Source organism: Rhizobacter sp. P2_H3 (genome assembly GCF_056403355.1).
Genome location: NZ_JBFUFQ010000011.1, coordinates 1 through 56,125 on the forward strand (window position 1 = coordinate 1; position 56,125 = coordinate 56,125).

The 56,125-nt window shown below is 67.5% G+C and carries 51 protein-coding genes and 2 pseudogenes; 29 read left to right on the forward strand and 24 right to left on the reverse strand.

The genetic code is table 11. The annotated features are described in order from the left end of the window. Positions 1–216, reverse strand: a pseudogene (locus AC1D1T_RS03745) (carboxymuconolactone decarboxylase family protein); the annotation flags it as partial. Between the two features lie 108 nt (positions 217–324). Between AC1D1T_RS03745 and AC1D1T_RS03750 the strand changes: the two are divergent. Continuing rightward, positions 325–645 (forward strand): winged helix-turn-helix transcriptional regulator, encoded by a 321-nt coding sequence (locus AC1D1T_RS03750; protein WP_477824858.1) that lies wholly within the window; start codon positions 325–327, stop codon positions 643–645. Here the strand turns inward: AC1D1T_RS03750 and AC1D1T_RS03755 are convergent. Further along, on the reverse strand, positions 635–1,126 hold the full coding sequence (locus AC1D1T_RS03755; RefSeq protein WP_465110598.1) for an Lrp/AsnC family transcriptional regulator: 492 nt from the start codon (positions 1,124–1,126) through the stop codon (positions 635–637). The genes AC1D1T_RS03750 and AC1D1T_RS03755 overlap by 11 nt on opposite strands. Positions 1,127–1,266: 140 nt before the next feature. Between AC1D1T_RS03755 and glmS the strand changes: the two genes are divergently transcribed. Further along, entirely contained in the window at positions 1,267–3,132 is a 1,866-nt protein-coding gene (gene glmS / locus AC1D1T_RS03760) for a glutamine--fructose-6-phosphate transaminase (isomerizing) (protein WP_477824857.1), read from the forward strand. 187 nt (positions 3,133–3,319) lie between these two features. Here the strand turns inward: glmS and AC1D1T_RS03765 are convergent, their stop codons facing one another. Then, positions 3,320–4,273, reverse strand: a complete 954-nt coding sequence (locus tag AC1D1T_RS03765) for a LysR family transcriptional regulator (protein WP_477991437.1) — start codon at positions 4,271–4,273, stop codon at positions 3,320–3,322. 103 nt (positions 4,274–4,376) lie between these two features. On the opposite strand from AC1D1T_RS03765, the gene AC1D1T_RS03770 reads away from it, so the two are divergent. Continuing rightward, on the forward strand, positions 4,377–4,751 hold the full coding sequence (locus AC1D1T_RS03770) for a nuclear transport factor 2 family protein (RefSeq protein ID WP_477824855.1): 375 nt from the start codon (positions 4,377–4,379) through the stop codon (positions 4,749–4,751). A 69-nt stretch (positions 4,752–4,820) separates the two neighbouring features. Here the strand turns inward: AC1D1T_RS03770 and AC1D1T_RS03775 are convergent, their stop codons facing one another. After that, entirely contained in the window at positions 4,821–5,417 is a 597-nt protein-coding gene (locus AC1D1T_RS03775) for a LysR substrate-binding domain-containing protein (protein WP_477824868.1), read from the reverse strand. Positions 5,418–5,561: 144 nt separating this feature from the next. Next, positions 5,562–5,621, reverse strand: a pseudogene (locus tag AC1D1T_RS03780) (hypothetical protein); the annotation flags it as partial. Between the two features lie 185 nt (positions 5,622–5,806). Here AC1D1T_RS03780 and AC1D1T_RS03785 point away from each other — a divergent pair. The 7 genes from AC1D1T_RS03785 to rph all read left to right on the forward strand — a co-directional run bounded on the left by AC1D1T_RS03785 (position 5,807) and on the right by rph (position 12,413). Continuing rightward, positions 5,807–6,265, forward strand: a complete 459-nt coding sequence (locus AC1D1T_RS03785; protein ID WP_047507931.1) for a DUF3237 domain-containing protein — start codon at positions 5,807–5,809, stop codon at positions 6,263–6,265. A 119-nt stretch (positions 6,266–6,384) separates the two neighbouring features. After that, complete coding sequence (locus AC1D1T_RS03790; RefSeq protein ID WP_477824854.1) at positions 6,385–6,966, forward strand: TetR/AcrR family transcriptional regulator; 582 nt, start codon at positions 6,385–6,387, stop codon at positions 6,964–6,966. Beyond that, positions 6,963–7,235 (forward strand): hypothetical protein, encoded by a 273-nt coding sequence (locus AC1D1T_RS03795; RefSeq protein WP_477824853.1) that lies wholly within the window; start codon positions 6,963–6,965, stop codon positions 7,233–7,235. The genes AC1D1T_RS03790 and AC1D1T_RS03795 overlap by 4 nt, the downstream gene beginning before the upstream one ends. A 115-nt stretch (positions 7,236–7,350) precedes the next feature. Then, on the forward strand, positions 7,351–8,001 hold the full coding sequence (locus AC1D1T_RS03800; RefSeq protein ID WP_477991439.1) for an alpha/beta fold hydrolase: 651 nt from the start codon (positions 7,351–7,353) through the stop codon (positions 7,999–8,001). Between the two features lie 75 nt (positions 8,002–8,076). Next, positions 8,077–8,721 carry a TetR/AcrR family transcriptional regulator gene (locus AC1D1T_RS03805; RefSeq protein WP_477824852.1) on the forward strand — a complete coding sequence of 215 codons (645 nt, stop codon included), beginning with the start codon at positions 8,077–8,079 and terminating at the stop codon, positions 8,719–8,721. A 217-nt stretch (positions 8,722–8,938) separates the two neighbouring features. Beyond that, positions 8,939–9,733: an alpha/beta fold hydrolase gene (locus AC1D1T_RS03810; RefSeq protein ID WP_477824851.1), complete on the forward strand. Its 795-nt coding sequence runs from the start codon at positions 8,939–8,941 to the stop codon at positions 9,731–9,733. Between the two features lie 40 nt (positions 9,734–9,773). Further along, complete coding sequence (gene rph / locus AC1D1T_RS03815) at positions 9,774–12,413, forward strand: rifamycin-inactivating phosphotransferase (protein ID WP_477838597.1); 2,640 nt, start codon at positions 9,774–9,776, stop codon at positions 12,411–12,413. A 79-nt stretch (positions 12,414–12,492) separates the two neighbouring features. On the opposite strand, the gene AC1D1T_RS03820 is transcribed toward rph, so the two are convergent. Genes AC1D1T_RS03820 through AC1D1T_RS03835 form a run of 4 tightly spaced genes read right to left on the reverse strand, consistent with a single transcriptional unit; the run spans position 12,493 to position 16,075 of the window. Further along, positions 12,493–12,663 (reverse strand): hypothetical protein, encoded by a 171-nt coding sequence (locus tag AC1D1T_RS03820; protein WP_477824849.1) that lies wholly within the window; start codon positions 12,661–12,663, stop codon positions 12,493–12,495. 12 nt (positions 12,664–12,675) lie between these two features. Then, the gene (locus tag AC1D1T_RS03825; RefSeq protein ID WP_477824848.1) at positions 12,676–13,905 is read right to left on the reverse strand and encodes a class I SAM-dependent methyltransferase; all 1,230 of its coding nucleotides are present in this window, start codon (positions 13,903–13,905) and stop codon (positions 12,676–12,678) included. After that, a complete protein-coding gene (locus AC1D1T_RS03830; protein ID WP_477824847.1) occupies positions 13,902–14,702 on the reverse strand; it encodes a DUF1365 domain-containing protein in 801 nt (266 codons plus the stop codon). The genes AC1D1T_RS03825 and AC1D1T_RS03830 overlap by 4 nt, the downstream gene beginning before the upstream one ends. After that, positions 14,699–16,075 carry an NAD(P)/FAD-dependent oxidoreductase gene (locus AC1D1T_RS03835; protein ID WP_477838599.1) on the reverse strand — a complete coding sequence of 459 codons (1,377 nt, stop codon included), beginning with the start codon at positions 16,073–16,075 and terminating at the stop codon, positions 14,699–14,701. Before AC1D1T_RS03835 ends, AC1D1T_RS03830 begins: the two co-directional genes overlap by 4 nt. 207 nt (positions 16,076–16,282) lie before the next feature. Between AC1D1T_RS03835 and AC1D1T_RS03840 the strand changes: the two genes are divergently transcribed. Next, the gene (locus tag AC1D1T_RS03840; protein ID WP_477824954.1) at positions 16,283–16,858 is read left to right on the forward strand and encodes a sigma-70 family RNA polymerase sigma factor; all 576 of its coding nucleotides are present in this window, start codon (positions 16,283–16,285) and stop codon (positions 16,856–16,858) included. A gap of 11 nt (positions 16,859–16,869) precedes the next feature. Next, a complete protein-coding gene (locus AC1D1T_RS03845; protein WP_477824951.1) occupies positions 16,870–17,526 on the forward strand; it encodes a ChrR family anti-sigma-E factor in 657 nt (218 codons plus the stop codon). On the opposite strand, the gene AC1D1T_RS03850 is transcribed toward AC1D1T_RS03845, so the two are convergent. Genes AC1D1T_RS03850 through AC1D1T_RS03865 form a run of 4 tightly spaced genes read right to left on the reverse strand, consistent with a single transcriptional unit; the run spans position 17,489 to position 20,356 of the window. Continuing rightward, the gene (locus AC1D1T_RS03850; RefSeq protein ID WP_477824950.1) at positions 17,489–17,923 is read right to left on the reverse strand and encodes a DUF2177 family protein; all 435 of its coding nucleotides are present in this window, start codon (positions 17,921–17,923) and stop codon (positions 17,489–17,491) included. The genes AC1D1T_RS03845 and AC1D1T_RS03850 overlap by 38 nt on opposite strands. Then, the gene (locus tag AC1D1T_RS03855) at positions 17,920–18,531 is read right to left on the reverse strand and encodes a DUF6134 family protein (protein WP_477991441.1); all 612 of its coding nucleotides are present in this window, start codon (positions 18,529–18,531) and stop codon (positions 17,920–17,922) included. Before AC1D1T_RS03855 ends, AC1D1T_RS03850 begins: the two co-directional genes overlap by 4 nt. Next, positions 18,528–19,313, reverse strand: a complete 786-nt coding sequence (locus AC1D1T_RS03860; protein ID WP_477824948.1) for a DUF1295 domain-containing protein — start codon at positions 19,311–19,313, stop codon at positions 18,528–18,530. Before AC1D1T_RS03860 ends, AC1D1T_RS03855 begins: the two co-directional genes overlap by 4 nt. A 2-nt stretch (positions 19,314–19,315) precedes the next feature. Beyond that, entirely contained in the window at positions 19,316–20,356 is a 1,041-nt protein-coding gene (locus AC1D1T_RS03865; RefSeq protein ID WP_477824947.1) for an SAM-dependent methyltransferase, read from the reverse strand. 188 nt (positions 20,357–20,544) lie between these two features. Here AC1D1T_RS03865 and AC1D1T_RS03870 point away from each other — a divergent pair, with 188 nt between their 5' ends. The 4 genes from AC1D1T_RS03870 to AC1D1T_RS03885 all read left to right on the forward strand — a co-directional run bounded on the left by AC1D1T_RS03870 (position 20,545) and on the right by AC1D1T_RS03885 (position 22,860). Continuing rightward, on the forward strand, positions 20,545–21,108 hold the full coding sequence (locus AC1D1T_RS03870; protein ID WP_477824946.1) for a lipocalin family protein: 564 nt from the start codon (positions 20,545–20,547) through the stop codon (positions 21,106–21,108). 54 nt (positions 21,109–21,162) lie between these two features. Beyond that, complete coding sequence (locus AC1D1T_RS03875; RefSeq protein WP_477824945.1) at positions 21,163–21,696, forward strand: DUF2878 domain-containing protein; 534 nt, start codon at positions 21,163–21,165, stop codon at positions 21,694–21,696. Between the two features lie 298 nt (positions 21,697–21,994). After that, positions 21,995–22,444, forward strand: coding sequence for an Hsp20/alpha crystallin family protein (locus AC1D1T_RS03880; RefSeq protein ID WP_477824944.1), 450 nt, complete (start codon positions 21,995–21,997; stop codon positions 22,442–22,444). A gap of 23 nt (positions 22,445–22,467) precedes the next feature. After that, the gene (locus AC1D1T_RS03885) at positions 22,468–22,860 is read left to right on the forward strand and encodes an Hsp20/alpha crystallin family protein (protein ID WP_477824943.1); all 393 of its coding nucleotides are present in this window, start codon (positions 22,468–22,470) and stop codon (positions 22,858–22,860) included. Positions 22,861–23,326: 466 nt separating this feature from the next. Here AC1D1T_RS03885 and AC1D1T_RS03890 read toward each other — a convergent pair whose 3' ends face one another. Both AC1D1T_RS03890 and AC1D1T_RS03895 read right to left on the reverse strand, forming a co-directional pair. Beyond that, positions 23,327–24,577, reverse strand: a complete 1,251-nt coding sequence (locus AC1D1T_RS03890; protein WP_477824942.1) for a sensor histidine kinase — start codon at positions 24,575–24,577, stop codon at positions 23,327–23,329. Beyond that, positions 24,577–25,269 carry a response regulator transcription factor gene (locus tag AC1D1T_RS03895; RefSeq protein ID WP_047509901.1) on the reverse strand — a complete coding sequence of 231 codons (693 nt, stop codon included), beginning with the start codon at positions 25,267–25,269 and terminating at the stop codon, positions 24,577–24,579. The genes AC1D1T_RS03890 and AC1D1T_RS03895 overlap by 1 nt, the downstream gene beginning before the upstream one ends. A gap of 210 nt (positions 25,270–25,479) precedes the next feature. On the opposite strand from AC1D1T_RS03895, the gene AC1D1T_RS03900 reads away from it, so the two are divergent. The 5 genes from AC1D1T_RS03900 to AC1D1T_RS03920 all read left to right on the forward strand — a co-directional run bounded on the left by AC1D1T_RS03900 (position 25,480) and on the right by AC1D1T_RS03920 (position 32,588). Further along, a complete protein-coding gene (locus AC1D1T_RS03900; RefSeq protein WP_477824941.1) occupies positions 25,480–26,241 on the forward strand; it encodes a MipA/OmpV family protein in 762 nt (253 codons plus the stop codon). A gap of 42 nt (positions 26,242–26,283) precedes the next feature. Next, positions 26,284–27,774: an ArnT family glycosyltransferase gene (locus AC1D1T_RS03905; protein WP_477824940.1), complete on the forward strand. Its 1,491-nt coding sequence runs from the start codon at positions 26,284–26,286 to the stop codon at positions 27,772–27,774. Then, positions 27,771–28,871, forward strand: a complete 1,101-nt coding sequence (locus AC1D1T_RS03910; RefSeq protein ID WP_477824939.1) for an efflux RND transporter periplasmic adaptor subunit — start codon at positions 27,771–27,773, stop codon at positions 28,869–28,871. Before AC1D1T_RS03905 ends, AC1D1T_RS03910 begins: the two co-directional genes overlap by 4 nt. 59 nt (positions 28,872–28,930) lie before the next feature. Next, positions 28,931–31,981 (forward strand): efflux RND transporter permease subunit, encoded by a 3,051-nt coding sequence (locus AC1D1T_RS03915; protein ID WP_477824953.1) that lies wholly within the window; start codon positions 28,931–28,933, stop codon positions 31,979–31,981. 94 nt (positions 31,982–32,075) lie between these two features. Beyond that, on the forward strand, positions 32,076–32,588 hold the full coding sequence (locus tag AC1D1T_RS03920; RefSeq protein WP_477824938.1) for a DUF488 domain-containing protein: 513 nt from the start codon (positions 32,076–32,078) through the stop codon (positions 32,586–32,588). Here the strand turns inward: AC1D1T_RS03920 and AC1D1T_RS03925 are convergent. Next, a complete protein-coding gene (locus AC1D1T_RS03925; protein ID WP_047509864.1) occupies positions 32,545–33,369 on the reverse strand; it encodes a DUF8757 domain-containing protein in 825 nt (274 codons plus the stop codon). The genes AC1D1T_RS03920 and AC1D1T_RS03925 overlap by 44 nt on opposite strands. Before the next feature lie 252 nt (positions 33,370–33,621). On the opposite strand from AC1D1T_RS03925, the gene AC1D1T_RS03930 reads away from it, so the two are divergent. After that, a complete protein-coding gene (locus AC1D1T_RS03930) occupies positions 33,622–36,744 on the forward strand; it encodes a glycoside hydrolase family 3 protein (RefSeq protein WP_477824937.1) in 3,123 nt (1,040 codons plus the stop codon). A 15-nt stretch (positions 36,745–36,759) separates the two neighbouring features. Here the strand turns inward: AC1D1T_RS03930 and AC1D1T_RS03935 are convergent, their stop codons facing one another. Both AC1D1T_RS03935 and AC1D1T_RS03940 read right to left on the reverse strand, forming a co-directional pair. Beyond that, positions 36,760–37,065 carry a hypothetical protein gene (locus AC1D1T_RS03935; protein WP_465110590.1) on the reverse strand — a complete coding sequence of 102 codons (306 nt, stop codon included), beginning with the start codon at positions 37,063–37,065 and terminating at the stop codon, positions 36,760–36,762. An 11-nt stretch (positions 37,066–37,076) separates the two neighbouring features. After that, entirely contained in the window at positions 37,077–38,339 is a 1,263-nt protein-coding gene (locus tag AC1D1T_RS03940) for an ammonium transporter (RefSeq protein ID WP_477824936.1), read from the reverse strand. Positions 38,340–38,565: 226 nt separating this feature from the next. Between AC1D1T_RS03940 and AC1D1T_RS03945 the strand changes: the two genes are divergently transcribed. From AC1D1T_RS03945 to AC1D1T_RS03960, 4 genes are all read left to right on the forward strand, one after another. Beyond that, positions 38,566–40,137 (forward strand): cation:proton antiporter, encoded by a 1,572-nt coding sequence (locus AC1D1T_RS03945; protein ID WP_477991444.1) that lies wholly within the window; start codon positions 38,566–38,568, stop codon positions 40,135–40,137. A gap of 87 nt (positions 40,138–40,224) precedes the next feature. Then, positions 40,225–41,913 carry an FAD-dependent oxidoreductase gene (locus AC1D1T_RS03950; RefSeq protein ID WP_477824870.1) on the forward strand — a complete coding sequence of 563 codons (1,689 nt, stop codon included), beginning with the start codon at positions 40,225–40,227 and terminating at the stop codon, positions 41,911–41,913. A gap of 9 nt (positions 41,914–41,922) precedes the next feature. Further along, on the forward strand, positions 41,923–42,309 hold the full coding sequence (locus AC1D1T_RS03955) for a histidine kinase (RefSeq protein WP_477824871.1): 387 nt from the start codon (positions 41,923–41,925) through the stop codon (positions 42,307–42,309). Between the two features lie 70 nt (positions 42,310–42,379). After that, complete coding sequence (locus tag AC1D1T_RS03960; protein WP_477824872.1) at positions 42,380–45,280, forward strand: ATP-binding protein; 2,901 nt, start codon at positions 42,380–42,382, stop codon at positions 45,278–45,280. Here AC1D1T_RS03960 and AC1D1T_RS03965 read toward each other — a convergent pair. Together AC1D1T_RS03965 and AC1D1T_RS03970 are read right to left on the reverse strand one after the other, a co-directional pair. Further along, a complete protein-coding gene (locus AC1D1T_RS03965; RefSeq protein ID WP_477824873.1) occupies positions 45,264–46,253 on the reverse strand; it encodes an alpha/beta fold hydrolase in 990 nt (329 codons plus the stop codon). The genes AC1D1T_RS03960 and AC1D1T_RS03965 overlap by 17 nt on opposite strands. Before the next feature lie 36 nt (positions 46,254–46,289). After that, on the reverse strand, positions 46,290–46,943 hold the full coding sequence (locus tag AC1D1T_RS03970; RefSeq protein ID WP_047509851.1) for a hydrolase: 654 nt from the start codon (positions 46,941–46,943) through the stop codon (positions 46,290–46,292). A 169-nt stretch (positions 46,944–47,112) separates the two neighbouring features. Between AC1D1T_RS03970 and AC1D1T_RS03975 the strand changes: the two genes are divergently transcribed. Next, positions 47,113–47,928, forward strand: a complete 816-nt coding sequence (locus AC1D1T_RS03975) for an alpha/beta hydrolase (RefSeq protein WP_477824874.1) — start codon at positions 47,113–47,115, stop codon at positions 47,926–47,928. Positions 47,929–47,939: 11 nt separating this feature from the next. Here AC1D1T_RS03975 and AC1D1T_RS03980 read toward each other — a convergent pair whose 3' ends face one another. Next, positions 47,940–49,919 (reverse strand): amidohydrolase, encoded by a 1,980-nt coding sequence (locus AC1D1T_RS03980; RefSeq protein WP_477991446.1) that lies wholly within the window; start codon positions 49,917–49,919, stop codon positions 47,940–47,942. Positions 49,920–50,083: 164 nt separating this feature from the next. Between AC1D1T_RS03980 and AC1D1T_RS03985 the strand changes: the two genes are divergently transcribed. Then, on the forward strand, positions 50,084–50,725 hold the full coding sequence (locus AC1D1T_RS03985; RefSeq protein ID WP_477824876.1) for a response regulator: 642 nt from the start codon (positions 50,084–50,086) through the stop codon (positions 50,723–50,725). A gap of 16 nt (positions 50,726–50,741) precedes the next feature. On the opposite strand, the gene AC1D1T_RS03990 is transcribed toward AC1D1T_RS03985, so the two are convergent. From AC1D1T_RS03990 to AC1D1T_RS04000, 3 genes are read right to left on the reverse strand one after another with little or no spacing between them, the layout of a single operon-like run. Beyond that, complete coding sequence (locus AC1D1T_RS03990; RefSeq protein ID WP_477824877.1) at positions 50,742–53,720, reverse strand: sensor histidine kinase; 2,979 nt, start codon at positions 53,718–53,720, stop codon at positions 50,742–50,744. Then, complete coding sequence (locus AC1D1T_RS03995; RefSeq protein ID WP_477824878.1) at positions 53,717–54,145, reverse strand: DoxX family protein; 429 nt, start codon at positions 54,143–54,145, stop codon at positions 53,717–53,719. Before AC1D1T_RS03995 ends, AC1D1T_RS03990 begins: the two co-directional genes overlap by 4 nt. Continuing rightward, a complete protein-coding gene (locus tag AC1D1T_RS04000; protein ID WP_477841748.1) occupies positions 54,146–54,829 on the reverse strand; it encodes a response regulator transcription factor in 684 nt (227 codons plus the stop codon). Between the two features lie 178 nt (positions 54,830–55,007). On the opposite strand from AC1D1T_RS04000, the gene AC1D1T_RS04005 reads away from it, so the two are divergent. Continuing rightward, the gene (locus AC1D1T_RS04005; protein WP_477824880.1) at positions 55,008–55,982 is read left to right on the forward strand and encodes an alpha/beta fold hydrolase; all 975 of its coding nucleotides are present in this window, start codon (positions 55,008–55,010) and stop codon (positions 55,980–55,982) included. Positions 55,983–56,125: the final 143 nt, after the last annotated feature.

The window sequence follows — 56,125 nt, forward strand, 5'->3', positions numbered from 1 at the left end:
CGGCAGCATCGCGTGCCGGCCGAGCATGAAGCCTCCCCACGGCATCAACCGCTCGGCCAGCAGCGGGTGGCGCGCGAACACGCGGAACAGCTGCAGCACGTCGACGGCTTCGGGCGGCGTCATGCGGCGCAGCAGGGCGTCGAGCTCGGGCTCGTACGGCGCACTGACCGGCGGAATGCGGGCGGCCGGGTTCGTGGAGGCTTCGGTCGGTGTCATGGCGATCTCCTTGCTGCTACAGAAATAGTAGCAAACGGATCCTGGCACCGAAACCGGCATGGCATAGTCGCCGACGTGACGACTTCATCGCCCCGCCCGAGGACCCCGTTGCCAGGCACGCGCGTGCGCGGCTCGGCCAGCGGCCGGCCGATCATGGCCCTGCTGGATCTGCTGGGCCGCCGCGGCACGCTGCGCCTGTTGTGGGAGCTGCGCGACGGGCAGCCGCAGAACTTCCGCGCGCTGCAGCAGAGCATGGGCGGGGCGTCGCCCACGCTGCTGAACAGCCGCGTGAAGGAACTGCGCGAGGCGCAGCTGCTGGAGCTGCGCCCCGAGGGCTATGCGCTGACGGCGCGCGGCCTCGGGCTGCTGGACGAACTGGGCCCGCTCGACCGCTGGGCGCAGAACTGGGCGCGCGCGCTCACGCGATGACCGGCAGCGCGATGCGCGGCTCGAACTTCGCGCGGTGCACGTTGAAGAAGGCCTTCACGTTGCGCACATTGGCGTCCTGCGTGAAGAGGCGCTGCACCAGCGCGTGGTAGCCCGCCATGTCGGGCGCCTGCATCACCAGCATGAAATCCGGCCCTGGCGAGACGCGGTAGCACTGCTGCACCGCCGGCTCGGCCACCGCGCGCGCCTCGAAGGCCGCGAGGTGCTCGGCGCCCTGGCGATCGAGCGTGATTTCGGCCAGCACCGTGAGCCCGGCGCCGAGCCTTTCGGGCGACAGGATGGCGACGCGCCGCTCGATGACGCCGGCCTCGACCAGCCGCTTCACGCGGCGCAGGCAGGTGGCCGGCGAGGTGTGGGCGGCGGCAGCCAGGTCCTGGTTGGACAGCGAGGCGTCGTTCTGCAACAGCTCCAACACCCTCAAGTCGGTGGGGTCCAGGCTCAGTTTTTTGTCAGATTCAGCCATTTGTCATCTACCAGTGAAATATTCAATCGATTATTGATACTCGTGGCCAATAATTTCATACTCATCAAGTATATGCAACCATTCACCACATCAATCTGCCTACGATTCGCCCCATCCCAGTTTCACCAGAGAGAACTCCCATGTGTGGCATCGTCGGCGCCGTCAGCACCCGCAACATCGTTCCGATCCTGATCGAAGGGTTGAAGCGCCTGGAGTACCGCGGCTATGACTCCTGCGGCGTGGCGGTCCACCAGAACGGCCAGCTGCGCCGGGCGCGCAGCACCTCGCGCGTGGCCGAGCTCGAAGCCAACGTGCGCAGCGACGAGATCCAGTCGGGCACCGGCATCGCCCACACGCGCTGGGCCACGCACGGTGCGCCGGTGGTGCACAACGCGCACCCGCACTTCTCGGCCGGGCCGGGCGCGAAGGCGGCGTCGGCCGGGCGGATCGCGCTGGTGCACAACGGCATCATCGAGAACCACGACGAGCTGCGCGCCGAGCTGAAGGCCAAGGGCTACGTGTTCGACAGCCAGACCGACACCGAGGTGATCGCGCACCTGGTGGACCACCTGTACGACGGCGACCTGCTCGATGCGGTGCAGCGCGCGACGCTGCAGCTGCGCGGCGCGTTCGCGATCGCGGTGTTCTGCCGCGACGAGCCGCACCGGGTGATCGGTGCGCGCGAGGGCTCGCCCCTCGTGCTCGGCATCGGCAGCAAGGAGAGCGGCGAGCACTTCCTGGCCTCCGACGCGATGGCGCTGGCCGGCGTCACCGACCAGATCGTCTACCTGGAAGAGGGCGACGTGGTCGACCTGCAGCTCGGCAAGGTGTGGATCACCAGCCGCACGGCCGAGCGCGCGTACAAGGCGGTGCAGCGCGAGGTGCGCACGGTGCAGGCGCACACCGGCGCGGCAGAGCTGGGCCCGTACCGGCACTACATGCAGAAGGAGATCTTCGAGCAGCCGCGCGCGATCGCCGACACGCTCGATGCGGTGGAGAGCGTCACGCCCGAACTGTTCGGCGATGGAGCCTACAAGATCTTCAAGGACGTGGACCAGGTGCTGATCCTCGCCTGCGGCACCAGCTACTACAGCGGCTCGACCGCGAAGTACTGGCTGGAGAGCATCGCGAAGATCCCGACCAGCGTCGAGATCGCGAGCGAGTACCGCTACCGCGACAGCGTGCCGAACCCGCGCACGCTGGTGGTGACGATCACGCAGAGCGGCGAGACCGCCGACACGCTGGCCGCGCTGAAGCACGCGCGCAGCCTGGGCATGAAGCACACGCTGACGGTGTGCAACGTGGCGACCAGCGCGATGGTGCGCGAATGCGAGCTGGCCTACATCACGCGCGCCGGCGCCGAGATCGGCGTGGCATCGACGAAGGCGTTCAGCACGCAGCTGGTCGGGCTGTTCCTGCTGACGCTGGCACTGGCGCAGGTGCGCGGGCACCTGAGCGATGCGCAGGAGCAGGAGCACCTGAAGGCGCTGCGCCACCTGCCGGTGGCGGTGCAGGCGGTGCTGGCGCTGGAGCCGCAGGTGATCGCGTGGAGCGAGGAGTTCGCGCGCAAGGAGAACGCGCTGTTCCTCGGGCGCGGCCTGCACTACCCGATCGCGCTCGAAGGCGCGCTGAAGCTGAAGGAGATCAGCTACATCCACGCCGAGGCCTACCCGGCCGGCGAACTGAAGCACGGGCCGCTGGCGCTGGTGACGGCCGAGATGCCGGTGGTGACCGTCGCGCCGAACGACGCGCTGCTGGAGAAGCTGAAGAGCAACCTGCAGGAAGTGCGGGCACGCGGCGGCGAGCTGTTCGTGTTTGCCGATGCGGATACGCGGATCGAGAGCAGCGAAGGGCTGCATGTGATCCGGATGCCGGAGCACTACGGGGCGCTGTCACCGATCCTGCACGTGGTGCCGCTGCAGTTGCTGGCGTATCACACGGCGTGTGCGCGGGGGACGGATGTGGACAAGCCGCGGAACCTGGCGAAGAGCGTGACGGTGGAGTGAGCCCTCGAGCTTCGCGGCCCGTGACTCCAACAAATAATGTCCGTCGGATCTAAGTAATGCATGGATGACAGGCGCGAGTATTCAGCTCAGCCTGGAGGCGGCGGCAGATTTGTAGTGGCAGCGGTTGGCAGGCCTACAGGCCAGAGGCCGCGCCCAAGCTATCGGCGGTGGACCGCTGAGCTTGGAGCTACGGCCCTGCTGACGGTTGGAAGGCGTCCTTCCCGGGTTGGGCCCTGGCCATCATGCGGACTACAAAATCGATGAATGCCCTGACCTTGGCTGGAACGTGGGCGCGCCCGGGATAGTAGACATAGAGCGGAAAAGTCTCGTCAGGCCAGTCCGTCAAGATGGGCTCAAGCGTGCCCGCTCTCACGTGCGTGTCGACCCCGAGGTCGATCACCTGAGCGATCCCGTAGCCTGCGAGGCAGGCCCCAATCTTGGTTCCGGCGTCCGTGACCGTCAGGCTGCCGCTGACGGCCACCGTCACCTTCTCATCGCCACGCCAGAACGCCCACTCGAAAGGCCTGCCGGTGGCGGGATCGATGGCTTTGATGCATTCATGACCGTCATCCACCAGATCCCGCGGGGAGCTGGGCCTACCCCGTTGCGCCAGATAGGACGGCGCGGCGACGGTCAGAACGCGTGGACTGTAGAGACGGCGGCAGACCAAGGTCGAGACCGACGGAGGCCCAAACCGGACAGCAAGATCAAATCCGTCGCTCACCAGGTCGGAGAGTTCGTTCCGCGTCTCCAGCCTCAATTGGAGAGACGGGTGGGCCGCCAGGAATTTCGCCAGCTCCGGCGCCAACACGAGCCCGGCAAACCGCGCATCGCAGGCGACGCGCAGCGTGCCGCTGACGGCCGAGGCCTGGTCGGCGGCGCCGATCGTCGCATCCTCCAACCCCTGGAGAAGGGGCAGTACCTTCGAGAGCAATGCATGGCCGGCGTCCGTCACTTCAACGCGTCGGCTTGTGCGATGCACGAGCTTGGCGTGAAGGCGGTCCTCCAATCGCTGGATGGAGCGACTCACCGCAGGCTGTGTCTTGCCCAGACGGGAAGCGGCCCGACCAAAGCTTTTCGATTCGGCGACCGCATTCAGCGTCAGCAGGCCGATGACAAGCCCTCCATCCAGGTCATCCATGGTCTATGTGTTTGGGTAATGGCAGCGATAACCGCTTCGCTGTAGCCGAGTCCGGAAGGATTCCTCACTATACGGATCGTTCAACAAATGATGAAGGCCCGCGATGACCCAGACCCAAGCCGTAGCCGCTCTGATCGAGGACTATTTCGAGCTGGCCTATGAGCCGAAGAGCCGTGACTTCAACAAAGTCTTCCATCCGAGCTGCTTTGTGCAGTGGCTTGACGGCGGACGGCTGAACACCCTGTCCTCGCAGGACTATGCGTCGCTCATCCATGGGAGGCCGAGTCCCCGCTCGACTGACGCGCCGAGGGACGAAGCGATCCTCTCGGTTGAGCACGTTTCCGATTCCCTTTCAACGGCAAACGTGAGAGTGCGGATCGGCAAGAAGTTGTTCAACGATCACTTCGTCCTGCACAAGATTGAGGGGGAGTGGCTGATCACGGTCAAGGCGTCCTTCGTGGCAGGTACTTTCGACTGAAGGACTGACGGCCTGTGGACGCCAGTCGCGCCGCAAGGCGTGCTGCCCTTCTGACTCAGGCCTCTCTGGCTACCGGGGTGCAGACGCAAGATCAGAAGCAAACGTCTCGGCCTGCGAGCACAACCAACGACAGAAAGCGTGCGGCGCCGGCCGCGCATCGTTTTCGTGCATGAGGGCGAAATGCCAGTCGGGACCTTCCAGCACGAATTCGAATGGTGCGACGAGTTGCCCGCCTTCGATCAGCGGAGTGAAGAACTCCGGCGGCGCTAGTGCTACACCTTGACCAGCGCAAGCCGCTTCGGCGTTCAACTCATGACTCGGGTAGTCAACTTTGGCGAACATCAGTCGCTCCGGCACCGCCCCCAAAGTCTTCTCGAACCACCGTCGCCAATCCGGGTGCGGCAGCAGGACGAGGTGCGCCAAGTCCAGCGGCGTCGTGATCGTCAGTCCGCGCAGCAATGCCGGCGAGACGAGCGGGGTCAGCCTCACTGGGAACAACCGATGTGACTTCAGTCCAGGCCATGGCCCGCGACCAGTCCTGATGGCGAGGTCAAAGGCCGCTGGCTCGCGAAGCCCGGTGGAGACATCGAGCTCTACGGCGCCAACGGGTTGATTTGCCAGTCGAGGTGCGAGCCAGCGCGCGGCAAAGGACGGCGGCGCGGTCACACGCAGTACCAGCGCTTCGGCACGGAATGCCTCCAGTGCTGAAGCGATCTCAACCAGCGCGCGCCTGATGCCAGCAGCCAGTTTTTCCGCAGCCGGCGTCGGGATGACCCGCGGACCTTGCCGAACGAAAAGACGCTCGCCCAGTTCTTCCTCCAGCGCGCGAATGCGCAAGCTGATTGCTGCCGGAGTCAGATGCAGTCGATCCGCGGCCCGCGCGAAGCTCGCACAGGAAACGCAAATTTCCAGGATGCGGAGTGATTCCAGTGAAGGGCTCATGTTCAGCTCAGCTTGTGCTACCTCAGAGAAAAGCTCGTTTTGCGCATTCCCGCTGCCCCAGGAAGATCTTGCCCGGAAGGGGCGGATCTCGTCCCATGAATCGGAGCTTCGATATGTCCCTGCAGGTGCGCCCGCTGTTCAAACTGATCATTGAGGTCCATTCGCCGATCGATCTCGGACCGTGCCCCGCAGGAGGGCGCCAAATTTTTGCCGTATCCGGCGGAAGTTTTGCAGGCGAACGACTGCGGGGCGAAATCTCTCCCCTGATCGGATCCGACCTGTTGATTGCACGTCAGGACGGGACATTCCGGCAGGACGTCCGCATGCTGCTGCTGACGGACGATGGAGCCAAGATCCTCATGACCTATGGCGGCGTGCGCCGTGCAAGTGCCGATGTTGCGGTTCGCCTGGCGCGCGGTGAGCACGTTGATCCGTCTGAATACTACCTCCGCATCACCCCGGTTTTCGAGACCTCATCGCCGGCGCATGCCTGGCTGAATGGCGTCATCTCGGTCGGCGTTGGCGCTCGCGCCCCGGGCGCCGTCGAATACGAACTGTTTGAGATCCTCTGATGCCCAGGGCTGTGACCTTGAACCCCATCAGGATTCAGCGCGATCTTCTCGACGCTTGACACGCCACCAAACGGAGGAATATTCTCCGTTTATGGATCGGCGAACAGACTGGGCATGTGATGCGGGCTGACGCCCAAAAGAATCGACAACGGCTTGTTGAAGTCACGATCGAGCTGGTGTTGGAGGTGGGCGGCGAGCCGGTGCGAGACGCTGTCGCTGAACGCGCCGGGGTGGGCATCGCAACCCTGTACAGGCATTTCCCCGATCAGCAGTCCCTTCTCCATGCCGCCGTTCGTCACGTACTGGAAAAGACCATCGATGCTGGAGAAGCCCTCGTTGAATCGGTTCCCGACGGCGTCGAAACGCTGCGCCAGTACATGCACGTGGCGCTCGACAACGGGATCGGGGCGGTGAACATCATTCATCCACTGCTGGAAAAACGAGACTGGAACGATCTTCGCTCCCGCGCGGCGAAGCTCATGAAATCTCTCGTTGCGCGCGCCAGGCAGGGCGGTTCACTTCGCGCTGATCTCTCCGAGCGCGACATCGTGTTCGCGCTGACGCGCTTTGCACGGCCGCTGGCAATGGGATTGCCATCAAGCGAAGAGCGCTCGCTTGCTCACCGGCATCTCGATTTCTACATCGACGGACTGTGCGCTCCACAGCCGCGTGATGCCAACCCTCGACAGCAAGAGCGATGAAAGCACTCATCGATTTCGCAGCGGCGCTTTCCCTTCTTGCCGCTCTGCCCGCGTTCGCAACCGCAGGCGAGCAGCATCGGCTTGCGCATCAACCCAGTGCTGCGGTCCGAGACGCGGACCACCGCACCGATCTGCGCATCACGGTTTGGTACCCGGCCAAGGCCGACGCGCCAACGCACTCGATCGACGCCCCGCCTGACCAGCCCCTTTTCCAGGTCGGTGTGGTCGGGGTCGATCAGCCGACCGTTGCCGGATCCCTGCTGTGGTAGTCGGCAGCACCGGAGAGCGAAGGTGGAGTTGATGGTTTTTGGCGATTTCGCTGAGAGTACGTTCGAGACCAGCTCGACGCGTATTCACGCGCGTTGGGCAGGAGCGGGTCACCCCGTGCTGTTGCTTCACGGATTTCCACAATCACAGTTGATGTGGCGGACGCTTGCACCGATGCTGGCCCGCGACTACTTTGTGGTCTGCGCCGATCTGCGTGGCTACGGCTCGAGTGGCTGCCCGGCGTCGGACCCCAAGCATGAAGCCTATGCCAAGCGGGCGATGGCGCAGGACATGGTGGAGTTGATGGCCACTCTGGGTCACACGCGGTTCGCTGTGGCAGGGCATGACCGCGGTGGCCGTGTCGCGTATCGCCTGGCGCTCGACCACCCGCGGCAATGTGCGGCACTTGCGGTGCTGGACGTGGTGCCCACCGGCGAAGCGTGGGATCGCGCCGACGCTCTCCGGGATGCAGCGCGTGCACACGCCATCTGCGAGGAGTACCGCGCAGCTGCGTCGTTGGACAGGGAGCACGACGCAGCCGACAAAAAGGCGGGGCGTCAAATAGCTTGCCCCCTTCAAGTGTTGTGGAGCGGCCGCGGCGCGCTGGCCGAGTGGTATGTCGACGCGGGAGGACCGCTGGCCCTATGGCGCCGGCGGGCGACAGAGGTCAGCGGCCGCAGTATCGATGCAGGGCACTTCTTTCCCGAAGAGCGCCCGCAGGAAACGGCACGCGAGCTTCGCTTCATGCTGTCGTCAGCGCACTGGTGAACAAATCTCATTGACTCCGTACCGGTTGGTATGTATGGCCCATACCAACCGGTACGGACACGAACACGACACGCCATGGCAACCTCCTCGACACCCGCAGCGCCCTCAACCCCGACGTCCCGGGAGCGCCTGCTCGATGCCGCGATCCTGCTCATCCGCACCAAGGGCTACACGGCCTTGCGGGTGGAGGACGTTTGCGCCGAGACGGGGCTCACCAAGGGCAGTTTCTTCCACCACTTCGCCAGCAAGGAAGACCTGGCCATGGCCGCGGCGGAGCGTTTTGCGTCCCGGGCGGACTCGATGTTTTCGCGAGCCGCATACAGGTCGCATGCCGACCCGCTGGAGCGGCTGCTGGGCTACATCGACTTCCGGCAAGGCGCGATGCAGGGCGACCTGGCGGCCTTCACCTGCCTGTTCGGCATGCTGGCGCAGGAGACCTACAGCACGCATCCGCAGTTGAGCGAAAGCGCAGGCCGGCACATCGAACAGCACGCCGCGACGCTGGAAGGCGATATCGAGGCCGCACGTGCCGCGCACATCCCGGACGCCGACTGGAGCGCGCACAGCCTGGCCATGTTCACCCAGGCGGTGATCCAGGGCGCTTTCGTGCTGGCCAAGTCGCAGCACGACCCGGCCGTGGCTGCCGACTGCCTGGACCACTTGCGCCGCTACTTGCAGATGACGTTCGCTCAGCCGCCGCCAGGCCGGGCGAAGCGCTAGCCGCGCAAAACGGCCCAGGCGCCTTTCCCTCCCCCGACCTGCCTTCGTGGTGACTCGCAAGAGCCGCCAGGGAGGGTTGCACCCCATCAACCCGGAGACCCGCATGCACCGACGTCAGATGTTCTCGCTGCTCACCCTTCCTGCGCTGACCGCGCTCCCCTTCACGGCCAAGGCGGCCACTACTGCTTCCACTTCCCCCACCCCCACAGGAGTTTCCATGACCGACGCCAACCGTTCCGCCCACGCTCCCGTCAACGGCGTGAACCTGTACTACGAGATCCACGGCAGCGGCCGCCCGCTGGTGCTGCTGCACGGCGGCGTGTCGGCCAGCGAGGCGTTCGGGCCCAACCTGGCGGCGCTGGCCGCGCAGCGCCAGGTCATCGCTGTGCACCTGCAAGGCCACGGCCACACGCCGGACGTGGAGCGTCCGCTTCGCTTCGAGGACATGGCCGACGACGTGGCCGCGCTGGCCCGTCACCTCGGCCTGAAGAAGATCGACGTGATGGGCTATTCGCTGGGCGGCGGCGTGGCGCAGCAGGTGGCGGTCCGCCACCCCGGGCTGGTGGACCGGCTCGTGGTGGTGTCGCAAGTATTCAAGCGTGCCGGCTGGTACCCCGAGGTGATCGCCGCGTTCGACGCGATGGCGGCGCATGCGCCGATGATTGCGCAGAACATCGCCCAGTCACCCATGGCCAAGCTCTACCCGAACGTGAAGTGGGAGGCGTTGCTGCGCAAGATCGGCGAGCTTGAAAGCCACGATTACGACTGGACGGCCCAACTCGCCGCCGTGAAGGCGCGCACGCTGCTCGTGTTCGCCGACGCCGACGCGATGCGGCCCGAGCACATGGTGGAGTTCTACAAGCTGCTCGGCGGCGGGCGGCAGGACGCAGGCATGGACGGCTCGCAGCGGCCGGCGGGCCAGTGGGCCGTCATCCCCGACACGACGCACTACAACCTGCTGGCGACTGAGGCCGTGGCCAAGGCCGCGGTTGCCTTTCTGGATGGAAAGTGATGGCCAACCGGCCCCTCAACGGCAGATGAGAGCACAAGTCATGGCATCGACCGCAGCACCTACGGGCCCCTATGTATTGCGATTCGCGGACACCGATCGATCGCAGCTCAAGGCCGTCGGCGGCAAGGGGGCCAATCTTGGAGAACTGGCGCGAATCGAGGGCATTCACGTTCCGGACGGGTTCTGCGTCACGACCCAGGCCTTTCAGCGCATCCTTTCCGGAGTGCCGACTTGGCACGACCTGCTGGATCGCCTGTCAGGCCTGAAGGCTGATGATCGTGAAGAGATCAGGTCCGCCAGCGCCGACATCCGCCATGCCGTCGAGGTCGCCGCGATTCCCGGCGACCTCGTCGACGCGATCACCGCCGGGCTCCGGGTCCTTGGCGAGGACGCTGCGTATGCGGTCCGCTCCAGCGCGACGGCGGAGGACTTGCCGACCGCATCGTCTGCCGGTCAGCAGGACAGCTATCTGAATGTCGTCGGGCGTGCAAGCATCCTGCGGCACATCAGCCGATGCTGGGCATCGCTGTTCACCGAGCGTGCCGTCGCCTACCGGCTGCGCAATGGCCTCGACCATCGCCAGGTGCTGATGGCCGTGGTGGTCCAGCGGATGGTCGTCCCGCGCGTGGCGGGCGTCCTGTTCACCGCCGATCCGGTCACATCCAACCGCAAGGTGGCTGCCATCGACGCCAGCTTTGGGCTGGGTGAGGCGCTGGTGGGTGGACTGGTGATTCCGGACCACTACAAGGTGAGGGACGGGCAGATCGCCACGAGGACGACAGGCGACAAGAAGCTGGCCGTCCTGGCCTTGCCGGAGGGCGGCACGCGCCAGCACGCGGTCGCCGCCGCATTGCAGAGTCAACCGGCCCTCACCGACGCGCAGGCGCTGGAACTCGTGCAGCTCGGCCGTCGCATCGAAGCGCACTTCGGCTGGCCCCAGGACATCGAATGGTGTCTCCAGGACAACGGTTTCCATTTCGTTCAAAGCCGTTCCATCACGACGCTGTTTCCCGTCCCTGCCGCGACCGACCGCGAGAACCACGTCTACGTGTCGGTGGGCCATCAACAGATGATGACCGACCCGCTGCGGCCTCTTGGCATTTCGCTGTGGCAGCTGATGAATCCCCGCATGCAGGATGCGGGCGGGCGATTGTTCGTGGACATCAGCCAGGCGCTGGCATCGCCGAGCCAGCGGGCGAGCCAGCTGGCCATGCTCGAACGAGGCGACCCTCTCGTGCGCGATGCCATCGAGACCCTGCTTCAGCGCGGCGACTTCATCCCGAGGGTACGCGACCGGACCCCTCAACCCGCGCGACCGACAAGCAACGCGTCGGAAGAGGAAGTCGATGTGTCATGGGCCGCAGACATGATCGAGGCGTACCGCGTCTCCATCGCGGCGGCCGAGCGTGACATCCGCACGAAGGCCGGCAACGCGCTGCTGGACTTCATCTCGAGCGACATCCAGGAGCTCAGGAAATCGCAGTCGGCGCCGCAGAGCATCAAGCTCATCTTCGCGGGGGTCGAGGCGCAGTGGTGGCTCAACGACCAATTGAAGGCGTGGCTGGGGGAGAAGAACGCAGCCGACACGCTGACCTTGTCTGTACCCGGCAACGTGACGACCGAGATGGGGCTCGCGCTGATGGACGTCGCCGATGAGATTCGCCCGCATCGGCATCTCGTCGCCTTTCTGGAGCAGGCCGGCGACGACCGCTTCCTGGACGGATTGGACAAGTTGCCGGGTGGTCCTGAAGCAGGCCGGGCCATCCGGCGGTGGTTCGAGCTGTACGGCATGCGCTGCATCGGCGAGATCGATGTGGCCCGGCCGCGCTGGCGCGAGAGGCCGTCGCTGATGCTGCCGATGCTGCTGGTCAACATCAGGAACTTCGAGCCTGGCGCCGGGCGGCGCCGATTCGAAGAAGGCCTGCAGCGCGCGCGGCAAAAGGAGCTTGAGGTGCTCGACCGCCTGCGCGCGCTGCCCGATGGCGAGCACAAGGCCATGCAAGTCAAGAAGATGATCGACCGGGCTCGCGCGCTGGCCGGCTATCGCGAATACCCGAAGTACGCCTGGATGTGCCGCTGGTTCGTCTACAGGCAGGCGCTGCTCGAGGAGGCGCGGCGCCTTGTCGAGGCCGGCGTGATCGACGGTGTGGACGACATCTTCAGCCTGAGGTTCGAGGAACTCCAGGACACCGTCCGCATGCAGAAGGCCGATCGCGAGCTCATACGCGAGCGCAAGCAAGCCTTCGAATGGCATTCGGCACTGACCCCACCCCGTGTATTGACCTCGGAAGGCGAGGCGGTCGCCGGGGTTCACCGCCGTGACGACTTGCCCGCCGGTGCGCTGGTCGGCATGGGGGTGTCCGCGGGCAGCGTGGAAGGCCGGGCCCGGGTGGTCCTTGATGCGGCGCGGGCCGATTTGCAACCCGGTGACATCCTGGTCACGCCCTTCACGGACCCGAGCTGGACACCCTTGTTCGTCGCCATCGCCGGGTTGGTCACAGAAGTCGGCGGGCCGACGACGCATGGTGCGGTCATCGCGCGCGAGTACGGCTTGCCCGCCGTCGTCGGCGTGCAGGGCGCCACCCGGTTGATCCGCGACGGCCAATTGATTCGGGTCCATGGTGGCGACGGCTTCGTTGAGATCCTGCCGGAGCCCGCTCCAATGGCAACCGCCCCCTAGACCCGCATAGAGCAGTCGTCCGCTCTGCAAAGCCGGCGTCGGAAGCCTTGTGCGGACGGCGGCTCCAGGCTGTTCAGAGTCATTCGAAGCCGGTAGCCTGGGTGACCGCTCTGCACATCACATGACATTCGACGCGCAGCGGCGCGTACAGCTGCTGCAGCGTTGCGGCCTGACTTCCGACCGTCACGCGATGAGCGCCACTACACGGCCAAAAAATTGCCCAGCGCCGGACTTTCCAGGTCAGCGTCATCGCCAGTCTGGTTCAACTCTGCCGACTGAGCCTGTACAGCGCGACGTCCACTTTCTCGGCATCGAACCCCGCCTCGCAATAGCAGAGGTAGTAGGTCCAGAGTCGCTTGAACGCCTCGTCGAAACCCAGCGGCTCGATGGCCGACCAGCGGGCCAGGAAGCGCCGCCGCCACTCGGCCAGGGTTCGCGCATAGCCGGTGCCGAAAGTCTGCACCTCCTCCACGACGAAGCCGGCGCGCTCGGCCTGCTCGCGCAGCACGCGCGGGCAGGGCAGCATGCCGCCAGGGAAGATGCAGTGCTGGATGAAGTCCGCCCCTTGGCGGTAGGACTCGAAGTGCGCATCGGCCATGGTGATGGCCTGCAGCACGGCCACGCCACCGGGCTTGAGCCGCTCTCGCAAGATGTCGAAGTAGGTGGGCCAGTAGGCCTCCCCCACGGCCTCGATCATCTCGATGGAGACGATGCGATCGAAGCGGCCCGTCACGTCGCGGTAGTCCTGCAGGCGCAGCTCCACGCGCTCGGCCACGCCCCAGGCGGCGGCGCGTTCGCGGGCGAAAGCCAGCTGTTCGGTGGACAGCGTCACGCCGGTCACACGGGCGCCGCTGTCGCGTGCCAGCGTGGCTGCCAGCGTGCCCCAGCCGCAGCCGATCTCCAGCACCTCGGCCTGGGCCGGCACGTCGAGCATCTGCACGATGCGCTGCAGTCGCCGCGCCTGCGCGGCCTCCAGCGTGTCGGCCGGCGCTGCATCGTCGTAGAGCGCGCTCGAATACAGCATGCTCTCATCCAGCCACTGGCCATAGAAGGCATTGCCCAGGTCGTAGTGGCAGGCGATGTTGTGGCGGCTGCCGCGGCGTGTGTTGGCGCGCGCCAGATGGGCCAGGCGCGCCAGCCAGCGGCCGGGGCCGCGGCCTTGCAGCACAGAGCCCCATGCGGCCTCGTTGGCCACGCCGAAGGCCATCAGCGCGAGCAGGTCGGGGCTGTCCCAGTCGCCGTCGCGGTAGGCAAGCGCCAAGCCCAGGTCGCCCTGCAGTGCCAGGCGCCACAGCGGCCGCCAGCGCTGCAGCTGCAGGCTGGCCTGCGGGCCGGGTTCGGTGCCGTGCGCCTCCAGGCGCCGTCCGTTGGGCAGGGTCAGGGTCAGATGGCCGAAGCGCGTGCGGCGCAGCAGGCGGTCCAGCAGCGGCAGTGGTGAACCCGCCGACGCCGGGGCTGCGGCAGTCCGCGCTGCGGATGGGGTGGGCGTCATAGTGTGCGTTCGTCTGTTGAAACGATGGTGAGCTCGCATGCCGGTGCTTCGGGTCGCGGCTGCAACGGGACGCGCTTGAGCCAGAGCCGCAGCGCCTCCCAGTGGATGGCAGCCACGACCTTGAGCGTCAGCAGCGGATGGGTGAGGAAGACGCGCAGCAGTGCCGCGTCGCCGAGCTCGCGCCGCGTGCCGTCGAGGCGCGCGTTGAGCACGGCGCCGTCTTCGTCGTCGTGCACACTCACGCCGACCGACACGGCCTCGCCCGGCGGCGCCACGCGGAAGCGGTAGCGCAGCGCCATGGCGTTGAAGGGCGAGACGTAGAGCTGCTTGCCGCAGCCCTGGTCGATCACGGCAGCGCCGGCTTGTGCGGCGCTCACCGGGATCAGATAACTGTGGCGCTGGCCGAAGGTGTTGTTGACCTCGTAGATCAGCGCCATCAGCGCGCCATCGGCCGGCGCATGGCAGAACCACACGCTCAGCGGGTTGAACCCGTGGCCCAGCAGGCGCGGCAGCGTCAGCAGCCGGATGGCGCCGCCCGTCGGCAGACCGGCCGCACGCAGCTGTGCCTCGATCTGCGTGCGCAGGTCGGTGTCGGACCCGTCGCCGTAGTCGCGGCGGTGCAGGCTGAAGAGGTTGAAGCGGTCGACCGAGAAGCAGCGCAGGCGCTGGTCCAGCACGGGCAGTTCGTCGAGGTCCAGGAGCAGGTTGTAGATCCGGTAGGCCAGGCGATGGCGGCGCGGGCGCAGCCGCTGGTGCATCACGCCGCCGACGTAGAGCGCCGAGGCGGTCATGCTCATGCCGGCACCGCCGCCGGCAGATGAATGCGGCCGGACTCCCGGGGCACGCGCCAGGGCCGGCGCACGCCGCCCAGGGCCTCGGCCACGGCCAAGCCGGCCTGCAGCCCGTCTTCGTGGAAGCCCGCGCCAAAGTAGGCGCCGCAGAACCAGCTGTGCTGGACGCCCTGCAGGCTCCAGAGCTCGCGCTGCGCGACCATGGCCTGGGCATCGAAGAGCGGATGCTCGTAGATTTCGGAGCGGATCAGCAGCTCGGGCCGCGGCGGCAGAGGCGGATTCAACGTCATGAACAGCGCACTGTCCGCGTCCTGCGGTAAGTGCGGCTGCAGGCGGTTCATCCAGTAGCTGACGGTCGGCGGCTTGCCGCTGCCGCGCTGGGCTAGGTAGTTCCAGCTGGACCACACGGCCCGCCGCCGCGGCATCAGCGCCGGGTCGCGGTGCAGCACGGCCAGGTTGCGGGTGTAGGCAAAGCTGCCGAGCAGGCGCTGCTCGTCGGACGACGGGTTCTCGAGCAGGGCCAGCGAGATGTCGGCATGCGTGGCCAGCACGACTTGGTCGAAGCGCTCGGGCCACCAGCCGTGGCGGGTGCGCAGCCGCACGCCTTCTGCATCGCGGCGCACTTCCAGCACCGGATGGTCCAGCAGCATGCGCCGCTCGAAGCGGTGGCACAGGCGATTCACGTACTCGCGGCTGCCGCCGGTCACGGTGCGCCAGGCCGGCCGGTCGCTGACCTGCAGCAGGCCGTGGTTCTCGCAGAAGCGCACGAATGCCGCCACGGGATAGCGGCCGACCTGAGCGGCCGGTGCGGACCAGATCGCCGCGGCCATGGGGTAGAGGTGGTCCTCGCGGAAGGCGCGGCCGTAGCCGTGGGCGTCGAGGTACTCGTCCAGCGCCTGGTCGCCGGCGGCCTGGGCGCCGCGTGGCGCCTCGCGGTAGAAGCGCAGCAGCTCGCGCAGCATCTTCCAGAAGCGCGGGCGCAACAGGTTGCGCTTCTGGGCGAACAGGCCGCGCAGGTCGGTGCCGGCGTATTCGAGCTCGCCGCCGTCCAAGCTCACGCCGAAGGACATGTCGGTCGCTGCCGTTAGCACGCCGAGATGGCTGAACAGGGCCGTGAGGTTGGGGTAGGCCGGCTCGTTGTAGACGATGAAGCCGGTGTCCACCGGCACGGTGCCGGTGATCGAGTCGGGCGCGTCCACCGTATGGCTGTGGCCGCCGGGCCGGGCTTCGCTCTCGAAGACGCTGACCTCATGCCGCTCGGACAGCAGCCAGGCGCAGGACAGCCCTGCGATGCCGGCGCCCACCACCGCGATGCGCCGGCGTGCCGCGTCGGGCGGCAGGGCGCCGGGGGCGTGGGCCAGGGTGGCAGTGGGATGCATGAGATCTCCTGAGGGGTTGGAACTCCTACGCAAGCCAGGCCGCTTTGGATTGCTCTACAAACTGCGATGATCCGAAGGAGGCCGGGTTGCGTAGGACGGAGCGGAACCCGTAGACCCATGGCCGCTTTCTTGCCTGACCCCTCATCCCGCCCAGCTGCCGCCGCCCGACGCGGCGGCCGCGGCCCTGGAGCGCCTGTCTTGACCGTCGTGCCCTTCAATCGCGAACGCGCTGCGCGCCCTGATGACGGCTGGGGCGCGTGCATCTGCGCCGTGGCCGATCGGCAGGACCGCGAAGCGTTCGGGCGGCTGTTCGGCCACTTCGCCCCGCGCATCAAGCGCCATCTCATGCAGTGCGGCAGCCCCGAGGTTCAGGCCGAGGAGCTGGCGCAGGAGGCGCTCGTCGCCGTCTGGCGCAAGGCGGCAATGTTCGATCCCGCGCAGGCCGCGGCCTCGACCTGGATCTTCACCATCGCCCGCAACCTGCGCGTGGACCTTTTGCGCCGCCGCCAGGGCCTGGAGTCGGGCGGCGAGGACTTTGATTTCGACACCCTGGACAGCGGTGAACCGGCCGCCGAGGAGCGCCTGCACGCCGCACGCCAGAGCGAGCGGCTGCACGGTGCCCTGGCGCAATTGCCGCCCGAGCAGCAGCAGGTGCTGCGCCTGTCCTATTTCGACGATGAACCGCATGCGCGCATCGCCACAGAGCTGGGCATCCCGCTCGGCACGGTGAAATCGCGCGTGCGCCTGGCGGTTGCGCAACTGCGCCGCCTGCTCGACCGCTGAAGCCACCGACGATGGACATCCGACACCACCCCGAAGACGACCTGCTGCTGGCGCTGTCTGCCGGCAGCCTGGAGACGGGCACGCGTCTGGTCCTGTGCAGCCACCTGGAGCTGTGCGCGCATTGCCGCGAGCGGCTGCAGACGCTGAACGCCCTCGGCGGCGTGCTGCTCGACGAGCTGGAACCCGCGCCGCTGGCCGATGATGCGCTGGCCCGCACGCTGGCTCGCATCGATGCGCTGGAGGCCGCGCCGCGCCGGCCGATCGTGGTCAGCGCCCCGCCGCCCCTGCCTCAAGGCGCGAGCTGGCCGCGTGCGCTGGCCCATTGCAGCGCCACGCCCTGGCGCTGGATGGGCCCCGGCATGCGCTGGAGCCGCGTCAGCGTGCCTGACGCTCCCGAGGCCAATGTCTTCCTGCTGCGCGTCGCCGCGGGCAAGTACCTGCCGCAGCACACGCACAGGGGCCTGGAGCTGACGCAGATCCTCTACGGCCGCTTCCATGACGGCCGTGCGCTGTTCGGCCCCGGAGATTTCGACGCGGCCGATGGCGAGATCCACCACCAGCCGGCGGTTCAGGACGGCAGCGAGTGCATCTGCCTGGCCTCGCTCGATGGCCGGCTGCGCTTCGACAGCGTCATTGCGCGGCTGTTCGGCTCCCTGGTCGGCATGTGAGGCGCGCGGCGACCCAGGCCGCGGCGCCGCTCACGAAGCTGCCCCAGGCCAGGTCGATGGCGGTCAGCGTCCAGGGCCAGTGGCGGAGCGTGGCCTGATTGGTGAGGTCGTAGGCGGCATAGGCGACCAGGCCCAGCAGGGCGCCGCGCCGCAAGGCCACGAGCGTTTCGCGCTGCTCCAGCGCGGGCACGATCGCGAACACCAGCAGGCCGACGAGATAAAGCGGATAGAAGATTGCCACCGCCACCCAGTCGACCTGGTCCGCCATCAGCGGTCCGATCGCGGCGCGATAGACGCGCGTGCCGGCCAGCGTGAGCCAGCAGCCGTCGAGCAGCAGGAAGCACAGCATCGCGGCCAGATAGGCCAGCAGCAGGCGGCGGGGCGAAAGCTTCGTCATGGCGGGGGCCTTTCGTCGGCAGTCAGGCGATAGCCAAGTCGTCGGCCGCCCTTGGCCTCAGCGTCCAGGGCGATCCAGCGGCCGGTCTCGGCGGCATACCAGACGGTGATGCGCTGCTTGTCGGCCACCAGCCGCCAGCCCTGCGCGGCCACGGACCGTCCGCGCACGTCGATCTGCGCATCGGGCAGGGCCTCGAAGCGCACCGCGCTGCTGCGGCCGGTCCGCGGATCGACGAGCCGGTGCTGCTGCGCCAGCCTCGGGTTCCAGTAGGCAAAGCCCATCTGGCACTCGCCATCGAAGCGCCGGTCCACCTGCTCGCGCTTGCCGTCGTCGTCGGTGTCGGAGCGCAGTTCGCGCAGGCAGTCGTCCTGCCAGCTTTCCCGCGCTTCGTGTCGGTAGCGGTAGACGGGAATGCCCAACCACTTGACGACGAATTGCGCGCTACTGAACACACTGCGCTCCGCGCCCGCGCCCGCGCCTCTGACGGTGAAGCGGTGTGTGCCGATGGGTTGGCCGTCGAGCGTGGCGGTGAAGTTCCATTCGCCGACGTCCTGCGCACACGCGGCTTGCGCTGCGATGCTGAGCAGCAGGGTGGCGGTCTGCCTCATTGCTGCGGTCCGCGCCGCGGCGGCCAGGGGATGAAGGCGCTGGTGCGCGCGACGTAGTCGCGGTAGGCGGGGCGGCGCTGGGCGATGTCCTGCTCCAACAGGGCCACGCCCGAGACCTTGAGCAGCAGCGCCGTCATCACGAGCGGCGAGACAAGGGCCCATGCGGCGCCGACGCCGCCGGCGCCCAGCGCCATCACCGCGAGGCCCCACCACACGCAGCATTCGCCAAAGTAGTTCGGGTGGCGCGACCAGGCCCAGAGGCCCTGGTCCATCACGGCGCCCTCCTGGCGCGGGCCTCGCAGGAAGCGGGCGAGCTGGGCATCGGCCACGGTTTCGATCAGCAGGCCGCCAGCCGCCACCGCCATGCCGATGAAGTCCAGCGAATTCAGCGGAGCCGGCTGCGCGAGCGCGGCCAGCAGTGGCAGGCCGACCATCCATGCGATCACCGCCTGCAGGCCGAACACGAGGTAGAGGCTCTTGAGCCCGAAGTTTGGCTGGTTGCGTTCGCGGATGGCGCGGTAGCGGCGGTCCTCGCCGTGGCTGCTGTTGCGGCGCGTGACGTAGACGGCCAGACGCAGCGCCCAGGCGCCGAGCAGGGCGAGCATCAGCACGCCGCGCGCATCGGGCGGAAAGGCCGCGGCATAGGCCACGGCCGGCCCGGCGACCATCAGCGACCAGATGCGATCGGCCAGGCTTGCGTCGCGCAGCGGCAGGCTCACCAGCCAGGTGGGCAGGGCCACGGCGAGCGAGACCAGCAGTCCAAGAGAGGCGAGGTGCAGCATCGTCAGCGCTTCGCGAACAGGTAGTGGCTGACCCACCATTGCCCGCCGTTGTCGTAGGCGAACAGCTCCTCCACCGACAGGAAGAAGAGCCGCCAGCGCTGCCACCACATCACGGCGTCGCCCGGGCCGTAGACGGTGTTGAATAGCGGCATCAGCGTCTCGCGCTGCGCGTCCATGCGCGCGAGCCAGGCGGCCGAGGTGCGGGCGTAGTGGTGGCCGTCCCAACGCCAGCGCTGCAGCAGGCGCAGGTCGTCCTGGCAGCGCAGGGCGAGGTCGTCGCTGGGCATCATGCCGCCGGAGAAGAAGTGGCGGCTCATCCAGTCGCTGGCATCGCGCTCCTCGAAGGCATAGGGCGCCTCGCGATGGGCGAACACATGCATGAAGAAGCGGCCCTGCGGCCGCAGCCAGTGCGCCACGTGGGCGAAGGCCTGCGGCCAGTTGCGCAGGTGCTCGAACATCTCGATGGAGACCACGCGGTCGAAGCGTTCGGCCGTATCGAAGACGTTGAAGTCCTCCGTCAGAATCTCCAGGTTGCTCAGTCGGCGCGCGAGCGCCTCGGACTCGATGTGCTGGCGCTGCGAATGTGAATTCGACAGCGCGGTGATACGTGCGCCCGGGTAGTGTTCGGCCATCCACAGACTCAGCGAGCCCCAGCCGCAACCCAGCTCCAGAATGCGCTGGCCGTCGGCCAGGCCGGCGCGCTCGCAGCTCTCGCGCAGCGCTGCTGCTTCGGCGGCGTCAAGCGTTTGCACACCCTCGGGCCACCAGCAGCAGCTGTACTTGCGATGCCGGCCCAGCACGGCGCCGAAGAACTCGGCAGGTACTTCATAGTGCTGCACATTGGCCTTCTGGGGCAGTGGGGCCAGCGGCGCCTCAAGCAGGGTTGCCATGAAGGCTTCTGTAAGCTGCGCGCCGGCTTCAGCATTGCCACTGTGCAGCTCCGCCAGGCGCTGGCGCAGCAGCCACCTGATGCCCAGGCGCACCGCGCCGTCAGTCACCAGGCCCTGCTCGACCCAATGGATGGCGCGGGCTGTGTTGTCCATGTTGCGCATGAAGTTCCTTGCCTGATAGACGACATTCGGAGGCTTGTACGCAAGCCGGCACTGCTTGGATCAGCTCAGCGAGCATTCGGCATCGGGGTCGCGCTGGAGAATGGCTCTGCTGAAGGCGAGTGATCCGAGACAGCCCCGATGAGCGTAGGAGATCAAGTTGAACTTCTGAGCATTCCGAAATGAAAGCTGTCACCCAGATGCGGCGCCTTTCGTGCCTGTTGGTGATCTCGGGGCTGTGTTGCATCGCATCGGCTGCCCGCGCCGCGGAAAACGCCCCGTTGCCCACGGTGCACTCAGTCGATCTCGCCCGCTATGTTGGTAGCTGGTACGAGATTGCCTTGCTGCCCAATCGGTTCGAGCGCCAATGCGTGTCCGACACGCAAGCGCATTACACCGCCCAGGATGGAGGCATCCGGGTGCTCAATCGCTGCCGCAAGGCCGATGGCCGTGTTGACTCCGCAGAAGGGCGCGCGAAGATCGTGGCCGCCAGCGGCAATGCCAAGCTCAGGGTCACCTTCTTCTGGCCGTTCTACGGCGACTACTGGATCCTTGCGCTCGATGACGACTACAGCGAGGTGCTGGTGGGCACGCCAGACCGGCGCTATGGCTGGATCTTGGCGCGCCGCCCGGACCTGCCGGAGGCCCGCGCGCAGGCGCTGCTGGTGCGGGCAAGAGCCCTGGGCTTCGACGTTGCCGCCTTCAGGCGGGTACCCCAAATCCAGCCCCTGGATGGTGCTTCATGAGAAGCGATTGAACACACCGCGCCCATGCCTATGTCCGCTCGAAAGACCCTGTCGATGGTCGTTTCCCTGTTGGCCTTCCAGAGTGCCTGGTTGGCCTGCGTGATCGGCGCAGCGCGCGGCACGCCCAGGTTCGGACTCGCGCTGGTGGCGCTCGTCTGGGGTGTGCAGTTTGTGCTCAGTCCCGCCCGCTGCCAGGTCCTCGTTCTCACCAGCGCCGCCATCGTGCTTGGCCTGCTGTGGGATACGGCCATGGTTAGAAGTGGCGTTGTTGTGTACGCATCGCCCGGCCCACTTCCCGAGTGGGCGCCCGGCTGGATTCTGGCGTTGTGGATCCTCTTGGCAACGCTCCTGCAAGAACCGCTGCACTGGCTGCACGGCCGATGGCTGTTGGCCGCGTTGCTCGGCGGCCTGGGTGGACCGCTCTCATACTGGAGTGCAGTCCGGCTGGGCGCGGGAGACTTCCACGACCTACCACTAGCTCTCGTAGTGCTGGGGATGGGCTGGGCCATCATGACACCGGGGTTGACCGAATTTGCACGCTGGCTAGCCGCCCGCCCGCTCCATTGCCATCTACGCTCAAGTGATTGAGCGCCTTCCTATCGGCGTTGTTCGTTGGTTCCCAAGGCAGCTGCCGTCGATCTGTCGACGCGGCCGATCCAGCGGTCTGCTGCGGGCTGGCCGCCGACTTGCTACGCCTTAGGCCGAGCAGATTGCCGCCCGAGAGTTGTTGGGGGCAATCGTGACGACTTGTGCATTGCCAAGCGACCGGACTCCCTTGCTATTTCGGGCGCCACAACCACTCTTGAAATGTATTGGCTTGCTCCTAGCTAGGGTCCAACCGGCTGGATGTCCCGGCCGGTGAACACCACTGAACGGAGATCAAGCCATGTTTTATTCATTGCTGACCCATCCGAACAGCCTGTTCGGACAAGTCGATCGTCTGCAACGCGAGCTCGACGACATCTTCGGCGGCTCGGGGCTGCCCAGCAGCATCCGCTCGGTCGCGAGCGGCACCATGCCGCAGATCAACGTGGGGCGCACACCCCAGAGCGTGGAGATCTACGCCTTCGCGCCCGGCCTGGACGCCAGCAAGATCGAGGTCACCCTGGATCGTGGCGTGCTGCGTCTGTCCGGAGAGCGCGTGCAGCCGGCCGCTGACAGCGAGCGCCGGCGCTTTTATGCACGGGAGCGCACCTCCGGGCGCTTCGACCGCAGCGTCACGCTGCCCGATGACGTCGATCCCGACCAGGTCAAGGCCAGCTACCGCGACGGGGTGCTGCAGGTCAGCATCGCGCGCCGGGACGCCGCGCAACCCAAGCGCATCGCCATCCAGTAACGCCTTCATCGAGGAGAAACACCATGAGCAAGGAGATCACCCAGAGCGACAAGCAACAGACGGCACTGGACAGCACCGCCAATGAACGCGCGGTCACACCGGCTGTCGACGTCTTCGAGGACGAGACTGGCATCACGCTGCTGGCCGACATGCCCGGCGTCCCCCGCGACCAGCTCGAGCTGCATGTGGAGGGCGACACCCTCCTCATCGAGGGGCGGGTGCAGCCCCAAACGCCGGACGGCTTGGAGGCCATCTACGCCGAGCTGCGCGTGCCGCGCTGGCGCCGCAGCTTCACGCTTAGCCGAGAGCTCGACACGTCCAAGATCGACGCGAACTTGAAGGACGGTGTGCTGACGCTGCGTATTCCTAAGCAGGCGCATGCGCAGCCCCGACGCATCGCCGTCAACGCGGGCTGATCGGGGAGCCGAAACCATGCCAACCTCGTAGAGCAGTTGAAGCGTGGCGCCCGCCCGGCCTGGGAATCGCTGACGGAGGGCGGGCTGTAAAGGCACTCATCGCGGGTGCCTCCAACTGGGCTCAGATGGGCTTCCGGCTGGTACTCGACTAGCGGCAACGGTTCGCTTTGCTCGTGCACGCCGGGATGCTCCAGCACCGCATCCAGGAAAACCGGTCGACTGCACCCCCTCAGACCATTCGACGGGAACCGGGCCCGGCGAAAGTGCATCTGCGCCAGGGGCATGTCGGTGAGTGACCGGTAGACGGACGACAGCGTGCATTCAGCCCCCGTCGATGAAGGACTGGAGACGCTGCGAAGCTGCCGGTGGCGACATCGCATCGGCCCGGTGCGATGCGCATGCGTAGCGGTCTGGCCTTCTCAGGGATGTCCGACGGACTTTATGTGTTGGAGCCAGGACGTTCGACTCACGCCGGGTCAGGCCTGCCGCTGGTGGGAACGCACAACCGGGCCACCGCGAGGCGCTCTCCCACCGTCAGCGTGAATGTCCAGCCAAACCGCTCGCAGATCCGATGCGCGATCTGGGTCCCAATCCCGAAGCCTGCCGTCGATGGCGTGTCAGGAAGCCCGTTCCGCACCTCGATGCTGCACTCGTCGACGACCACTTCGATGCGATCCGGGCCACCGTGGAAGACGGCGTTCTTCAGCATGTTGGCCACGAGCACGTGGACCGTCGTCGCAGGGGCCGAAAGCAACAGGGGATGCCGCTCCACGACCGAGAACGCATGGCTCGGGCTCTCGCCCATGAGATGGCGGATCAAGGATCTCACCCACGCTTCATCGATCGACAGCGCGTCCGACACCGGCCGGACCGTGTCGCCGGACAGTTGCAGGAACGTGTCAACCAGTGCGTGCATGTCACGCAGCCCCCGGTGGGCACGCTCGATCGCCGGCCCCTGCTCCGGCCTGCCGTGCGCCTCGATGCGCTCAAGAGCCGCCTGCACGACCGCCGCCGGCGTACGCAGCTCATGGCTCGCGAAGCGGGTGAAACTGCGCTCCCGATCCAGGGCGTCCGCAGTTCTCTGCAGTGCGCTGTTGATCTGGACGACGAGGGCCTCGATCTCGACGGGGGAATTGGCTGGCAGTGCAACCTTCTCGAGGCTTCGGGGATCGCGCGCCGAGACCAGGCGCCCCACCTCGAGCATCGGCGCGGTGACCCGTCCGGTGATCCTCTTGCACAGCCACAGCACCAGAAGGCCGAACGGAACGATGCCTATCAGGTACCAGACGAAGACCTGAGACTCGATGGTCTCGTCCGGTTTGACCTCGGCGTGGGACTCGACAACGTAGAAGGCGCGGCCGGTCGCATGGGGCTGCGCGAGGACGTAGTAGTCCAGGGGCTCGCTACCGAGCTCGAAGATGCCGCGCTTGTCCGGCGACAACATCCGCTGCAGCTCGGGTGGGAGCAGCTCATAGCGGGGATAGATGACGGTGACGGGATCGATCCCGAGCGGCGCCTCCAGCTTCGCCTGCTTGCCCCAGTGGTCGCCGATGTGCTGCAGGCGGCGCTCGGTCTGGAAGTCCGAGCCCAGGTGCAGCGCCCCCTTCACGAGAAACGCGTTCACCATGAACGTCAGCACGAGGATCAACAGCAGCAGATGCCACATCCTCGCGAACAGCGTCTGTGACCGCTCGAAGGTGGAGACGAAGCTTGCCATCAGGGCTCCAGGCAATAGCCTTGCTTGCCTCGCGTCTGGATGACCGCGCTGCCTCCAGCGTTGTGGATCAGCCGGCGAAGCTGGTAGAGATGCGTGCGCAATGCGTCGCTTGCAGGCCGGTCATCATCGCCCCACAAGGCGCTCTCGAGCTCATCGCGCGAGACGACGCGTGGCGCGTGTCGCATCAGGGTGTGAAGAAGACGTCCCTGGAGCGGCGTCAGCGTGCAGGTCTCGCCCGACGAGATCAGCAGCTTCCATTGCCTGGTGTCCAAGGTGAGGCCGGCGCCCTGGACGACGCCGACACTGTTCGGGACGGTCAGGAACCTTCGAATCGCGGCCCGGACGCGGGCGACCAGCACCCTGGACTCGAAGGGTTTGACGATGTAGTCGTCGGCTCCCCTGTCGAGCCCCTCGACAACCTGGTCCGGCGAGCCTTGGGCGGTGAGCATCAGGATGGGTGAACGAAAACCATCGCTGCGCAGTCGCGTGCAGACGTCGAATCCGCTGATGCGCGGGAGACCTACATCCAGCAGCACCGCATCGAACGGAGGTGACGTGCTCTCCACCAGTCGCAGCGCCTGCGCACCATCGCTTGCGTAGTCCGGATCGAACCCGGACTCTTCCAGCGTCTCCAGGATCGAGGCGGCCAGGTCTCGGTTGTCTTCGACGAGCAGAACACGTTCGCGATGCATCACGGGACTCATGCCTTCCATTCTGGCCCTTGCCAGTTGATTCACTCAAGCTGCCTGCAAAAGGGGGCTCGGGACGCTCGGCGAACTTCACGATTGCTTCACGCATCGGGTGCCCCACTGCACTCACCGATCGGCCACGACACGCCTGTCGTTCGTGTCATGCACCGCGACAGGTCGCTGGCCGGTTCAACCCACCACTGGAGTTCCATGATGTCCCGCATTCGTCCCGTCGTCAGAGCCGGCGTCCTCGCCCTGGGCCTGCTCACGCTGTTCTCCGCCCAGGCCGACGAGGAGCGGCAAGGCTCGCAATGGGGCCTCGGCCTCGTGACCCTGTACGACCGCAAGCCTTATCGAAGCTTCGACAACAAGGCGAAGGTACTGCCCTTCGTCTTCTACGAGAGCCGCTGGGTCAGCCTGATCGGACCGACCCTCGACCTGAAGCTGGTGTCGACCGACTCGCTGTCGTTCAGCGCGCGGCTGCACTACGCCGGCGACGGGTACGAAGCCGATGACTCCCCCTACCTGGCCGGCATGGCCGAGCGCAAGGAGAGCTTCTGGGTCGGCGGCGCGAGCAGCCTGAACACCGAGCTTGCAACCCTGTCGGTCGAACTGCTGGGAGACGCCTCCCGCAAGAGCAAGGGGAAACGCGCCAGCCTGAGCATCGAACGCGAGTTCAAGGCCGGAGACTTCGACTTCACGCCGCGCCTCGCCGTCCATCGCTTCGACGGCAAGTACGTCAACTACTACTACGGCGTGCGCGCGGATGAATCCACCTCGACGCGTGGGGTTTACCTGGGCAAGTCCGCGACGAACGTTGAAGCTGGCGTGCGGATCGGCTATTCGCTCGCACCGCATCACAAGCTGTCGCTCGACCTGAGCACGACCCGCCTGGGCGCCAGCATCGAGGACAGCCCCTTGGTGGAGCGTTCCAGGCAAGACGGCGTCCGATTCGGCTACATGTATCTCTTCTGAGCGATGCAGGCCGCAAGCCCTTCAGGTCGCCTGTCGAAGGCGATGGTTCTGCTCATCGCCGCTTTGCTGACGCTGCGCCTGTTCGCCATGGCCTGGCTGCCGTTGATGGAGACCACCGAGGCGCGCTATGCCGAGATCGGCCGCAAGATGCTCGAACTCGGCGACTGGATCACGCCTTGGCACGACTACGGCGTGCCGTTCTGGGCCAAGCCGCCATTGTCGTTCTGGCTCACCGCGGCCAGCATGAAGGTGTTCGGCGTCAACGAGTTCGCGGCCCGGCTGCCCCACTTCCTCTGCATGCTGTTCGTTGCCGCAGCATGCGGCCGCCTGGCGGCGTCACGCCGCGACACCCCACCGCTGGCCACCCTCGGCCTGCTGTGCGGCGCGTCCCTGTCCCTGGTATCGGCCGGCGCCGTGATGACCGACGAAACCCTCGTGGTCGGCACCACGCTCGCGCTGTGCGGCCTGTGGCAGGCCTTGCACGGGCCGCGGTATCGCGACGGCGCCATCCTGCTGTTTGCCGGCCTGGCGATCGGACTGCTGGCCAAGGGCCCGCTGGTACTCGTGCTGGCAGGCTTTCCGACGGCCGCCTGGGCGGTGTGGACAGGGCAGGGGCGCCGCCTGCTGAGGGACGTCCCGTGGATTCCGGGGCTGGCAGCGACGACCGCGGCCGCCGCCTGGTGGTACATCGCGGCAGAACTGAAGACGCCCGGCTTCATCGACTACTACATCGTCGGTGAACATTGGCACCGCTTCCTCACGCCGGGATGGTCCGGCGACCGCTATGGCTTTGCCCATGCCTTTCCCCCGGGAACGATCTGGCTCTTCGCCCTGGTTGCGACGCTGCCCTGGCCGCTGCTGCTGCTGGCCGCTGCATCCACGCCTCGTGTGGCACGGACCGAGCCTGCCAGCCCCGATGTCGACACGCGCTCATGGCAAGCCTACCTCGCGTGCTGGTCACTGGCGCCGCTCGTGTTCTTCACGGCGGCGCGCAACGTCATCCTGCCGTATGCGCTGCCGGCCCTCCCGGCGATGGCGTTGCTGGCCAGCCATTGGCTGTGGCGTCGCGTCGGCCCGGAACGCAAGCACGCCTGGATTGCCGGGGGGCTGGCACTGTCGACCGCCGGTGTGCTGGGACTCCTCATCCACGCCGAGCGTGCGGGCACGTTTGGCAGCAGCTCCGCCAAGGCCGTTGTCAGCGCCTGGGAAGCGCAGCGTCACCAGGATGCCGAGCCGCTGGTGTTCGTGACCGAACGGCTCCACTCGGCTTCGTTCTACAGCGCAGGCCGGGCGGAGTTCGCCACCTCCCCGGCTGAGGCGCTGAAGCGCCTGGCACCGAACGGCGGTTTTGTCGCGCTGCGCGGTGACGACACCAACGTCCTTGCAAGGTTCGACTGCGTCACGCAGCGGACCGACGTCGGCGGCTTCGTCCTGCTTCGCGTGCGCGAGAGCATCTCGGCATCTTGTTCAGCGAACGAATGCGCGCCCGCGATCGTCGCGACTGAACAGCACCAGCATCAGTGCCAACCATGAAGCTTGTTCTGGCCGCACTGGTCCTGTCCGCGACTGTCGTCGGTGTGATCTGGGCCTCGAAAGATCCTGCGCCGGAAATGCAGGCCGCGAAGGCGGCGCCTCGGCCGACCCTGACGGTGACCGTCACCTTGCCTCGAGCGGACAGGCTGCCCGTCCGTCTCGCCGCGACGGGCAACGTGGTCGCATGGCAAGAGGCGATTGTCGGCGCCGAGGCCAACGGCTTGCGCCTGTCAGGCGTTTTCGCGAATGTCGGGGACCCGGTGCGGCGCGGGGCCTTGTTGGCCACCTTCACGCCCGAGACCGTTGCCGCAGAACTGGAACAGAGCCGCGCCGCCGTGGCGGAGGCGACCGCCACGTTTGCAGACGCGTCCGCAACCGCGCAACGAGCGCGGACGCTCGAAGCGACCGGGGCGCTTTCTGCACAACAGGTCCAGCAACGTCTCACGGCCGAGCGGATCTCCAAGGCGAAGATGGACGCCGCGCAGGCTGCCTCCCGGCTGCAGGAGATTCGCCTTGCGCAGACCCGTGTCCACGCCCCTGACGATGGCGTCATCTCGATGCGAAGCGCCACCGTGGGCGCCGTGATGCCTGCCGGCCAGGAGATGTTCAGGATCATCCGCCAGGGCCGGCTCGAGTGGCACGCCGAGATTCCTGCCGCCGATCTCCCGCGCGTGAGATCCGGCCAGAAGGTCATCATCCAGTCGGAGGGAAACGAGCCCATGGCAGGCCAGGTGCGAGTGCTGGCGCCGTCAGTGAACACGCAGACCAGAAGCGGCCTGGCGATGGTCGACCTGCCCTCCGATGGCAGCCTCCGCGCCGGCATGTTCGCCCGCGGGGAGATCGAGATCGGGGAGGGAGGGCCGACGCTCACCCTGCCCCAGACGGCCGTCGTGCAACGGGACGGCTTCGACTACGTCATGCGACTCGGCGCCGAGGGAAGGGTCATGCAGACCAAGGTGACGCTGGGACGTGCTGCAGGCCATCGGGTCGAGATCCTGGCCGGGATCGACTCGAGCAGCAAGGTGGTGGCCACCGGCGCGGGCTTCCTCAGCGATGGGGACGTGGTCCGCGCGGTCGCCGGGCCGAACGGCCAGTGAGGGAGGCCATCTTGAATCTCAACGTGTCATCGTGGTCCATCCGCAACCCGATCCCGGGCATGCTTCTGTTCGTCGTGCTGACCTTCCTCGGCATCGTCGGCTTCCGCGCCATGAAGGCCCAGAACTTCCCGGACGTCGAGGTGCCGGAGGTCCTGGTCTCGGCGTCGCTGCCGGGCGCATCGCCCTCGCAACTCGAGAACGACGTCGCGATCAAGATCGAGAACGCAATCGCCGGATTGCAAGGGCTCAAGCACATCAAGACCACGCTGACCGACGGCTCGGTCAACATCACCGTCGAGTTCCAGCTCGAGAAGCCCGCGCAGGAAGCCGTCGACGATGTCCGCGACGCTGTGGCGCGGGTGCGTGCGGACCTGCCGGCGGGGTTGCGCGACCCCACCGTCAAGAAGGCCGAGTTTGCGACGTCACCGATCCTCACCTACACGGTCGCCTCCTCGCAGATGGACGAAGAGGCCCTCTCATGGTTCGTGGACGACACCGTCGGCAAGACGCTTCTTGCCGTGCGGGGTGTCGGCGCGGTGTCCAGGGTGGGCGGCGTGAACCGCGAGATCAGGGTCGAGCTCGATCCTGCGAAGCTGATGGCCTTGAAGGTCAGTGCGGGCGACATCTCGCGACAGCTGCGGGCGGTGCAGCAGGAGTCGGCGGCGGGCCAGGCCAACCTGGGAGGCCGCGAGCAGTCGGTTCGAACCATCGCGACAGCGCTGACGGCACATGACATCGGGGGCATGGACCTGGCGCTCAGCGACGGCCGACGCATCAGGCTCGACCAGGTCGCGCGGGTGCTCGACACCGTCGCGGACCAGCGCTCAGCCGCACTGCTGGACGGACATCCGGTGGTCGGGTTCGAGGTCACGCGAGCCCGCGGCGCTGGAGAACTGGAAGTCGCTTCCGCCGTACGCGATGCCCTGGCGAAACTTCGCACGGCGAATCCCGGCATCGAGTTGCGCGAGGTGATCGACTACGTCCAGCCCGTCAAGGAGAACTACGACGGATCGATGCAACTCCTCTGCGAGGGCGCTGTCCTCGCAGTGATCGTCGTGCTGCTGTTCCTGCGCGACTGGCGCGCGACCGCCGTGTCAGCCCTTGCCGTGCCACTCTCCGTCATCCCGACGTTCGCGGTCATGCACCTGTTGGGCTTCAGCCTCAACATCGTGACCTTGCTGTCGCTCTCGCTGATCGTCGGCCTCCTGGTAGACGATGCCATCGTCGAGATCGAGAACATCACACGCCACCTTCGCATGGGAAAGACACCCCGTGCGGCCGCGGTGGAGGCCGCGGACGAGATCGGCCTGGCGGTGATCGCGACGTCTTTCACGCTCATTGCCGTCTTCTTGCCGACAGCGTTCATGCAGGGTGCCGCTGGGCGATTGTTCGTTCAGTTCGGGTGGACCGCTGCCATTGCGGTCTTCTTCTCGCTCGTCGTCGCTCGTGTGCTCACGCCGATGATGGCCGCAAATCTTCTGACCCCGCCGAAAGGCGCCCGACCGCCACAGACCCGATGGATGGGTCTCTATGCCCGGTGGGTGGTTTCGTGCCTGAGGTACCGGGGGGTCACCTTGGGAGCCGCGTTCGCGTTCTTCGCCCTCGGACTGCTGCTGGCGACAAGGATCCCGGGCGAGTTCCTGCCATCGGACGATGTGGCACAGACTCAGGTCATACTCAGCTTGCCGCCGGGAAGCACGTTGACGGACACGCTCGCCGCCGCTGAAGCAGCACGCCGCATGGTCGGCACGAACGAGCACGTCAAGACGGTCTACACCGCGATCGGTGGTGGCATCACCGAGACGGGTCCGGGTGCATCGGGTGCGGCGCCGGTGGCCATGCAAACGGCTGTAATGACCATCACCCTGTCCCATCGCGACGAAAGGCCAGGCCTCAGCAGGCAGCGAATCGAAGGACAGCTGCGCGAGGCACTGGAGCTGCTGCCAGGGGTCCGAGTCCAGGTCAACCGGGGTGGCTCGGACGAGGGCTACGTCGTCGTGCTGACAGGGTCCGACAGCCGCGTGCTCACCGAGCATGCCGCGCTCGTTGAACGAGAGCTCAGAACGCTGCCTGGCGTCGGTGCCGTCACGTCGAGCGCGGGACTGCTCCAGCCCGAACTCGTTGTCCGGACCGACTTCGCCCGGGCGGCGGACCTGGGTGTGACCTCCGCGGCCATCTCGGACACACTGCGCACCGCGACATCCGGTGATTTCGATCAGGAGTTGGCCAAGCTCAACCTCAGCAAGCGGCAGGTACCGATCGTCGTCAGGATGGCGAACGCCGGTCGCCAGGACATCGAGACGCTGCGGCAACTGCCCGTCCCTGGCGCACGCGGACACGTTCCACTCGCAAGCGTCGCATCACTCGCGACCGGCAGCGGTCCCGCGCAGATCACCCGCCATGACCGTGCCCGCAACATCGACCTCGCGGTGGAATCGAATGGCACGCCGACCGGTGAGATGGAAGAAGCGGCACGCTCCCTGCCCAGCCTGCAGCACCTTCCACCCGGGGTGAGTCAAGGCGCATCCGGCGAAGCGGAGGCGATGGACGAACTCTCGCAGGGCTTCGGCACCGCCATGGTGACGGGGGTGCTGTGCATCTACGTCGTCCTGGTCCTGCTTCTCAAGGACTTCGTGCAACCCATGACCATCCTGGTGGCACTTGTCCTCTCGATCCCGGGCGCGTTCGTTGCGCTCCATCTCGCCGGGGCGACGATGTCGGTGCCGTCAATGATCGGCCTGATCATGCTGATGGGCATTTCGACGAAGAACTCCATTTTGATCGTCGACTATGCCGTCATGGCCCGTTTGCAGGGTGGACTGACGCGTGACAGGGCCATTGTGGATGCCTGTCGCAAACGCGCGCGTCCGGTGGTCATGACCACCCTGGCCATGGGTGTCGGGATGCTGCCCGTGGCCCTCGGTTGGGGAGGCGATCCCAGTTTCCGTTCCCCGATGGCGGTGGTCGTGATCGGTGGACTGATGTCCTCGACGGTTCTCAGCTTGTTCGTGATCCCCGTCGTCTACACGTGCCTGGATGACCTCGTCGCGTGGCTGCGCACCCGCAGCGTGGTGATGCGCCACAAGAATCCACCGGCAGCGACGTCCTGACCCATGCCGGTTGAACATCGTCAACTCGGCAGACCCGAACGGTGCGGTTCCCATCGCTCGAATCGCTCAGTAAACTTCATCTCTCATTCCTCGCTTGATCCTCACCTTGGCTTCATCCGCACACCGTCCTGCACGCGCTCTGTTCACCTTCGGCTACGAGGGTCTGTCGATTGACGCGTTCATCGAGCGCCTCAAGGAGGCGCACATCGAGCTGATCGTGGATGTGCGCGAGCTGCCGCTGTCGCGCAAGAAGGGCTTCTCCAAGACATCCTTCCGTGAGGCGTTGGCGGCGGAGGGCATCGCCTACGAGCACCGTCCGGCGCTCGGTTGCCCGAAGCCCGTTCGGAATCGCTACAAGGTGGATGGCGACTGGCAGGCCTACACCCGCGGGTTCCTCGCGTACCTGGCCACCCAGAAGGCCGAGATCGCTGACCTGACCCAAACGGCGCTCGCTCAGAGCGCTTGCCTCGTGTGCTTCGAAGCCGATTTCGGCTTTTGCCACCGCACTTACGTGGCTCGCGCCGCTCGCCAGGACGGTGCTCTGGCCGTGCAGCATCTGACCGCTAGAACAGTGGTTGCTGACGCACCAGCGCGTCTGGCAGCCTAGGTGCGTAGAGCACGCTGACGATCAACCACTGCTTGGGAAAGCGGTGGATGGTGCCCAGCAGGAAGAGCACGTCTCGATCGCCGAACTCCGTCAGGAACTTCTGGCGAAACGCATCCTGCCAGTCGTCGCGACGATGCACGTTCCAGTACAGGGCACCGGCCTCCCAGTCCACGAGTTTGTGCCGGAACTCGGCCGATCCAGCCTCAGTCTGGCATTCGTAGCGGTAGTGGAAGTCGTACGGCAACTTCTTCAGCGTCTTCAACGAGCGCTGATCTTCGTTGGCATCGAACAAGTTGCCCTGCTGCTGCTCCTGCAGCAACTTTGCCTTCTCATCCTCGGTCCATTCCGCGTTGTCCACGGGTGTGATGTCCAGGCCCAGCAGCCGGCTCGGACGCACGAGACCCAGCGTCACGCCATCGGTCGCACGTGCCGCATCCAGCGCGTCGAAAGAGTTGAAAACCGGCACGCCCTTGATCGCCTCTCGCCGAGCAATCCAATAGTCGCGTGTGGACAAGGGCTCGCCTTCCAGTTCGATCGTGTCGACCGAGATGCGGTGACTCTCCGGCCGGGCATCGTCCTGCGCGCGTCGCACCCGAGCGCGGACCCACTGCCACTTCTTGAACTGCTGATCATCCTCAACCAGCCGGAAGGGAACTGGGAACAGGCGGACCAGTCTGCCGTCCTCGGCCATGCCGGCCACACAAGAGGTCTCGACGTAACGCGCACTGGGCGACGGATAGGTCTTGCAGAGGATCAGGATGCGTTGGTGGTCTGTTGCCATTCAAAACTCCCTGTGATGCCGCAGGACCACGGCGTGTTGATCAAAACCTGAGTTGCGTGCAGATGGCGAAGAGTTCCGTGGCCTTTGCAAAGATACAGTGTTGACCAGCGGGTTATCCCTCTGCAGACGGTCCATCGCATCCCCAACAATCAGTGGAACCGCTTCCATACTTGACCGTCCACCCTTGGACGCGCCTTGACGAGAAAGCGGATGCCGGACCGACCGCCATTCCAAGGATTCCGAGGAGACACCATGAATTCCAAGCACCTTGCCCGGCACGGTGCCGCGGCCCTGGGCGTGCTGAGCGCGCTGCTGGCCGCCGCCTGCGGGGGAGGCGGCTCGGCCGCGGCTGAAGAAGCGAGCCCGCTCGCCACCCGCACCCGGTCCGAGAAGAGCGCCGCCGTCATCCCACCCGCCCCCACCTACACCGATTGGCCGGCCGTCACCAGCGCGATCGCGCGCGATCCGGCGATGGAGTCGCGCATCGCGCAGATCGTCGCGGCGATGACGATCGAGCAGAAGGTCGGGCAGATGACGCAGCCCGAGATCAAGAGCATCACGCCCGACCAGGTGCGGCAGTTCTTCATCGGCTCGGTGCTGAACGGCGGCGGCTCGTGGCCGAACGGCGACAAGCACGCGAGCGCCGCCGCCTGGGTGGCGCTGGCCGACCAGTACTACAACGCGTCGATGGCCACTTCGATGGCCACGAAGATCCCCATCATCTGGGGCACCGACGCGATCCACGGCCACAGCAACGTCTACCAGGCCACGCTGTTCCCGCACAACATCGGGCTGGGCGCGGCGCATGACCCGGCGCTGGTGCAGCAGATCGGCGCGGCGGTCGGCCAGGCGGTGCGCGCCACCGGCATCAACTGGATCTTCGGGCCGACCCTCGCGGTCGTGCGCGACGACCGCTGGGGCCGCACCTACGAGAGCTTCTCGGAGGATCCGTCCCTCGTGCGCGCCTACGCCGGCGCCTACGTGACCGGCCTGCAGGGCAGCTTCGCGAGCGACACCAACGTGGTCGCGACCGCCAAGCACTTCATGGGCGACGGCGGCACCGACCAGGGTGTCGACCAGGGCGTGACGACGGCGTCCACCGCCGACATGATCAACATCCACGGCCAGGGCTACTACAGCGCGCTGGGCGCCGGGGCGCAGACGGTGATGGCGTCCTTCAACAGCTGGACGAATGCGGCCGCCGGCATCAACGTCGGCAAGATGCACGGCAGCAGGCAGATGCTGACCGACATCCTGAAGACCAAGATCGGCTTCGACGGCTTCGTCGTGTCCGACTGGAACGGCATCGGCCAGGTGCCCGGCTGCAGCAACGCGAGCTGCGCGCAGGCGATCAACGCCGGCATCGACATGGTGATGGTGCCCGACGAGTGGCAGGCCTTCATCAGCAACACCTCGGCCCAGGTGCGCTCGGGGGCAATCCCGATCGCGCGCATCAACGACGCGGTGACGCGCATCCTGCGCGTCAAGATGCGCTCGGGGCTGTTCAACGGGCGCAAGCCGTCGCAATCCGCCGGGGCCGGTGTCCAGGGCCAGCTGGCGGCCCGTGCGCTGGCGCGCGACGCGGTGCGCAAATCGCTGGTGCTGATCAAGAACAACGGCGAGCTGCTGCCGTTGGCACGCGGGCGCAGGACGCTGGTGGTCGGCAAGAGCGCCAACAGCATCTCGAACCAGTCGGGCGGCTGGTCGCTGACCTGGCAGGGCACCGGCAACAGCAATGCCGATTTCGCCGGCATCAGCGACACCGTGCTGGCCGGCATCCAGGAGGCCGCCGGCAGCGCCAACGTCGAGTACAGCGCGACCGGCACCGACAAGAACCCGGCCAACTACGACGTGGTGATCGCGGTGATCGGCGAGACGCCGTATGCCGAAGGCGCCGGCGACCTCAAGGGCAGCCGCACGCTGGCGCACGCGGCCAACTACCCGGAAGACCTGGCGGCGCTGAACGCGGTGTCGGGCAAGGGCAAGCCGGTGGTGACGCTGCTGCTGGCGGGGCGGCCGCTGTACGCGAACGACCTGATCAACAAGTCCGATGCCTTCGTCGCCGGCTGGCTGCCGGGCACCGAGGGCAAGGGCGTCAGCGACGTGATCTACCGCACTGCGCAGGGTGCGGTCGGCTTCGACTTCAACGGCACGCTGTCGTTCTCGTGGCCGGCCTCGGCCTGCCAGACGCCGCTGAACCTCGGCGACGGCCAGCAGCCGCAGTTCGCCCCCGGCTACGGACTGACGTATGCAAGCACCGCCAGCATCGGCACGCTGCCGACACCGGCCGTGCCCTCGGTCTGCGGCCAGGGTAGCGGCACGCTGGTGCTGTTCAACCAGGGCGACGTCGCGCCCTTCGCACTGAACGTCAACACCGCCGCCAACAACTGGGCCAGCGTGCCGGTCGGCAGCGACCTGAACGCGACGCTCAACGTGCCGGCCGCCGGCACGCCGGCGATGCGCGTGCAGACCACGCAGATCAACACGCAGCAGGACGCCAAGCTGGTCACCTGGTTCTCGCAGGGCCAGATCTTCTCGAAGGCGGCGAGCGGCCAGAACCTCTCGGGCTACACCGACGGCACGCTGGAGTTCGACACCGTGGTCTCGCAGGCGCCTGCCGCCGCGGTGCAGTTGCACATGGATTGCGGCTACCCCTGCCGCGGCACGGTGGACCTGACGCAGACGCTGCGCAGCCTGCCGCTGAACGTCAGGCAGACGCTGAAGATCCCGCTCAGCTGCTTCGCGTCGGCCGGCGCCAACCTCGCGAGCATCGACACGCCGTTCAGCATCGAGTCGATGGGCGCGATGGCGCTGGCGTTCACCAACCTGAAGGTGGTCAAGGGCGGCGCACTGGCCGGCGGGGTCTCGGGCTGCTCGGGGCAGCAGGGCAGCTTTGCGCTGTTCGGGCCGAACGGCGTCGCACCGGGCTTCGGCTTCAGCAGCTGGCAGAGCACGGCGGGCCATGTCAGCTGGCAGGTGATCCCGGTGGGTGCGGCCCCGGCCGAGATCCGCATGCAGTTCTCGAACACCGTGGGCGCCAACGGCATGGTGTTCATCAGCGGGCCCGCGACCGACCTGTCGGCGTACAGGGCCGGGCGGCTGACGCTGGAGGTCTACCCCTACCTCTACGGCAGCAACACCTCGGACCTGACCCTCAAGCTGGAAAGCGGCGCCGGTTGCGCAACCGCCGACATCTCGATCGGCCGGCCGCCGCTTGGCGCGTGGGCCACGGTGTCGGTGCCGATGAGCACGGTGCTGGCAGGTGCCGCAGCCTGCCTGGACCTGGCGCGCATCGGCAGCTTCTCGGTGTTTCCGCACTGGAACGACCAGCGCGGCGTGCAGATGACGGTGCGCAACGTGGCCTTGCGTCCCTGACGACTTCTTGCAGGGTCAACGAGCGCCGCGGAGATAGCTGCGCTCGCGCGGGCGGTTCGGATCGTCCTTCGGGCCGGCGTCGGTATCGCCCCCCTGTGCGACGGGGTTCGATGCCGCGGCGGGCGCCGCGGCCGCCGGCACCACCCGGCTGCTCATCAGGCGCTCGGCCAGCGTGATCAGGGCCGGGTCGCCGATGTCCGTGCAAAGCGCCCAGATCTCCACCGCGTAGTCGGTGTCGGACAGCAGGCGATCAGCCTCGACGGGGATCTGGTGCCGCAGCAGGGCCAGCCGCAGCCGCATCGCGATCACGCCCGAGGACATGAGGGAGCTCACTATTCGATCCGCTCGCCGTGCTGGGACACATCCAGCCCGACGGCCTCCTCGCTGCGCTTGATCCGGACGCCGGCGAACCAGTCGAGCCCCTTCATCAGCAGCCAGCTGACCGCGAAGCTGTAGACGAGAACCGCCATGACACCGATCGCTTCCGCCTGCGGCTGGCCGGCGCCGCCCGCAAGCTTCGCGTCGATGAAGAAGGGCGTCAGCAGCGAACCGGCGATGCCGACGACGCCGTGGATCGCGAACACGTCCAGCGAGTCGTCGATGTTGATCAGGGGCTTGATCCAGCTCAGCGACGCGAACGCGACGAGGCCGCCGACGGCACCGAACAGGTAGGCCGCGTTCACGCTGACGAATCCGGCAGCGGGCGTGATCGCCACCAGGCCGGCGACGGCGCCGGTGGACATGCCGACCAGGCTCGCCTGGCCCTTCAGAACCCACTCGCACAGCACAAAGACGACCGCGGCCAGCGCCGCTGCGATCTGCGTGTTGACCATCGCCAGTGCGGCTGCGCCATTGGCCGCAAAGGCGGAACCGCCATTGAAGCCGAACCAGCCGATCCACAGCAAGCCTGCGCCGATCAGCATGTAGGCGAGGTTCGAGGGGACCATCGGCTCGCGGCCGTAGCCGTGCCGCGGTCCGGCCACGAGGGCGCAGGCCAGGCCCGCCGCACCGGCGCTGACGTGCACGACCATGCCGCCGGCGAAGTCGCGCACGCCCAGGTCGTACAGCCAGCCCTCGGGGTGCCACACCCAGTGCGCCACCGGCGCATAGACGGCCAGCGACCACAGGCCGCAGAACATCGCGGCGATGCTGAATTTCACCCGCTCGGCGAACGAGCCGACGATCAGCGCCGCGGTGATGATCGCAAAGGCGGCCTCGAACAGCGCGAACGCCGGCGCAGGGATCTGCGGAGCCATCGCGTGCACGGGGACCCGGTCGCCCAGCGGCATGAACTCGAGGCTGAAGCCGTTGCCGAAGAAGCCCGCCCACGGCGACCCCGAGCCGAAAGCGATCGTGTAGCCCGCCAGGAACCACAGCACGCTGGTGACCGCGGCCACGATGAACACCTGCGTCATCGTGCCCAGGATGTTCTTCTTGCGCACCAGCCCGCCATAGAAGAAGGCCAGGCCCGGCAGCGTCATCATCAGGACGAGCGCCGTGCTGGCCAGCATCCACGCGGTGTCGCCGGCCGAGATCGCACTCGCCGCCGCGGTCTGCGGTGCGGCGCTGGCGGCGGAGGTTCCCAGCAAGGCCATCGCGCCGGCGGCGATCAGGCGATGGGGGCGTGGACGGTGGGCGTCGGTTGGTTGAGTTTGAGAGCGCATGGGGCATTGCACCAGCCGTCGCGCCCGAGGTCTTGATCAAGTCCTGATGGCGGCGGCATCCCGTTCGGCGCCGTCAACAACGTCACACATGACCTGGTCGCCTTCACGACCCCGACGTGACGCAGGCAAGGCAGCACGCCTGCTCCATACTGCGCCGGTGCGCGAACTCGAACAGATCCTGATCCTCTTCGTGGCGGCCGTGGCGCTGGCGGCGGCGGCTCGCCGCGCAGGCGCGCCGTACCCGGTCTTCCTCGCCATCGGCGGCGCGCTGCTGGCCCTGATTCCGGGCGCGCCGCAGCTGAGCCTGCCGCCCGACCTGGTGCTCGCGCTGTTCGTCGCGCCGATCCTGGTCGATGCCGGCTACGACGCCTCGCTGCGGGATCTTCGCGACAACTGGGCGCCGCTCGCCGGCCTGGTGATCGTCGCCGTCGGCCTGACCACGGCCGCGGTGGCCGTCGTGGCCCATGCGCTCGTGCCGAGCCTGCCGTGGGCCGCCGCGGTGGCGCTGGGCGCGATCGTCGCCCCGCCCGACGCGGTCGCGGCCACGGCCGTGCTGCGCCCGCTGCGCCCGCCGCAGCGCATCCTCGGCATCCTCGAAGGCGAGAGCCTGCTGAACGATGCCAGCGCGCTGCTGATCTACCGCCTCGCGGTCGGCGCGGTCGCCGCCGGCGGCTTCTCGGTGCAGGCGGTGGCGCCGACCTTCCTGCTGGCCGTGCTGGGCAGCCTGGTCGCGGGGCCGGCGCTGGGCTGGCTCGCCCAGCGTCTTTTCGAAAAGGTGCAGCACATCCCGACGGCCATCGTCCTGCAGTTCGTCGGCACCTTCACCGTGTGGCAGGTGGCCGAGCACGTCGGGCTCTCCGGCGTGCTGACCACCGTCTGCTTCGCGATGACGCTGGCGAGAATGGCGCCGGCGCGCATCCCGGCGCGCATCCGCATCCCCACCAACGCGGTGTGGGCCACCGTCGTGTTCGCGCTGAACATCTTCGCGTTCATCTTCATCGGGCTGCAGGTCCGCCCGATCCTGGTCGAGCTGGCGCCGGCGGCGCGCGAGCAGTACTTCGGGGTGGCGGCCGCGGTGCTGGCCACCGTCATCGTCGTGCGCATCGCGTGGCACATGAGCTTCAACGCGGTGGTGCGCTGGCGCGACCGGCGCCACGGCTTCCACCCGCCGCGGCCGATGCTGCGGCCCAGCGTGGGCAGCGGGCTGGTGATCTCGTGGGCGGGCATGCGCGGCATCGTCACGCTGGCCGCGGCGCTCGCGCTGCCCGAGGGCTTTCCGGCCCGCGACCTGATCGTGCTGACGGCCTTTCTCGTGGTGCTGGGCACGCTGCTGATCCAGGGGCTGACGCTGAAGCCGCTGCTGCGCGCGCTCAAGCTGCGTGACGGCGACCCCGTCGCGCACGAGGAGCATGCCGCCCGCCAGCGCGTGCTGGAAGCGGCCTTCGCGCAGTTGCCGCAGGCGCCGTCCGCGGCGCTGGATCTGGTGCGCAAGAACCTGAAGATGCACCTGGGCCGGCCGTTGCACGGCAGCGAGAGCCCGTTCGCCGCCTTTGGTGCGGAATACGACGACCGCTACCGCGCCGCGCTGCAGGCCGCCCGCCACGCGCTGCTCGCGATGCGCGAGGCCGGCGAGATCGGCGACGACGCCTTCCACAGCCTGGAGAACGACCTGGACTGGCTGGAGGTGTCCGATCCGCTGCGCGCGGCGAATGCGGACGCGACGGGGTGAGGCCCACGGCGATTTACCGCGCTTTACTTGTGCCGCCTCGGCTCGTGCACGACCATGGGATGCCGAGTCAACACAGAGACCGATGCCATGAGCCCGAGCCCTGCTTCCGATGTCCTCTCGAGTCGCCGCCACCAGGCATTCCCTCGCTTGAGCGAAGCCGACATCGATCGGATGCGACGCTTCGGCACGCTGCAGGCCTATCCGGCCGGCACCCGCATCGTCAGCGCCGGCACGCCGGGGCCGGGGCTGTTCGTCGTCGTGAAGGGGCTGGTGGCCGTCCTCCAGCGCGATGGCATGGGGCGCGAGACGCCTGTCGTCGAGCACGGGCCGGGCAACTTCTCGGGTGAACTGGCGACGATGACCGGCAAGCCTTCTCTGGTCGACGCCGTGGCCCGGGAAGATGTCGAGGCCTTGCTGCTGCCGCCCGGACAGGTGCGCTCGCTGATGATCGCCGAGGCCGACCTGGGCGAGCGCCTGATCCGCGCGCTCATCCTGCGACGCGTGGCGCTGATCGAACAGGGCGCCAGCGGGCCCGTGCTGATCGGCCATCCGAACTCGGCCGGCCTGCTGCGGCTCGAGGGCTTCCTGCACAGCAACGGCGAGCCGTTCCGGGTCATCGATGCACGCGATGACGACCGCGCGGCGGCGCTGATCGAGCAGTACGGCGCCGCCCCCGGCGAGCCGGTGGTCGTGTGCCCGGACGGCGCCGTGCTGGTGAACCCCACCGAAGCGACGCTGGCGCGCTGCATCGGCATGGTCGACAGCGCCGAGCGCAAAGAGATCTTCGACGTGGCGATCGTCGGTGCCGGCCCGGCCGGGCTGTCGACGGCCGTCTACGCCGCCTCCGAAGGCCTGCGCGTCGTCGTGCTGGACCGGCGCGCCTATGGCGGGCAGGCCGGTGCCAGCGCGCGCATCGAGAACTACCTCGGGTTTCCGACAGGCATTTCCGGCGCCGCACTGACCGGGCGCGCCAGCGTGCAGGCCGAGAAGTTCGGTGCCGAGTTGCTGATCCCGGCCGAGGTGCAGTCGCTGGACTGCGCTCGTGCGGGGCCGGAGCGTGAACTCGGGCTGCACCTCGCCGATGGCCGGCGCCTGCGTGCGCGCACGGTGGTCATCGCCAGCGGCGCGCACTACCGCCGCCTGGAGGTGGAACGACTGTCCGCCTTTGAAGGCCGTGGCATCTGGTACTGGGCCTCGGCACTCGAGGCCACGCTGTGTGCGCGAACCGAAGTGGTGGTCGTGGGGGGCGGCAATTCGGCAGGCCAGGCCGCCGTCTTCCTGTCGCAGCACGCCTCGAAAGTGCACGTGCTGGTGCGCGGACCGAGCCTGCGGTCCACCATGTCGCGCTACCTGATCGATCGCATCGGCGCGGCGGCCAACATCGAGCTGCGCCCGCACACCGAGATCGTCGAGTTGCATGGCGAGCCGATGAGCGGGCTGGAAGGGGTGACCTGGACCGACCGCCGGACGGCATCGCAGGAGCATCGCCCGCTGCGCAACGTCTTCCTGTTCGTCGGGGCCGAGCCCGAGACGCACTGGCTTGGCGGGTGCAGCGTCGGCGTCGATCCGCAAGGCTTCGTGCTGACGGGCGCCGGCGTCGCGGCCGATCCCTCGGGCTGGAAGGCCGCGGCGCTGGAAACCAGCGTGCCGGGGGTGTTCGCCGTCGGCGACGTGCGCTCCGGCTCGGTCAAGCGCGTGGGTGGCGCCATCGGCGAGGGCGCTGCGGCGGTCGCGCAGATCCACCACCACCTCGCAGGGTTGCCGGCGTCGCGTTGACTCTTTCGCGTGACGCTCGACTTCTTCATCCCGCCGAGCTGCGTCCAGACGGGTTGGTTCTTCGTCGTTTGCGTGGCCGGTGCCGGCGCGCTGATCTGGTGCGTCGCCTGGCTCCGCGTGCGCCAGGTCGCCACGAGAATGCGCCGCCTTCATGAGCAACGCATGGCCGAGCGCGATCACTTGGCGCACGAACTCCATGACACCCTGGTGCAAAGCACCCAAGGCCTGATCCTGCGCTTCCAGGCGGCGACCGATCGGATGGCCTCGGACGACCCGGCGCGCGCTGCACTCGCCCAGGTGCTGGACCGCGCCGAAGACGTGCTGAGGCAACAACTCGATCGCCTGTTCGACCCGCGCGAGCCGCCGCGTTCACACGATCGAGTGAACGGCGGGTGAAACGAATTGGGGTTCTGCCGCAGCGATGGAAGACCTATCGTTCAATCCCCCGCGCCGCAAGGAGCCACGCATGGCCTGCACGAACCGCATCAGTTCCGTGATCTCTGAACCGACCTGGCGGGCTGCACGTTCCTTTGCGTTCGGACCTTTCGTGCTCATTCCCGAACGCCAACTGCTGCTGCAGGGCGATGCACCGGTCCGCCTCGGGGGCCGTGCGCTGGACATCCTCACGGCGCTGGTCGAGCGCCCGGGCGAACTGGTCGGCAAGCGCGAGCTGATGGCGCGTGCCTGGCCGGACGTCGTCGTCGACGAGGGCAACCTGAAGGTCAACATGGCGGCCCTGCGGCGCGCGATCGGCGACGGCGTGGGCATGGCCACGTACATCGCGACGGTGACCGGCCGAGGCTACCGGTTCGTCGCCCCCGTCCAGGCCAACGGAGCACCCGGCTTCATGCCGGCCCCCGCGGCGACGGACCGGCGCGGCCACAACCTGCCGACCGCCACGACGCGCATCTTCGGCCGGGCGGAGGCGATCGATGCCATCCGGCTCGAACTCGAAGGATCGCGTCTCGTGTCCATCGTCGGCGCTGGCGGCATCGGCAAGACCACTGTGGCGCTCGCCGTGGCCGAACAGGTGCTCGGATCGTTCAGCGACGGCGTCTGGCTGATCGACCTGGCGATGCTCAAGGACCCGGCCCTGGCACCCCATGCCATCGCGACGGCGATCGGCCTGACCGCGCATTCCGAGAGCATGCTGATCCCGCTCTGCGAGTACCTGCGCGACCGTTCGATGCTGCTCGTGATCGACAACTGCGAGCACATCATCGATATCGCCGCCTCCTGTGTCGACCGGATCATGGCAACGGCGGCCGGCGTGAAGATCCTCGTCACGAGCCGCGAGCCGCTGCTGGTGAAGGGAGAACGGGTGCGCAGGCTGCCCGGGCTCGGTGCGCCCCTGCCCTCACCCCGGTTGAATGCCGACGAGGCGCTCACGTTTCCCGCCATCCAGCTCTTCGTGGACCGCGCCACCGACAGGCTCGAGTCGTTCCGGCTCAACGATGCCGATGCGCCAATCGTCGCGGAGATCTGCCGCCGTCTCGACGGGCTCGCGCTCGCTATTGAGTTCGCCGCGACGCGCATCGATGCGTTCAGCGTGCGCGATCTGCTGCAGCAGCTAGACGACCGGTTCCGCCTGCTGATCGGGCGCCGGGCGGGACCGGAGCGACACCGCACGCTGACGGCGACGCTCGATTGGAGCTACAGCCTGCTGCCGCCCGGCGAGGCCGCGGTGCTGCGCTCCGTGTCCGTGTTCGCGGGCGTGTTCGACGCCGCCGGGGCTGCGGCTGTGGCAGACCGCGCTCCCACGGAAGCGGCAGACATCCTGGGGCAGCTGGCCGCGAAGTCGCTGCTGGCCACGGACCTCGATGCCGATGGCATCGCCTACCGCCTGCTCGAGACCACGCGAACCTATGCCCTCGAACGCCTGCGAGCCGGCGACGAGGATCCGGTGGTCCGCCAACGCCACGCGGAACACCTGTGCGCGACGCTCGAGCGCGCCGCAGGCGAGTGGGCCCGGCGCCCGGCGACGGAATGGGGGCGTGCCTACGGGCGCGTCATCGACGACCTGCGCGCTGCGCTGGCCTGGACCGGCCGCGATGCGGCGAATCGATCGCTGCGGATCCGGCTGACGGTCGCCGGGCTGCTGCTGTGGAATCATTTCTCGCTGACCGAGGAGAGCGGCGTCCATGTGTCGCAGGCGGTCGACGAACTCGAGGCCGCGGACCTCGCCGGAACGGCTTTCGAGATGAAGCTCAAGCTGTGGCTCGGCGGCGCCACCGTGTTCACGCGCGGGCTCAAGCCCCGGGCGATGACAGCCTTGCGCCGCGCGCTGGAGATCGCGGTGCGGATCGGCGACATCGACTACCACCTTCGCTGCCTCATGATGATCGGCATCTACGAGCTGTTCACGGGCGAGCACGCTGCAGCGCTGCGCACGCTCGACGACTTCGGGGCGGTCGCCGCGAAGAACGATCCCTCCATCCTGCCCGAGGCCGACGTGCACACGGCCATCGCCGAGCTCTTTCTCGGACGCCTGCACGCCGCCGGGCGGCGGCTCGAAGTCCTCCACGCGCGCGACCAGCGTTATTTCGGCTCGTACGACATCCGATACCTCTCCGATCCCATCGTCCTCGCGGGCGGGGTGCTGGGGCAGGTGCAGTGGCTGACGGGCCGCGCCGACACGGCCGTGCGCACGGCACAAGCCGCGCTGGAAAGCGCACGCGGGCTCGGGCATCACCTCTCGCTCAACAACTTGCTGTCGTATATCTGCCCGGTCCTCTACTGGAGCGGGCACGTCGACGCCTGTGACCGCCATGTCGCGATGCTGGAAGAGCACGTCACGCGACATGGCCTCGCCGCCCGGCGCCCTGTCGCCAGCTTCTACCGGGCCGCGCTGGCACACACGAGGGGCGACACCTCGTGCGACGCGGTGGCGGCCCTGCAGCAGGCCGTCGAGGAGTTTCGCAGCATCAACCACCTGGCGCGGATGCCGTACTACCTCAGCGTCCTGGCGGACGCGCTCGTGCGTCACGCCCGTCTCGGCGAAGCCGAATCGACGATCCGCAACGCACTCGACATCGCGCATGCGCACGACGAAAGCTGGTGCCTGCCCGAGGTCCTTCGCATCCAGGCGTCCCTCCGCGTGGCCCAGGGACGCAACCGCGACGCGGAAGTCCTGCTCGGCCAGTCGATGGCGTCGGCCCGGAAAGTCGGCGCGCTGTCATGGCGGTTGCGCGCGGCCACCGACCTCGCAGGGCTCTGGTGCGCCGGGGGGGCGAGAACGGACGACGCACGCCGGATGCTGTCGCCCATCGTCGACGAATTTTCCGAAGGGTTCGCGACGCGTGACCTGAGGGCAGCGGCCCGCCTGCTGGCCGAGTGCCGCTGCCCTGCCATCACTTGCCAGCCTTGACGTTGCGCTGCAGGAACGAGCGCATCAGCCGGCCGACCGTCTCGCTGTCCTCCTCGAGCGCGAAGTGCCCGGTGTCCAGCAGGTGCAGCTCGGCCTTCGGAAGGTCGCGAAGGTAGGGGTGCGCGCCGGCAGGCGGGAAGATCTTGTCGTTCTTGCCCCAGACGATCAGCATCGGCGGCTGGTGCTTGCGGAAGTAGGCCTGCCAGCCGGGGTACAGCGGCGGGTTCGTGCCATAGCTGTAGAACATTTCCAGTTGGATGTCCTTGTTGCCGGGGCGGTCCATGCGGGCCTGGTCGACCGTCCAGGCATCCGGGCTGATGTGGCTCACGTCGCGGATGCCTTCCGTGTACTGCCACTTCGTCGCACCGATCTCGAACAGCGGCCGCAGCTTGGCGCCGTTCGCTTCGGACTTGTCTGCCCAGTACACCTTGGCGGGTACCCAGAACTCGTTGTCGATGCCTTCGTTGTAGGCATTGCCGTTCTGCACCACGATCGCGGTGATGCGCTCGGGATGGGCCGCCGCGATGCGAAAGCCGATGGGCGCGCCGTAATCCTGCACATAGAGGGCGAACTTCTTCGCATCGACCGCCTCGGTGAACTTGTCGATCACGCGGGCGAGGTTGTCGAAGCTGTAGTCGAACTTGTCCATCGCCGGCATGTCGCTCTGGCCGTAGCCGGGGTAGTCGGGCGCGATCACGCGGTACTTGTCGGCCAGCCGCGGGATCAGATTGCGGAACATCTGCGACGAGGTGGGGAACCCGTGCAGCAGCAGCAAGACCGGCGCGTTCTTCGGACCGGCTTCGCGGTAGAAGACGTTCACGCCGTCGACCTTGACCGTGCGGTAGCTGACGGCCGCGGTGCTGACGGAGTTCGACGGTTCGCTCGCGGCAGCGGTGTTGGCCTGGGCGCCGTGCGCTGCAAGCGCCAGCAGCAGGGAGGAGGCGAAGCGCTTGGCGCTGACAGAGGATTTCATGGTGTGTCCTTCAGTGGAGGGGTCGATCGGGGTGCATCAGCCTTCGGTGGCGCCGAACATCGCCTTGGCGTAGGCGATGCCCACGCCGTAGCCGCCGGCCAGCTGCCGGGCGATGCCGGTGGTCAGGTCGTAGGTCTCGCCGCGCCCCCAGTCGCGCTGCAGCTCGAGCAGGTACTGCAGCGCGGTCATCGGCTGCGCGCCGGCCTGCACCATGCGTTGCACCGCGCGCTCGTGGGCTTCGGCCGTCACGTCACCGCAGGCATCGGTGAGCACGAAGACCTCGAAGCCCTGCTCGATCGCCGACAGCGCCGGCCCGACGATGCACACCGAGGTCCAGAGGCCGGCCAGCACCACGCGCGGCTTTCCGATCGCGTTGACGACACGGATGACGTTCGCGTCTTCCCAGCAGTTCATCGTGGTGCGATCGAGCATCTCCTGGTCGGGAAAGGCCTCGATGACCTCGTCGAACATCGGCCCCGAGAAGCTCTTCGCCGCCACGGTGGTCAGGAGGGTCGGCACCTTGAAGCCTGCGGCCGCACGCGCCGCGATGCGGGCGTTGTTGCGCAGGCTCACGCCGTCGATGGACTGGGTGGCGAATGCCATCTGCGGCTGGAAGTCGATCAACACCAGCGTGTGATCGGTCGGGGTGAGCAGCCGCGAGCCCGCGGCGGGCTTGGCAGTGAGGGTCATGGGATCTCTCCTTCGAGGACGGGTTGACGGGTTGCGAGCCCACAGTCTCCCGGCCGCGGCACGCGCCCACAACGCACCTGCGGCCACCACCGCACCCCACCTTGGGCCAATGCGAAAGCGAAGGCATCCGACGACAGTGGGCCTTCCACAACTGCAGATCGGAACTGCCATGACGACTTCACTGTTTCCCAAGATGACCGCGCTGACAGCCGCCTCCAGCCTCGCGCTCGGTGCCTGGCTGAGCCCCGGTGTCGTGGCCGCCGCGCCGGCCACGGCGGCAGCGGCCGACAACAAGCAGGTCAGCGTGATCCTGGTCCACGGCGCGTGGGCCGATGGTTCCAGCTGGAACGACGTCGTGCCCCTGCTGCAGGCGAAGGGGCTGACGGTGGTGACCGTACAGAACCCGCTCAGCGCATTGGCCGACGACGCGGCCGCGACGCAACGGGCCATCGACCGGCAACCGGGGAAGGTGCTGCTGGTGGCGCATTCGTGGGGGGGTGCGGTCATCACCGAGGTGGGCCGGCAGGAGAAGGTGGCCGGCCTGGTCTACGTGGCGGCCTTCGCGCCGGGCGACGGCGAGTCGGTGAACGACATGCTCGCCAACAAGGACATCCCGCCGCCGCCGGGCCTGGCCGGCATCGAGCCCGATTCGCACGGCTACCTGTGGATGAGCACCCGCAACTTCGGCGAGCACTTCGCGCAGGACCTGCCGGCCGCGCGGACCGCCCTGCTGGCGGTCAACCAGAAGCCCATCGCCGCGAGGAGCTTCGGTGACAAGGTCAGCGTACCGGCGTGGAAGAGCAAGCCCAGCTGGTATGTCGTGGCCGAGCAGGATCACATGATCCCGCCGCCGGCCCAGAAGGCGATGGCCCAACGGGCCGGCGCCAAGGTGACGAGCCTGGAGGCGGGGCACGCCGTGATGATGCGGCGGCCTGCGGAAGTGGCCGCCGTCATCATCGAGGCGGCCCGCTCACTGAGCCTCTAGGCGTAGCGACTCTAGACGTAACAACTGCACCCGAGCGCCCCCCAGAAGGCGGGTGCGTCCGCCACCGGCACCCGGGTGCCGGCCGCCTTCAGGTGGTCATGCGCATGCAGCCCGCAACCCGAGCGGCACGCGCATGCCGCGGCGTACTGGTAGCGCCGGTCGCTGTCCCCCAGCGTGAGCTGGCGTGCCTGGTAGCCGCCGAAGGTTCGCACCGGCGACCAGCTGGGCGACGCCGGCGGAAGCGGCGGGGCCAGCGCGGTGAAGCGCTGCGCGCCGTGCACCACCTGGCCCGCCACGACCGTCAGCACCGACACGATGTCCTGGATCTGGTCCTCGGGCACGGCGAAGTAGTCGCGATCGAGCACCGCCACGTCGCCCAGCGCCCCGGGTTTGAGCACGCCCTTCCTGCCGCTGTCGCGCGAGAACCAGGCGCCGTCGGCCGTCATCAGCCCCAGCGCGGCCAGGCGGTCCAGGCGGCGCTCCTCCGGGTAGAGCACCGTGCCGCCGATGCTGCGACCCGACACCAGCCAGTAGAGGGCCTGCCAGGGGTTGTAGCTGTTGACCCGCGTCGCATCGGTGCCCAGCGTGACCGGCAGGCCCATCTCGACCATGCGTTTCACCGGCGGCGTCTCGGCTGCCGCCGACAGGCCGTAGCGGCGGATGAAGGCTTCGCCCTGCATCGACATCCGGTTCTGCACCGCGACGCCGCCGCCCAGCTTCCGGATGCGCTCCAGGTTCTGCGGCGTGACCGTCTCGCAGTGGTCGAAGAACCACCCCAGCTTGTCGATGGGCAGGTCGCGGTGCACCTTCTCGAAGACGTCGAGCGCGCGCGACACCGTCTGGTCGTAGGTGGCATGCATGCGCCAGGGCCAGCCGTTGCCGGCGAGGAAGCGCACCACGCCCTCCAGGTCGGCGTCCATCATCGCCGGCATCTCGGGCCGCGGCACGAGAAGGTCCTCGAAGTCGGCGGCCGAGAAGGCCAGCATCTCGCCGGCGCCGTTGAGGCGGTACATGTCGCTGCCGTCGCCGGGCTTGCCCGTCGCGATCCAGCGCCGGAAGTCGTCGAGCTCCGCCTTCGCCTTCTGCGGGAACAGGTTGTAGGCGAAGCGAAGTGTCAGCCGACCCTCGCTGGCCAGCTTGTCGATGACTGCGTAGTCGTCCGGGTAGTTCTGGAAGCCACCACCGGCATCGCCCACCGACGTGACCCCGAGCCGGTTCTCCTCGCGCATGAAATGCAGCGTGGAGTTCACCTGATCGTCGAAGTCCAGCTTCGGGCCCTTGGCCAGCGTGTTGTAGAGCACGAAGGCGTTGGGCTCGGCCAGCAGCAGGCCGGTGGGCTCGCCCTTGTGGTCGCGCTCGATGATGGCGCCCGGCGGTTGTGGCGTGTCGCGCGTGTAGCCCACCGCACGCAGCGCAGCGCGGTTCAGGAAGGCCTGGTTGTAGAGATTGAGCACGAAGACCGGCGTGTCGGGCGCCGCTTCATTGATCTCCTTCAGCGTCGGCAGGCGCTTCTCGACGAACTGGGTGTCGTTCCAGCCGCCGACGACGCGCACCCACTGGGGCGGTGGCGTCACCCGCGCCTGGGCCTTCAGCATCTCGAGCGCCGCATGCAGGCTGCGCACACCGTCCCAGCGCAGCTCCATGTTGTAGTTGAGGCCGCCGCGAATCACGTGCGTGTGCGAGTCGGTCAGGCCGGGGATCACGCGGCGCCTCTCGACATCGACGACGCGGGTCTGCGCATCGGCGAGGGGCACCAGTTCGGCGTCGCTGCCGACCGCCAGCACCATGCCGTCCTTGATGGCCACCGCGCCGGCGTCGGGCCGTGCGGGGTCCAGCGTGCTGATGCGGCCGTTGTACAGAACCAGGTCGGGCGCGACGCGCATGTCGCGCGCCAGCGCGGTCACCGGACCGGCCAGCGCGGTCAGGCCCAGCAGGGACGCCGCTTGCAGGAACTCGCGCCGATCCGGGCGTTGATCGAATTGAATCGACATGGTGAATCCTCCGAATGTCGGGTTGTGAGACGACACATTGAGCCGCTTGTCATGTCTTGCCGCCACGACCCGTAGGGCGGCCGCGTCCTCTCCCTTTGGCCCAGGTGCCGCACCGACCCCGTGTGTAAACTCGCGAGCACCGTTCGACTCCAGTGAGACACCCGATGCACGCCGTGGGCCCGACGAGCCAGCCGATCAAGGTGCTCGTCGTCGACGATCACCCCCTGATGCGCGAGGGCATCGCTGCCGTGATCGAGAGGGAGCCCGGCATGTTGCTGGTCGCCGAGGCGAGCAACGGGCACGAGGCGACCGAACGCTTTGCCGAGCACCGCCCCGACGTCACCTTGATGGATCTGCAGATGCCGGAGGTCGACGGTGTCGCCGCCACGGTGGCGATCCGTGCGCAATGGTCCGACGCTCGCATCGTGATGCTGACGACCTACCGGGGCGACACGCAGGCGCGCCGCTCGCTGCAAGCGGGTGCCAGCGGCTACCTGCTCAAGAGCATGATCCGCAACGAGCTTCTCGCCGCCATCCGATCCGTCCATGCCGGCGAGCGCTGGATTCCTCGCGAGGTGGCCGCCGAACTGGCCGCGCACCTGACCGACGACCCGCTGTCCGCGCGCGAACTCGACGTGCTGAAGCAGGTCGCGGCCGGCAACTCGAACCGGCGGGTCGCCGGCGAGCTCGGTGTCACCGAGGACACGGTCAAGTCCCACATGAAGAGCATCATGAGCAAGCTCTCCGCGCGCGACCGCACGCATGCGGTCATGATCTCCCTCAAGCGAGGGATCCTCGATCCCTGACAGGCCCTCTTCTGCGTCACCCGCGCCATCCGTCCCACGCGCGCCGCCGGTGCCGGTAGGCGATCCTGGCAGGGACCTCCAGCGTGACCGTGGTGCCGCGTGCATCCGAGTGGACGCCCAGGCGCCCGCCCAGACGATCCGCCCGCTCTCGCATCCCGACCAGGCCCCAGCGCCCGGCGTGCGACTGCTTCGCGTCGAAACCACAGCCGTTGTCCACGATTCGCAGTCTGAGCTGCCTCGATGCAAACGTCACGCCAAGCTGGACGCCCGTGGCTGCCGCGTGTCGGAACGCATTGCTCAGCGCCTCGGTGGCGATGCGCTGCAGCTCCGGCACGCCCACCGGATCGAGTTCGCGGGCAGCCCCGTCGATGCGCATCGCAAAGGAAACGCCGGTGTCTGCGGACCAGCGCTCACCGACCGATTGCAGGCCATCGGCAAAATCCGTCGAGCTGCCGGTGACCCCCCGCAGGTCCGTCACCGCATCCCGCCCATCCGCGATCACTTCGTCGGCCAGGTCCAGCGCGTTGCGCATCAGGTCGCGGGAGCGCTCGTGCGGCGGAATCTGTTCCATCGCCGCGTGGAACCGGATCACCAGGCCCTGCACGGCCTGCAGGAAGGTGTCATGGAGTTCCCGGGCGATGCGTTCCCGCTCGACCGTCCGCTCCTCCCAGCGCAGCCGCAAGCGGGCCTTGACCGCGCGCAGCCTCCATGAGAACAGCAGGCACACGGCGGCCGCGGCAGCGGCAGCGCACAACGCGACGAACCAGCCCGTTTGCACGAAGGTGGGAGGAATGACGAACGAGACGCTCGCGCCGGTTTCATTCCACACGCCGTCATTGTTGGCGGCGATCACCTGGAATCGATAGCGGCCGGGCGGCAAGTCCCTGAAACTGGCCTCGCGGTGGGTGCCGGCGTCCTGCCAGTCGGCGTGCTCGTCGCCAAGGCGATACCTGAACCTCACGCGCTCTGGCATCGTGAGGCTCGGCGCGGTGTAGGCAATCTTCAGGTCGCGCGGATGCACCGGCAACTGCGTCGCGGCGCCTGCATCGAACGCATGCGCGAGACCGTCCACCGTGATCGACTTGACGATCACGGCGGGCGCGATGGTGTTGCGCGGCATGCGCATGGGGTCGGTCCATACCACGCCGTTCGCGGCGGCAATCCAGAGGCGGCCGCCGTTGCCCAGCGCCGCCTCGGGCGCCCCCGGCAGCCCGTCCAGATGGTCCAGCAGGTCATGGCGGACGGGATGCTCAGGGTGGCGCAACGCCTGCTGCAGGTCGTCGGCCGCGATGTGGACCATGCCATCCGCCGTGCTCACCCACAGGTCCCCTGTCGAGCCGGGCACGATGCCCTTGACCCGGATGAACGCACCGCGCGATCCCATCACCGGGTGGATCGCATCGCCGCTCAGTCGCCACAGGCCTTTCTCGGTCCCGATCCAGAGGTGTTCGGCCTGCTGCGCGAACGTCTCCACCGACCCCAGGTCCAGGTGCGACGAAGACTCCCTCGCGGGGAGCACCGCCGCGAGCCGATCGCCGTCGAGGACGGTGACCACCCCATCGTCATAGCCGAACCAGACGCGGCCCCGCGCATCGGTGAACAAGGCCGACACGTTGTGGGTGGGCATGTCCGTGCGTCCCCCCCACAAGGTCCACTCATCGCCGACCACGCGGTAGGTGCCGACTCGCAGCACCGACACCCACATCGCGCCCTGCGCGTCCTGCGTCATGGCCTGGATGCCGGCGTAGTTGAAGGAAGAAGAGGCGCTCGCTCCACGATGGGCCAGGCGCTGCCATCGTCCACCGGCTTGATGCTTCCACAGCGAATCGCCGCCGGCCGCCCACAGAATGCCCGACGGGTCGCTGTAGAGGGCAGCGAGTCCCGTTCCGGCCAGATGTCCGAAACCGATCGGCTCCAGCGAGGTGCTCCGAGCGCGGAAGACGTTGCCGAGGGCGGTGCCGATCCATGCGCCACCTTGCCCGGCGGGTGCGAGCCAGAACTCGTTGGACCCTGTGTCCAGCGGCAGCTTCAGGAAGGCCGGAGCGCGGAATCGGTCGAGTCCGCCGCGTGTGGCAAACCAGATGTTCCCTTCGCGATCCTCGATGATCCGGGAGACGGATTCCCCGGAGAGGGGCACGAAGCCGACGCCCTCGCCTCGCCTGGCGCCGTCGATGCCTCCGACCCACAGGTGGCCTTCGCGGTCGAAGGCACACCCGGCCGCCGCCGTGATACCGCGGTCGACCCATCCAGGGGCGGTTGCACCGGACGCGGGCGGCGCGGTCAATGTCAGCATGCGAACGCGTCCGGAAGTGCACACCATGGCGGCACCGCCAGGATGCAGGAGCATCGTCTGGGAATTGCTGCGAGGCACTGCGACGGGCAGTTTCTCGAACCGGTTCGCGCCGTCTCGAAGGTAGAAGATCCGGTCATTGCTCATCACCCACAGCGTGCGATCGCGATCCAGGATGAGCTCGTCGACCGGATCCGCAGGAACGTTCCAGGTGGCATTCGCCGGCTGCCATCGTCCGCCGTCGAGTCGAAACAGCCCGCGGGTCGTCCCCGCCCACAGGGTTCCGTCCCCTGCCTTTGCCATGCCCGCCACGGACGATCGCGGCAGCCCCTGGGCCTGGCCGTAGTTCACCAGGCGGCCCTCGTGCAGATGGCTCACGCCGCCGAGGTGGTGCCCGATCCACAGTCCGCCATCCGTGGCCACGTACAACCCGGAAATGTCCTGCGACAGGAGCGGGACGCCACCGGCGCCGGAGATGCGCTCGAACTCCACGCCGTCGAAGCGGAACAGTCCCCCCGAGGTGCCCAGCCACAGAAAGCCGTCGCGGGTCTGGGCGATGGCCTCGATGCCCGTCGGCACGCCATCCTGGGCGGTCCACTTGGTGTGATACAGCTGCGAGATGCCGTACTGCGCCGGCAGGGCCCGGGCGGCCATGCAGCTCAATGCGATGACCAGTGCCACCCCGACCTTGGACGCTGCGTTCACCCGGCCCTCGGACTCGGACGAAGTCCGGCGTTGCGCTCGCAGCGGTCGTGCCAGGCGACCAGCACGAGCGCGCCGGCCAGCCCGAGATGCTCGAAGAAGGCATGCGTCAACATCGCGCGCGGCATGCCCTGTTCCTCCCAGAACCGATTCGCGATGAGCGTCGCGACCAGCGTGAAGGCCGCGAGCAGCAACGCGCCGACGCAGCGCCCCCAGCCGACAAGCACCAGCACGGAACCCACCAGCTCGATGGCGATGGCCGCCACCGCGAGCAACCCCGCAGGCCGCAAGCCGAATGCGGTCATCTCCGCGAGGGCTCCGTGGAAATCCAGCGCCTTCTCCAGGCCGCCCTGGAGGTAGGCCGAACACAGCAGCAGCAGGCAGAGCCGATGCAGGGCGCATGCCCAGGGGGAATCCTTCCCGCTCATCTAGGCCGCCACCGAGCTTCGAGCGGCCGCTGCGCGCGTCGGACGCGGGGCCAATCCCTGCTGCGACGCGATCCAGAGGGCCTCGGTCCGGCACCGCGCGCCCAGCTTCGACAGCAGCCCCCGCATGTGCGCCTTGACCGTTCCCACCGAGATCCCCAGCGAGCGGGCCACCTCCTTGTTGTTGTGGCCACGGCGGACCAGCGCCAGCACCTCACCCTCTCGCACGGTCAGGGCCGGCCGCGACAGGCTGTCGACCATGCGAAGCGTCGCGGCGCTGCACAGATACCGGCGCCCGGCCGCCACGGCCCGGGCGGCGCTCACGATCTCGTCCGCCGAGCAGCCGACCACCACGTAGCCGCGGATGCCCGCTTCCAAGGCGCTTCGCACATCGATCTCCTGGCCCCTCATGGCCACGACCATGAGCTTCGCGCCCTGGCGGGAATCGGCCTGCAGGCCCACTGCCCTGCGGACACCGCTGTCGTGGTCGAGGATGAGCACGTCGGCCGGCGCGCTCCGCTCCCGGTCAGGGCGATCCAGGTCGGCCGCGGCGCGCAACTCGAATTCAGGCCATGCGCCGAGGATGTAGCGCAACCCCGCCTCGATGACGGGATCGTCATGGGCCAGCTCTATCACCGTGGGTCTGTTCGAAGGCATTGCAATGCTCCATTCATGTGGTTTGCGCATGGTCGCCTTCCGATGCAACCAGGACGAGTTAACTGCGGTTAAAACTCGAGGAGTCGGCGACAGGAGCGCCCTACGCCCTCGGGCCAGCGGCCTGCAGGCCGCAGGAAAGGGGCATCGCGCACGGCCTGCGGATAGGCTCGGTTCGATGTGCCAACTCGAACCCTGAAAGCCGCGAACCATGCACTCGAACCTTCCTTGGCGAGCACTCGTTGCCGCCGTCCTGAGCTGCTACCTCGGCGCGTGCGCCGTCGACCGTGCCGGTCGCATCGAATCGACCGGCGAGTCGCAGCAGGGGTCTCGCGTGCAGTACCGGACGGTCGTCGTGAAAGGAATCAAGATCTTCTATCGCGAAGCGGGCGACCCTCGCAAGCCGACCCTGCTGCTGCTGCACGGCTTTCCTTCGTCTTCGCACATGTATCGAGAGCTGATCCCGCTGCTCTCGAACGACTTCCACCTGGTGGCACCCGACTACCCGGGCTCGGGCTTCAGCGACTACCCTTCTGCCGAGAAGTTCTCCCCCACGTTCGAAAGCCTGGCAGATGTGATGGCAGCGTTCGTCTCCCAGATCGGATTGAAAAGCTACGTCCTCTACCTGCAGGACTTCGGCGGTCCGGTGGGCTTTCGCATGGCCGTGAAGAATCCGGCGGCGGTCGCCGGGCTGATCATCCAGAACGCCAACGCGTATGTCGAAGGCATTGCAGCCGAGCAGCTCGGCGGAATGCGCGCCCGTGCGGCGGGCCTCACCCCGGAAGGGCGCAGGCAGATCGAGCAGCTCGTGTCCCGTGACTTCACGATGTTCCAGTACCGGACCGGCAGCCGGAATTTCGAGTCCATCGACCCCACCGGATGGAACCTGGATGCCCTGCTCCTCGAGAACCCCAGCGTCCGGAGAATCCAGATCGGCCTGATGTCGGACTACTTCAGCAACGTCATCGACTACCCGAACTGGCAGGCCTTCATGCGCGCACGTCCGCTGAAGACGCTCATCGTGTGGGGCAGGAACGACCCGATCTTTCTTCCGGCCGGTGCGCACGCCTACCTTCGGGACATTCCCGACGCGCGCCTGCGCCTTCTCGACACGGGGCACTTCGCGCTCGAAGAAGACGTGCTCCCGATCTCGCGGGAGATCCGGAAGATGTTCGCCGATCGATAGGTTCATGCGTGCCTCGCGTCGCAGAGGGCCACTGGTCCGGGGACTGAAGCCTATCCCCCGGTGCCGCACGCACTCAATCCTCCTTTGATCGTCGGGCCCTCGCGGAAAGTCGCAGGTTCCTAGACCTTGGTCGAGGTTCATGC

Coding starts and splice junctions, on each gene's coding strand:
- AC1D1T_RS03755 (WP_465110598.1), bottom strand. CDS start 1,126: ATGGCTGAATCTGACAAAAAACTGAGCCTGGACCCCACCGACTTGAGG.
- glmS (WP_477824857.1), top strand. CDS start 1,267: ATGTGTGGCATCGTCGGCGCCGTCAGCACCCGCAACATCGTTCCGATC.
- AC1D1T_RS03765 (WP_477991437.1), bottom strand. CDS start 4,273: ATGGATGACCTGGATGGAGGGCTTGTCATCGGCCTGCTGACGCTGAAT.
- AC1D1T_RS03770 (WP_477824855.1), top strand. CDS start 4,377: ATGACCCAGACCCAAGCCGTAGCCGCTCTGATCGAGGACTATTTCGAG.
- AC1D1T_RS03785 (WP_047507931.1), top strand. CDS start 5,807: ATGTCCCTGCAGGTGCGCCCGCTGTTCAAACTGATCATTGAGGTCCAT.
- AC1D1T_RS03790 (WP_477824854.1), top strand. CDS start 6,385: ATGCGGGCTGACGCCCAAAAGAATCGACAACGGCTTGTTGAAGTCACG.
- AC1D1T_RS03795 (WP_477824853.1), top strand. CDS start 6,963: ATGAAAGCACTCATCGATTTCGCAGCGGCGCTTTCCCTTCTTGCCGCT.
- AC1D1T_RS03805 (WP_477824852.1), top strand. CDS start 8,077: ATGGCAACCTCCTCGACACCCGCAGCGCCCTCAACCCCGACGTCCCGG.
- AC1D1T_RS03810 (WP_477824851.1), top strand. CDS start 8,939: ATGACCGACGCCAACCGTTCCGCCCACGCTCCCGTCAACGGCGTGAAC.
- rph (WP_477838597.1), top strand. CDS start 9,774: ATGGCATCGACCGCAGCACCTACGGGCCCCTATGTATTGCGATTCGCG.
- AC1D1T_RS03820 (WP_477824849.1), bottom strand. CDS start 12,663: ATGACGCTGACCTGGAAAGTCCGGCGCTGGGCAATTTTTTGGCCGTGT.
- AC1D1T_RS03825 (WP_477824848.1), bottom strand. CDS start 13,905: ATGACGCCCACCCCATCCGCAGCGCGGACTGCCGCAGCCCCGGCGTCG.
- AC1D1T_RS03830 (WP_477824847.1), bottom strand. CDS start 14,702: ATGAGCATGACCGCCTCGGCGCTCTACGTCGGCGGCGTGATGCACCAG.
- AC1D1T_RS03835 (WP_477838599.1), bottom strand. CDS start 16,075: ATGCATCCCACTGCCACCCTGGCCCACGCCCCCGGCGCCCTGCCGCCC.
- AC1D1T_RS03845 (WP_477824951.1), top strand. CDS start 16,870: ATGGACATCCGACACCACCCCGAAGACGACCTGCTGCTGGCGCTGTCT.
- AC1D1T_RS03850 (WP_477824950.1), bottom strand. CDS start 17,923: ATGACGAAGCTTTCGCCCCGCCGCCTGCTGCTGGCCTATCTGGCCGCG.
- AC1D1T_RS03855 (WP_477991441.1), bottom strand. CDS start 18,531: ATGAGGCAGACCGCCACCCTGCTGCTCAGCATCGCAGCGCAAGCCGCG.
- AC1D1T_RS03860 (WP_477824948.1), bottom strand. CDS start 19,313: ATGCTGCACCTCGCCTCTCTTGGACTGCTGGTCTCGCTCGCCGTGGCC.
- AC1D1T_RS03865 (WP_477824947.1), bottom strand. CDS start 20,356: ATGGACAACACAGCCCGCGCCATCCATTGGGTCGAGCAGGGCCTGGTG.
- AC1D1T_RS03870 (WP_477824946.1), top strand. CDS start 20,545: ATGAAAGCTGTCACCCAGATGCGGCGCCTTTCGTGCCTGTTGGTGATC.
- AC1D1T_RS03875 (WP_477824945.1), top strand. CDS start 21,163: ATGGTCGTTTCCCTGTTGGCCTTCCAGAGTGCCTGGTTGGCCTGCGTG.
- AC1D1T_RS03880 (WP_477824944.1), top strand. CDS start 21,995: ATGTTTTATTCATTGCTGACCCATCCGAACAGCCTGTTCGGACAAGTC.
- AC1D1T_RS03885 (WP_477824943.1), top strand. CDS start 22,468: ATGAGCAAGGAGATCACCCAGAGCGACAAGCAACAGACGGCACTGGAC.
- AC1D1T_RS03890 (WP_477824942.1), bottom strand. CDS start 24,577: ATGGCAAGCTTCGTCTCCACCTTCGAGCGGTCACAGACGCTGTTCGCG.
- AC1D1T_RS03895 (WP_047509901.1), bottom strand. CDS start 25,269: ATGCATCGCGAACGTGTTCTGCTCGTCGAAGACAACCGAGACCTGGCC.
- AC1D1T_RS03900 (WP_477824941.1), top strand. CDS start 25,480: ATGTCCCGCATTCGTCCCGTCGTCAGAGCCGGCGTCCTCGCCCTGGGC.
- AC1D1T_RS03905 (WP_477824940.1), top strand. CDS start 26,284: ATGGTTCTGCTCATCGCCGCTTTGCTGACGCTGCGCCTGTTCGCCATG.
- AC1D1T_RS03910 (WP_477824939.1), top strand. CDS start 27,771: ATGAAGCTTGTTCTGGCCGCACTGGTCCTGTCCGCGACTGTCGTCGGT.
- AC1D1T_RS03915 (WP_477824953.1), top strand. CDS start 28,931: ATGCTTCTGTTCGTCGTGCTGACCTTCCTCGGCATCGTCGGCTTCCGC.
- AC1D1T_RS03925 (WP_047509864.1), bottom strand. CDS start 33,369: ATGGCAACAGACCACCAACGCATCCTGATCCTCTGCAAGACCTATCCG.
- AC1D1T_RS03930 (WP_477824937.1), top strand. CDS start 33,622: ATGAATTCCAAGCACCTTGCCCGGCACGGTGCCGCGGCCCTGGGCGTG.
- AC1D1T_RS03935 (WP_465110590.1), bottom strand. CDS start 37,065: ATGTCCTCGGGCGTGATCGCGATGCGGCTGCGGCTGGCCCTGCTGCGG.
- AC1D1T_RS03940 (WP_477824936.1), bottom strand. CDS start 38,339: ATGGCCTTGCTGGGAACCTCCGCCGCCAGCGCCGCACCGCAGACCGCG.
- AC1D1T_RS03950 (WP_477824870.1), top strand. CDS start 40,225: ATGAGCCCGAGCCCTGCTTCCGATGTCCTCTCGAGTCGCCGCCACCAG.
- AC1D1T_RS03960 (WP_477824872.1), top strand. CDS start 42,380: ATGGCCTGCACGAACCGCATCAGTTCCGTGATCTCTGAACCGACCTGG.
- AC1D1T_RS03965 (WP_477824873.1), bottom strand. CDS start 46,253: ATGAAATCCTCTGTCAGCGCCAAGCGCTTCGCCTCCTCCCTGCTGCTG.
- AC1D1T_RS03970 (WP_047509851.1), bottom strand. CDS start 46,943: ATGACCCTCACTGCCAAGCCCGCCGCGGGCTCGCGGCTGCTCACCCCG.
- AC1D1T_RS03975 (WP_477824874.1), top strand. CDS start 47,113: ATGACGACTTCACTGTTTCCCAAGATGACCGCGCTGACAGCCGCCTCC.
- AC1D1T_RS03980 (WP_477991446.1), bottom strand. CDS start 49,919: ATGTCGATTCAATTCGATCAACGCCCGGATCGGCGCGAGTTCCTGCAA.
- AC1D1T_RS03985 (WP_477824876.1), top strand. CDS start 50,084: ATGCACGCCGTGGGCCCGACGAGCCAGCCGATCAAGGTGCTCGTCGTC.
- AC1D1T_RS03995 (WP_477824878.1), bottom strand. CDS start 54,145: ATGAGCGGGAAGGATTCCCCCTGGGCATGCGCCCTGCATCGGCTCTGC.
- AC1D1T_RS04000 (WP_477841748.1), bottom strand. CDS start 54,829: ATGCGCAAACCACATGAATGGAGCATTGCAATGCCTTCGAACAGACCC.
- AC1D1T_RS04005 (WP_477824880.1), top strand. CDS start 55,008: ATGCACTCGAACCTTCCTTGGCGAGCACTCGTTGCCGCCGTCCTGAGC.